The 57478-nt window shown below is 60.2% G+C and carries 54 protein-coding genes and 1 riboswitch (1 of these 55 cut by a window edge); of the genes, 30 read left to right on the top strand and 24 right to left on the bottom strand.

All coding sequences use genetic code 11. From position 1 onward, the window contains the following. Positions 1-1606: the 5' portion of an AI-2E family transporter gene (locus tag WC026_RS06330; protein ID WP_372709991.1), read on the bottom strand. The gene continues 212 nt to the left of window position 1, outside the view; 1606 of the gene's 1818 nt are visible here — the first part of the coding sequence; it begins with the start codon at positions 1604-1606; its stop codon lies beyond the left edge, outside the window. Between the two features lie 172 nt (positions 1607-1778). Between WC026_RS06330 and rfbC the strand changes: the two genes are divergently transcribed. From rfbC to WC026_RS06310, 4 genes are all read left to right on the top strand, one after another. Beyond that, positions 1779-2330 (top strand): dTDP-4-dehydrorhamnose 3,5-epimerase, encoded by a 552-nt coding sequence (gene rfbC / locus WC026_RS06325; protein WP_372709990.1) that lies wholly within the window; start codon positions 1779-1781, stop codon positions 2328-2330. Between the two features lie 33 nt (positions 2331-2363). Then, on the top strand, positions 2364-3455 hold the full coding sequence (gene rfbB / locus WC026_RS06320; RefSeq protein WP_372709989.1) for a dTDP-glucose 4,6-dehydratase: 1092 nt from the start codon (positions 2364-2366) through the stop codon (positions 3453-3455). A gap of 5 nt (positions 3456-3460) precedes the next feature. After that, complete coding sequence (gene rfbA / locus WC026_RS06315) at positions 3461-4354, top strand: glucose-1-phosphate thymidylyltransferase RfbA (protein WP_372710028.1); 894 nt, start codon at positions 3461-3463, stop codon at positions 4352-4354. Positions 4355-4660: 306 nt separating this feature from the next. Then, a complete protein-coding gene (locus WC026_RS06310; protein WP_372709988.1) occupies positions 4661-6442 on the top strand; it encodes an ABC transporter ATP-binding protein in 1782 nt (593 codons plus the stop codon). Here WC026_RS06310 and WC026_RS06305 read toward each other — a convergent pair. Next, positions 6439-7641: an MFS transporter gene (locus WC026_RS06305; RefSeq protein WP_372709987.1), complete on the bottom strand. Its 1203-nt coding sequence runs from the start codon at positions 7639-7641 to the stop codon at positions 6439-6441. The genes WC026_RS06310 and WC026_RS06305 overlap by 4 nt on opposite strands. 253 nt (positions 7642-7894) lie before the next feature. Here WC026_RS06305 and WC026_RS06300 point away from each other — a divergent pair, with 253 nt between their 5' ends. From WC026_RS06300 to WC026_RS06290, 3 genes are all read left to right on the top strand, one after another. Then, positions 7895-8128 (top strand): hypothetical protein, encoded by a 234-nt coding sequence (locus WC026_RS06300; RefSeq protein WP_372709986.1) that lies wholly within the window; start codon positions 7895-7897, stop codon positions 8126-8128. A gap of 427 nt (positions 8129-8555) precedes the next feature. Next, complete coding sequence (locus WC026_RS06295) at positions 8556-9893, top strand: HlyD family secretion protein (protein WP_372709985.1); 1338 nt, start codon at positions 8556-8558, stop codon at positions 9891-9893. A 14-nt stretch (positions 9894-9907) separates the two neighbouring features. Then, positions 9908-11878, top strand: coding sequence for a glycosyltransferase (locus tag WC026_RS06290; protein WP_372709984.1), 1971 nt, complete (start codon positions 9908-9910; stop codon positions 11876-11878). 15 nt (positions 11879-11893) lie between these two features. On the opposite strand, the gene WC026_RS06285 is transcribed toward WC026_RS06290, so the two are convergent. After that, complete coding sequence (locus tag WC026_RS06285) at positions 11894-12454, bottom strand: histidine phosphatase family protein (protein ID WP_372709983.1); 561 nt, start codon at positions 12452-12454, stop codon at positions 11894-11896. A 65-nt stretch (positions 12455-12519) separates the two neighbouring features. Then, positions 12520-12596, top strand: a riboswitch (cobalamin riboswitch). A 59-nt stretch (positions 12597-12655) separates the two neighbouring features. Here WC026_RS06285 and WC026_RS06280 point away from each other — a divergent pair. The 8 genes from WC026_RS06280 (at position 12656) to WC026_RS06245 (ending at position 18793) form a co-directional block, all read left to right on the top strand. Further along, complete coding sequence (locus WC026_RS06280) at positions 12656-12868, top strand: CbtB domain-containing protein (protein ID WP_372709982.1); 213 nt, start codon at positions 12656-12658, stop codon at positions 12866-12868. A 21-nt stretch (positions 12869-12889) separates the two neighbouring features. Beyond that, positions 12890-13633 carry a CbtA family protein gene (locus tag WC026_RS06275; RefSeq protein WP_372709981.1) on the top strand — a complete coding sequence of 248 codons (744 nt, stop codon included), beginning with the start codon at positions 12890-12892 and terminating at the stop codon, positions 13631-13633. Between the two features lie 74 nt (positions 13634-13707). Beyond that, complete coding sequence (locus WC026_RS06270; protein WP_372709980.1) at positions 13708-14583, top strand: DUF1289 domain-containing protein; 876 nt, start codon at positions 13708-13710, stop codon at positions 14581-14583. Between the two features lie 136 nt (positions 14584-14719). After that, complete coding sequence (locus tag WC026_RS06265) at positions 14720-15091, top strand: hypothetical protein (protein WP_372709979.1); 372 nt, start codon at positions 14720-14722, stop codon at positions 15089-15091. A 164-nt stretch (positions 15092-15255) separates the two neighbouring features. Further along, positions 15256-15516 (top strand): hypothetical protein, encoded by a 261-nt coding sequence (locus WC026_RS06260; RefSeq protein ID WP_372709978.1) that lies wholly within the window; start codon positions 15256-15258, stop codon positions 15514-15516. Positions 15517-15596: 80 nt separating this feature from the next. Then, complete coding sequence (gene hpnK / locus WC026_RS06255) at positions 15597-16460, top strand: hopanoid biosynthesis-associated protein HpnK (RefSeq protein WP_372709977.1); 864 nt, start codon at positions 15597-15599, stop codon at positions 16458-16460. Between the two features lie 100 nt (positions 16461-16560). Next, positions 16561-17769: a bacteriohopanetetrol glucosamine biosynthesis glycosyltransferase HpnI gene (hpnI, locus tag WC026_RS06250; RefSeq protein WP_372709976.1), complete on the top strand. Its 1209-nt coding sequence runs from the start codon at positions 16561-16563 to the stop codon at positions 17767-17769. Beyond that, positions 17759-18793, top strand: a complete 1035-nt coding sequence (locus WC026_RS06245) for a lysylphosphatidylglycerol synthase domain-containing protein (RefSeq protein WP_372709975.1) — start codon at positions 17759-17761, stop codon at positions 18791-18793. The genes hpnI (WC026_RS06250) and WC026_RS06245 overlap by 11 nt, the downstream gene beginning before the upstream one ends. Here the strand turns inward: WC026_RS06245 and dxs are convergent. Further along, positions 18790-20736: a 1-deoxy-D-xylulose-5-phosphate synthase gene (gene dxs, locus WC026_RS06240; protein WP_372709974.1), complete on the bottom strand. Its 1947-nt coding sequence runs from the start codon at positions 20734-20736 to the stop codon at positions 18790-18792. The genes WC026_RS06245 and dxs overlap by 4 nt on opposite strands. Positions 20737-20924: 188 nt before the next feature. Between dxs and WC026_RS06235 the strand changes: the two genes are divergently transcribed. Continuing rightward, positions 20925-21602 carry an ABC transporter substrate-binding protein gene (locus WC026_RS06235; protein WP_372709973.1) on the top strand — a complete coding sequence of 226 codons (678 nt, stop codon included), beginning with the start codon at positions 20925-20927 and terminating at the stop codon, positions 21600-21602. A gap of 223 nt (positions 21603-21825) precedes the next feature. Here WC026_RS06235 and WC026_RS06230 read toward each other — a convergent pair whose 3' ends face one another. Then, on the bottom strand, positions 21826-22698 hold the full coding sequence (locus tag WC026_RS06230; RefSeq protein ID WP_372709972.1) for a VacJ family lipoprotein: 873 nt from the start codon (positions 22696-22698) through the stop codon (positions 21826-21828). Positions 22699-22913: 215 nt separating this feature from the next. Here WC026_RS06230 and hpnI (WC026_RS06225) point away from each other — a divergent pair, with 215 nt between their 5' ends. Next, a complete protein-coding gene (gene hpnI, locus WC026_RS06225) occupies positions 22914-24047 on the top strand; it encodes a bacteriohopanetetrol glucosamine biosynthesis glycosyltransferase HpnI (RefSeq protein WP_372709971.1) in 1134 nt (377 codons plus the stop codon). Positions 24048-24058: 11 nt separating this feature from the next. After that, a complete protein-coding gene (gene hpnJ / locus WC026_RS06220; protein WP_372709970.1) occupies positions 24059-25477 on the top strand; it encodes a hopanoid biosynthesis associated radical SAM protein HpnJ in 1419 nt (472 codons plus the stop codon). Positions 25478-25651: 174 nt separating this feature from the next. On the opposite strand, the gene WC026_RS06215 is transcribed toward hpnJ, so the two are convergent. After that, positions 25652-28255: an MMPL family transporter gene (locus WC026_RS06215; RefSeq protein WP_372709969.1), complete on the bottom strand. Its 2604-nt coding sequence runs from the start codon at positions 28253-28255 to the stop codon at positions 25652-25654. 333 nt (positions 28256-28588) lie between these two features. Here WC026_RS06215 and ispH point away from each other — a divergent pair, with 333 nt between their 5' ends. After that, a complete protein-coding gene (ispH, locus tag WC026_RS06210; protein ID WP_372709968.1) occupies positions 28589-29518 on the top strand; it encodes a 4-hydroxy-3-methylbut-2-enyl diphosphate reductase in 930 nt (309 codons plus the stop codon). A gap of 41 nt (positions 29519-29559) precedes the next feature. Further along, the gene (hpnH, locus tag WC026_RS06205; protein ID WP_372709967.1) at positions 29560-30708 is read left to right on the top strand and encodes an adenosyl-hopene transferase HpnH; all 1149 of its coding nucleotides are present in this window, start codon (positions 29560-29562) and stop codon (positions 30706-30708) included. Here hpnH and WC026_RS06200 read toward each other — a convergent pair. The 9 genes from WC026_RS06200 to WC026_RS06160 all read right to left on the bottom strand — a co-directional run bounded on the left by WC026_RS06200 (position 30652) and on the right by WC026_RS06160 (position 40703). Further along, positions 30652-31335: a phosphorylase gene (locus WC026_RS06200; protein WP_372709966.1), complete on the bottom strand. Its 684-nt coding sequence runs from the start codon at positions 31333-31335 to the stop codon at positions 30652-30654. The genes hpnH and WC026_RS06200 overlap by 57 nt on opposite strands. 3 nt (positions 31336-31338) lie before the next feature. Further along, a complete protein-coding gene (gene shc / locus WC026_RS06195) occupies positions 31339-33336 on the bottom strand; it encodes a squalene--hopene cyclase (RefSeq protein ID WP_372709965.1) in 1998 nt (665 codons plus the stop codon). 29 nt (positions 33337-33365) lie between these two features. Beyond that, positions 33366-34619: a hydroxysqualene dehydroxylase HpnE gene (gene hpnE, locus WC026_RS06190; RefSeq protein WP_372709964.1), complete on the bottom strand. Its 1254-nt coding sequence runs from the start codon at positions 34617-34619 to the stop codon at positions 33366-33368. Continuing rightward, positions 34619-35461, bottom strand: a complete 843-nt coding sequence (hpnD, locus tag WC026_RS06185) for a presqualene diphosphate synthase HpnD (RefSeq protein WP_372709963.1) — start codon at positions 35459-35461, stop codon at positions 34619-34621. The genes hpnE and hpnD overlap by 1 nt, the downstream gene beginning before the upstream one ends. After that, the gene (gene hpnC, locus WC026_RS06180) at positions 35458-36342 is read right to left on the bottom strand and encodes a squalene synthase HpnC (protein ID WP_372709962.1); all 885 of its coding nucleotides are present in this window, start codon (positions 36340-36342) and stop codon (positions 35458-35460) included. Before hpnC ends, hpnD begins: the two co-directional genes overlap by 4 nt. Next, the gene (locus tag WC026_RS06175) at positions 36339-37505 is read right to left on the bottom strand and encodes a glycosyltransferase (protein ID WP_372709961.1); all 1167 of its coding nucleotides are present in this window, start codon (positions 37503-37505) and stop codon (positions 36339-36341) included. The genes hpnC and WC026_RS06175 overlap by 4 nt, the downstream gene beginning before the upstream one ends. Then, positions 37502-38503, bottom strand: coding sequence for a hopanoid-associated sugar epimerase (gene hpnA, locus WC026_RS06170; protein ID WP_372709960.1), 1002 nt, complete (start codon positions 38501-38503; stop codon positions 37502-37504). The genes WC026_RS06175 and hpnA overlap by 4 nt, the downstream gene beginning before the upstream one ends. Before the next feature lie 208 nt (positions 38504-38711). Next, positions 38712-40004, bottom strand: a complete 1293-nt coding sequence (locus tag WC026_RS06165; protein WP_372709959.1) for a sorbosone dehydrogenase family protein — start codon at positions 40002-40004, stop codon at positions 38712-38714. A gap of 84 nt (positions 40005-40088) precedes the next feature. Beyond that, positions 40089-40703: a TetR/AcrR family transcriptional regulator gene (locus WC026_RS06160; protein WP_372709958.1), complete on the bottom strand. Its 615-nt coding sequence runs from the start codon at positions 40701-40703 to the stop codon at positions 40089-40091. A 544-nt stretch (positions 40704-41247) separates the two neighbouring features. Between WC026_RS06160 and WC026_RS06155 the strand changes: the two genes are divergently transcribed. From WC026_RS06155 to WC026_RS06145, 3 genes are all read left to right on the top strand, one after another. Continuing rightward, positions 41248-42174 (top strand): ABC transporter ATP-binding protein, encoded by a 927-nt coding sequence (locus WC026_RS06155; protein ID WP_372709957.1) that lies wholly within the window; start codon positions 41248-41250, stop codon positions 42172-42174. Further along, positions 42171-42932: an ABC transporter permease gene (locus WC026_RS06150; RefSeq protein WP_372709956.1), complete on the top strand. Its 762-nt coding sequence runs from the start codon at positions 42171-42173 to the stop codon at positions 42930-42932. Before WC026_RS06155 ends, WC026_RS06150 begins: the two co-directional genes overlap by 4 nt. Before the next feature lie 285 nt (positions 42933-43217). Then, positions 43218-43583 carry a winged helix-turn-helix domain-containing protein gene (locus tag WC026_RS06145; RefSeq protein ID WP_372709955.1) on the top strand — a complete coding sequence of 122 codons (366 nt, stop codon included), beginning with the start codon at positions 43218-43220 and terminating at the stop codon, positions 43581-43583. On the opposite strand, the gene WC026_RS06140 is transcribed toward WC026_RS06145, so the two are convergent. From WC026_RS06140 to WC026_RS06120, 5 genes are all read right to left on the bottom strand, one after another. Further along, the gene (locus WC026_RS06140; RefSeq protein WP_372709954.1) at positions 43580-44302 is read right to left on the bottom strand and encodes a molybdenum ABC transporter ATP-binding protein; all 723 of its coding nucleotides are present in this window, start codon (positions 44300-44302) and stop codon (positions 43580-43582) included. The genes WC026_RS06145 and WC026_RS06140 overlap by 4 nt on opposite strands. Beyond that, entirely contained in the window at positions 44299-44997 is a 699-nt protein-coding gene (gene modB, locus WC026_RS06135) for a molybdate ABC transporter permease subunit (RefSeq protein ID WP_372709953.1), read from the bottom strand. Before modB ends, WC026_RS06140 begins: the two co-directional genes overlap by 4 nt. Positions 44998-45031: 34 nt before the next feature. Next, the gene (gene modA / locus WC026_RS06130; protein WP_372709952.1) at positions 45032-45838 is read right to left on the bottom strand and encodes a molybdate ABC transporter substrate-binding protein; all 807 of its coding nucleotides are present in this window, start codon (positions 45836-45838) and stop codon (positions 45032-45034) included. Positions 45839-45950: 112 nt separating this feature from the next. Beyond that, positions 45951-46952, bottom strand: coding sequence for an NAD(P)-dependent alcohol dehydrogenase (locus WC026_RS06125; RefSeq protein WP_372709951.1), 1002 nt, complete (start codon positions 46950-46952; stop codon positions 45951-45953). Positions 46953-47031: 79 nt separating this feature from the next. Next, a complete protein-coding gene (locus tag WC026_RS06120) occupies positions 47032-48396 on the bottom strand; it encodes a PLP-dependent aminotransferase family protein (protein WP_372709950.1) in 1365 nt (454 codons plus the stop codon). 254 nt (positions 48397-48650) lie between these two features. Between WC026_RS06120 and WC026_RS06115 the strand changes: the two genes are divergently transcribed. Then, positions 48651-49043 carry a DUF983 domain-containing protein gene (locus WC026_RS06115; RefSeq protein ID WP_372709949.1) on the top strand — a complete coding sequence of 131 codons (393 nt, stop codon included), beginning with the start codon at positions 48651-48653 and terminating at the stop codon, positions 49041-49043. Positions 49044-49313: 270 nt separating this feature from the next. On the opposite strand, the gene WC026_RS06110 is transcribed toward WC026_RS06115, so the two are convergent. From WC026_RS06110 to WC026_RS06095, 4 genes are all read right to left on the bottom strand, one after another. Then, positions 49314-49484: a hypothetical protein gene (locus tag WC026_RS06110; RefSeq protein ID WP_372709948.1), complete on the bottom strand. Its 171-nt coding sequence runs from the start codon at positions 49482-49484 to the stop codon at positions 49314-49316. A 2-nt stretch (positions 49485-49486) separates the two neighbouring features. Further along, entirely contained in the window at positions 49487-49984 is a 498-nt protein-coding gene (locus WC026_RS06105) for a type II toxin-antitoxin system VapC family toxin (RefSeq protein WP_372709947.1), read from the bottom strand. Next, positions 49968-50780 (bottom strand): hypothetical protein, encoded by an 813-nt coding sequence (locus WC026_RS06100; protein WP_372709946.1) that lies wholly within the window; start codon positions 50778-50780, stop codon positions 49968-49970. Before WC026_RS06100 ends, WC026_RS06105 begins: the two co-directional genes overlap by 17 nt. Positions 50781-50845: 65 nt before the next feature. Beyond that, positions 50846-51772: an IS1595 family transposase gene (locus WC026_RS06095; protein WP_372709945.1), complete on the bottom strand. Its 927-nt coding sequence runs from the start codon at positions 51770-51772 to the stop codon at positions 50846-50848. 176 nt (positions 51773-51948) lie between these two features. Here WC026_RS06095 and WC026_RS06090 point away from each other — a divergent pair, with 176 nt between their 5' ends. From WC026_RS06090 to WC026_RS06065, 6 genes are all read left to right on the top strand, one after another. Beyond that, entirely contained in the window at positions 51949-53223 is a 1275-nt protein-coding gene (locus tag WC026_RS06090) for a lipopolysaccharide biosynthesis protein (RefSeq protein WP_372709944.1), read from the top strand. Between the two features lie 53 nt (positions 53224-53276). Further along, the gene (locus tag WC026_RS06085; protein WP_372709943.1) at positions 53277-54350 is read left to right on the top strand and encodes a glycosyltransferase family 4 protein; all 1074 of its coding nucleotides are present in this window, start codon (positions 53277-53279) and stop codon (positions 54348-54350) included. A 16-nt stretch (positions 54351-54366) separates the two neighbouring features. Next, a complete protein-coding gene (locus WC026_RS06080) occupies positions 54367-55236 on the top strand; it encodes an FkbM family methyltransferase (RefSeq protein ID WP_372709942.1) in 870 nt (289 codons plus the stop codon). Positions 55237-55487: 251 nt separating this feature from the next. Continuing rightward, the gene (locus tag WC026_RS06075; RefSeq protein ID WP_372709941.1) at positions 55488-56162 is read left to right on the top strand and encodes an FkbM family methyltransferase; all 675 of its coding nucleotides are present in this window, start codon (positions 55488-55490) and stop codon (positions 56160-56162) included. Positions 56163-56170: 8 nt separating this feature from the next. Beyond that, positions 56171-56416 carry a hypothetical protein gene (locus WC026_RS06070; protein WP_372709940.1) on the top strand — a complete coding sequence of 82 codons (246 nt, stop codon included), beginning with the start codon at positions 56171-56173 and terminating at the stop codon, positions 56414-56416. A 61-nt stretch (positions 56417-56477) separates the two neighbouring features. Further along, on the top strand, positions 56478-57335 hold the full coding sequence (locus WC026_RS06065) for a glycosyltransferase (RefSeq protein ID WP_372709939.1): 858 nt from the start codon (positions 56478-56480) through the stop codon (positions 57333-57335). The last annotated feature ends 143 nt before the right edge of the window (positions 57336-57478 follow it).

Genomic DNA, 57478 nt, shown 5'->3' with positions numbered 1-57478 from the left:
ATTTCTCGGCGCCCTTTCTCGCCATGAAGGCCAGAGCTTTGTCGGCGACGCCGGCAACAGTAATAAAAACAAGCTTTTTCGGAGCCGAAACTTGGCCAGCATCGATGCTCGATAACGCCGTCAAGCCGGAACCGCCCAAAATCGCGCTTGCAGCACCCGGAATGCGGGCGTTGACGGCCCCGACGGCGAAACGCGCGGCGAACGTATCAAAGACGCCACGCACCGGTATGATCAAAACTGCGGCCCCATCCTCACCGACCTGCGGCAGGCTTTCCGCGGCGACGTCACGGATCGTTTCGTCAAGCTCCTTCATCGCGTCGTCATCGAAGCGTCCGCGCCGTCGGTCGATGACCGCAAACTGCAAGGACGGAAAAACGAGATTGTCCAGGATGGTTTCAGGCGACGAAGTCTCCCGAGCCTCCTCAATCTGATCGTTGGCCGCATACGTGTCGCCGGACAGCAAGCGATGGTAAAATTCCTGCTGCTCGGAAAGCGGCGGCTCATCGCCAAGAAGCACGGAAACAAATTCGAGATCCGGAATGTACCGCCCGAGGACCACCACAACGAGCGTCAGCGGCGCGGCAAGCACAAGTCCGATCGGCCCCCATACCAGTGTCCAGAAGCTCGCCGCCAGGATCATTGCAAACGGCGACAACCCGGCCCGCTTGCCGAGAAAGAACGGCTCGAGCACCTGCCCCATGATCGGCTCGCCGATGACGAACAAGGCAAGCGTGGCAATCGCTTTCGTCCAGCCGGGATCGACCGCCGCAGCGAGCAGGACGGGGGGAATAGCGGCGACGTAGACGCCGATGAACGGCACGAACCTCATGATGAACGCCACCACGCCCCAGAGCGGCGCGTTTGGAACACCGACGATCATCAGCACGCAGCCGACAACCACGCCGAATGAAGCGTTGAGAATGACCTGCCCCGTGAACAGCGCCGAAAGCCGCTCTCCGGCATCCGACATCGCCGACGTCGTCTCGGTCATGTTGTCCGTGCCGAAGACCCGGACGACGCGATCCCTGATGTCCCGGTACTGCGCCAGCAGAAAAAGCGTGAAAAGAAACGTCAATGCCATCTGTGCAAGAGGCTCGGCAAGGATTTGAATGCCGCGCCAGGTATCACTGGTGCTGTCTTGCTCGACGACGACTTTCGTTTCGGGCTTGGCCTCCGGCTGCGTCGCGGAGTCGGCACCGAGCTTCAGCTCACGGTTCAGCATTTTCTGGTAGGTTTCGACCGCATCGATCGCCCGGCTGACGACACCCGACGGAGCCGAGCTGCCAACCACGGCGTGAACCTTGTCCATGACGTTGGCGCGATACGCAGGAAGGTCGGCGGCCAGCGATAAAAGCTGCGAGCTGAGCGCGATCGAGGCACCGAGCAAAAGCCCTGTCGTGGCGACAACCACCGAGGCGACCGATAGCCATTCAGGCACCGCATGCTGTTCGAGCCAGCGGACGACCGGAACCAGGATGAAGCACGCAATTACAGCGAGCGCCAAAGGCACCAGGATCGGCCGCCCGAGAACGAGCGTCGCGATCAGGATTGCCGCGACCACGAGCGCGGCGGACAATGTTCGGAGGGAATTGGAGACGAGCGGCATGAGGCGGATTCCAAGAAGCGCTCGTGCTGAACACCTCAACGCCGCTCTTGTTCCGTCACCGCCGAGCGCGAGGGCAGCACGATATGCGGAGTTCGGAAGTTCCGGTTGACGGCGGACGCGGAGCAGCCCAATCCAGCCGACGGTCGTCTTCAATCAAAAACGCGGATTTCCAATGCAGGTGACGGACCTCGAAATTGCAGGCCTAAAACTGATGATTCCTCCGCGCTTTGAGGACGAGCGCGGATTTTTCTCTGAAACCTACAGCGAGAAAGCCCTTCAAGAGGCCGGGCTGCCGACCACGTTCGTGCAGGACAATTTTTCGTTGTCGACACGCAAAGGCACGATCCGCGGCCTGCATTTCCAGCGGACGCCCCATGCCCAGGCCAAGCTCGTCCGGGTGAACCGGGGGCGCATCCTGGACATAGCTGTGGATCTCAGACGATCGTCGCCCACTTACGGCAAGCACGTCGCGGTCGAACTCTCGCGACAAAACTGGGCGCAGCTTTATATTCCAGCCGGCTTCGCTCATGGCTTCTGCACGCTCGAACCCGACACCGAGGTTGCCTACAAAACCTCCTCACCCTACGCGCCCGAATATGAAGCTGGAATTCTATGGTCCGACCCGAGCCTCGCGATAGCCTGGCCGGTCGCCGCGCACGACGTGACAGTTTCCGACAAGGATGCGCGGCTACCCTCCTTCGCGAATATGGCCATAGCCTTCTGAGACCGCGCGGCTTCTCGGGGGAAGGATGCGCGCATGAAAGTCATCATAACCGGCGGCGCAGGCTTTATCGGCTCAGCGCTTGTTCGCCATCTCGTGCGCGATCGCGCGTGGCATATCGCCAACGTCGACAAGTTGACGTATGCCGCCAATCTCGAATCCCTGAAGTCTGTTTCAAGCGCACCGAACCACCGCTTCTTTCCCGCCGACATTTGCGATGCTGCCGCGATGGACGCGATCTTCGCCGACATCGAACCTGACGCCGTCATCCATCTCGCGGCCGAAACCCACGTTGACCGGTCCATCAACGGCTCGGCCGAATTCATCAAAACGAATATCCTTGGTACCCACGTTCTTCTCGAAGCCGCGCGACGCTATTGCTCGAACCTCAATGATGGAGCGCGCGGCCGCTTCCGGTTCCTCCATGTCTCGACGGATGAGGTATTCGGCTCGCTGGCGCCCGGAGCCTTCTTCACCGAAAGCACGGCCTACGATCCGCGTTCACCCTATTCCGCAAGCAAAGCCGCCTCGGATCATCTCGCTAGCGCCTGGTACGCGACATACGGCTTGCCGACCATCACGACCAACTGCTCGAACAATTACGGGCCGCACCAGTTTCCCGAGAAGCTGATCCCGCTCGTCATTCTGAATGCACTCGAAGGCAAGCCCCTGCCCGTCTACGGCGACGGCCGCCAGGTGCGCGATTGGCTTCACGTGGACGATCACGTGACGGCGCTGACGCGGATCGTCGAGCACGGCCGCGTCGGACAAACTTATAATATCGGAGGCCGCGCGCCGATGGAGAACATCGCCGTCGTCGAACACATCTGCGCAGCCTTGGACGCGCTGCGTCCATCTCGACGTCCACGTCGTGACCTCATCGTCCACGTCGAGGATCGCCCCGGACACGACCGCCGATACGCGATCGATCCGGCGAAGATCGAATCCGAACTCGGATGGCGCACCGAACACTCGTTCGCGACGGGCATCGCTGACACGGTGCGATGGTATCTCGAGAACGAAGACTGGTGGCGCCCGCTGCGAGACGGCGTGTATTCGGGATCGCGTCTTGGTCTTCTCACTCCGGCGGCGCCAATCCTTGCACAACGCGCGGGTAACGCCGCGTGAGTGGGATCAAAGGCATCATTCTCGCAGGCGGCAGCGGCACGCGCCTCTATCCGTTGACGCTCGCAATCTCGAAGCAGCTGCTTCCGGTCTACGACAAGCCGATGATCTATTATCCGCTGACCGCTTTGATGCTGGCGGGCATTCGCGACATTCTGATCATCACGACGCCGCAGGATCAGGATCAATTCAAGCGCCTGCTCGGCGATGGCTCGCAATTCGGCGTTCGCCTGAGCTACGCGATTCAGCCGACGCCCGCGGGGCTCGCGCAGGCGTTCATCATCGGCCGCGACTTCATTGGCGGCGACCGGTGCGCGCTCGTGCTCGGAGACAACATATTTTACGGCCACGGCTTTGCCGACATGGTGTGCGCCGCCGCGGCACGGCCGTCCGGCGCGACGATATTCGTCTATCAGGTTGCCGATCCAAAGCGCTACGGCGTCGTGACGTTCGACGCAACCGGCCACGCGAGATCGATCGAGGAAAAGCCGGACGTTCCGAAATCCAACTGGGCCGTAACCGGGCTTTATTTCTACGACAATCGCGTCGTCGATCTTGCTGCGCGGGTTCAGCCGTCCGCGCGTGGGGAACTCGAGATCACCACGCTAAACGAAATGTACATGGACCTGGACAGCCTCTATGTCGTGACGATGGGTCGCGGCTTCGCATGGCTCGATACGGGAACGTTCGACAGCCTGCAGGACGCCAGCGAGTATATGTCGACGATGGAACGGCGGCAGGGCCTGAAGATTTCCTGCCCCGAAGAGGTCGCGCTTCGCTTAGGCTTCGTTACCCCCAGCGAAATGCGGAAATGGGTCGCGAATCTCGGAAGCAACACGTATGCAAAATACGTCGAAGGCGTGATCTCTGAAGTCGACGCGCCAGATCCAGCCGCGTCATGATCTGAAGACGCTCACCGACGTGCACTGAACATACGATTGAGCCCACAGCAGGTGCATCGAACCATAAGTTGCGATCTCGCATATTGACATTTTCCGGTTGCTGGCCGCACCTGCCCGTGTACGCCGCAGATTTTTTCTGGGATTAAGCACTCGGCCGCGAAATGCCGCGCGTGGTAGCATGGATTCGCCGGTAAAAGACTTTGCAGGGCGATGAGAGGGCAGCGCCACAATCATTGCTCAGGCGGATTGTAAGGGATGCCAGGCCCTCGGTGATTTAATCGTCATCGCACGTTGAGCGAGAGAGTCATGCCGTCGGACACGCTGGATTTACTGAAACGCCTCGCGCGCGACTACGGGCGCGAATATGCGCCGCAGTACGCCTTGGCGATTGCCGCGATGATCATCGTCGCGGCCACGACGGCGCTCAGCGCGTACCTCATGAAGTACGTCATCGATACGATCTTCGTGCAGCAAAACCGCGCCGCCCTGATGGGAATTACGCTTGGCATCATCGTAATCTTCCTCGTCAAGGGCTTGGCCGCCTACGCGTCGGAAGTGATGGTCGGCACCATCGGCAACCGTCTTGTCGCCGAAACGCAGAGGCGCATGTTCAACCACTTGCTGAAGGTCGACATCGCATTCTTTCACAGCCATTCCTCGAGCGATCTCGTCACACGCATCTCGAATAACGCGGCCGCGACGCGTGACGTCCTGAACATGATCTCGATGAGCTTCGGCCGAGACGTTTTCACGATCATCGGATTGGTTGCGACGATGATCATTCTCGATCCGATCATGACCGCGATATCGCTCGTTGGCGGTCCCCTCATCGCCATTACGTCGCGAAAGCTGCGTAAGCGTGTTCAGAAAGCCGCCAAGACCGAGGTGAATAAGACGGCCGGCATTATTCAAGCAACCCGCGAGCTCAGCCAGGGGACGCAGGTCGTCAAATCGTTCCAGCTTGAAAACCACATGCGAACGCGCGCCATGAACGCGATCAGCGCCGTCGAACGGCTCAACATCAAAATGTTGCGCATCAAGGCGACGGTGAACCCGATGATGGAAGCCGCAGGCGGCTTCGCGGTCGCTGGCGTCGTATTTTACGCGGGCTGGCGCAATCTCAACTATGGGGATACGCCCGGCCAGTTTTTTGCATTCATCACGGCGCTGCTGATGTGCGCCGATCCCGCGCGGCGCGTGTCGCGCGTTCATCTCCAGCTCGCGTCCGCCATGGTCGGCGTTCGCATGATGTATGAACTGCTGGACACCCCCGCGAAAGAAGACGAGCCCCCCGGCAAGCCCGAACTCACCGTCACGCGCGGCGAAATCGAGTTCCACGACGTCACGTTCTCTTACGTGCCCGGCAAAGCCACGATCAATGGCTTGAATTTGACGGCGCCCGCAGGCAAGACGACGGCGCTCGTCGGGCTCTCCGGCGGCGGCAAGACGACAATTTTCTCGCTGCTGCAACGTTTCCGTGAGCCTGACGCCGGATACATCACGATCGACGGCCAGAACATCGCCTCGACATCGCTGCCCTCGGTCCGCCGCAACATCTCAACCGTCGGGCAGGATGCCTTCCTGTTCGATGGAACGATCATCGACAATATCCGCACCGGTCTTGAATCCGCGTCCGACCAGCAGTGCGTCGACGCCGCAAAGTCAGCGAGCGCTGATGAGTTCATCGTCAAGCTTCCGATGAAATACGACTCGCCGGTTGGAGAGTTGGGAACTCAGGTTTCCGGCGGGCAACGCCAGCGCATCGCCCTCGCCCGCGCCTTTTTGAAGGACGCCCCGATCATCCTCCTCGACGAGCCGACATCGGCTCTCGACAGCCATACGGAGGATATCATTCAGCGAGAGCTGAAGCAGCTGACGACGGGAAAGACCACGCTGGTGATCGCCCATCGCCTTTCGACGATTCTTCACGCCGATCTCATCCACGTCATCGACGCGGGTCGGATCATCGAAAGCGGCACCCACGACGAGCTGCTCGCTCAAGGCGGAGCCTACGGCCGCCTGTTCAAGCTCCAGTTCGCCAAATACGCCGAGCAGACGGATACGCTCGCCCGCGCCCGCGCCGTCTAAAGCGCGCCACGCGCGCCTTCCCGGCTGAACGCCTGCACCGAGAGAGCCGCCAGCGCGAGCACCGCGCCGAACCCGCAAACAGCGAACCAGCCGCCGCTGTCCCAAGCGACGATGCCGCCGATGGAACCGAACGCACCTCCGACGAACATGGTCGTCATGAAAACAGTATTGAGCCGGCTGCGTGCTTCAGGCCGGAGGTCATAGATCATATGCTGGTTTGAGATCAGCGTACTTTGCGCCGCGAGGTCCAGAACGATCACGCCCGCCACCAGTCCGGCCAGTTGATCCCACGCCGCGAAGATCAGCCACGAAACAACAACCAGCCCCGCTCCAAGGCGCAGCACGAGCCCGCTGCCGCGCTTGTCCGCCAGACGCCCTGCAAGCGGCGCGGCAATGACTCCGGCGGCCCCGACGACGCCGAACAACCCGGCAGCGTCAGCACCGAGATTGAAATGAGGCTCTTCCAGATGCAGCGCGAGAACGGTCCAGAAGGCGGAGAAGGATGCGAACACAGCCGCCTGCATCAGGCTCGCGCGCCTGAGCTTCGGCTCGGAAACCCAAAGATGGACGAGCGATTTGAGCGCCTCCGCGTACTTGAGGCCAGAGTGCGGATAGTTCCGCGGCAAAGCAATCGCCATCGCGATCGCTCCAGCAATAGACATAGGCAGCCCGAGCTGGAACATCTCGCGCCAGCCAGCATAGGTCGCGACAAAGCCTGACAGCAACCGGCTGAGAAGAATGCCGCACAGCAGTCCAGCCATCACCATTCCGATCGTGCTGCCGCGCCTGTCGGCGGCAGCCAGCGACGCGGCGAAAGGAATGATCTGCTGCGCGACCGAAGCACACGCCCCGACGACCAGCGACGCGCCGACCAGCGCCGCGGCGTTGGGCGCGAGCGACGCAGCGAACGACGCCAATCCGAGAACGATGAATTGCCCGACAATCAAGCGCCGGCGATCCATAAGGTCACCGAGCGGCACGAGCATGAAGAGCCCAAGCCCATACCCGATCTGCGTCGCTGTCGGAATAAGGCCCACCCACCACGAGCCGGAAAATTCCCGTTTGATGACGCCGAGCATCGGCTGGTTGTAGTAAATGTTTGCAACCGCGACGCCACACGCGATCGCCATCGTCAAAATCAACCCGAAGCTCAACGGCCGCTCGCCATCTTCCACCGCCGTCACTTGCTCGCTGCTCATGCGGTTCCTTCCCCGAACTTCGATATCAAAGCCGGCATCGGTGATCACAGGCCATGAATTAGCAGATTTCGTGCGCCATCCCTAAGCGCGGCGGAACTATCATCCATCCAGTTGCGTAACCCTTCCCGGCGCGTTTCGAACACCGATTAAACATCATTTACCCTGCGACCCGTACGAACGTGCGATGGGATTTAAAAACCCACGGCTATAAATGCTGATCTGGCTCTTCAAGGAGGATGCAATGAGAGTGATCATGACGTTGATCGTAGGCTGCCTCATGTCGTCAGCCGCAATGGCCGCCGACGCGACCTGCAACGCAACGGCGAATGAAAAGAAACTTCACGGCGCAGCGCTCAATAGCTTCATCACGAAGTGCGAGAAAGACGCAAAATCCAAGTGCGACGCCGACGCCAAGGCGAAAAACCTGCATGGCGCCGCCGAGACCAGCTTCACGACGAAATGCCTAAAGGATGCCTCGGGCACCTGACGCCGGTACCGGAGCGAGCCGAGTCCGCAATGCCGTTCGCATCGTCGGCGGGCCCGCTCCACTCTCCACCCTCATATCAGGTGATTCCATCCCGGGGCCCAGCAGCCGCTTCCCCACGGCACCGCGAAACGGACGGTCGTATCCCTCTTAATAAAATCGCAAGATTTCGGGCAAGCAAGGCCGTCTCTAAATCGACCATCGATAATGACTAATTAAATCAAATTCTCAGCGTTTATTTATTCAGCTCACGTACAAATTGAAACTTGCGAATTCGGTGTTTCCGCCCTTTCAGGCCAGCCCGCAAGGTTCAATTCAAATGAAATATTCCGTCAATCGATCGCCCCGGCTGCGCCAAACGGCACAAAACCCATCGACAGATACTCAGCACGCAGAAGAAGAAATTGCTGACGCCGCGTTCAGTGCCAATATGCAGCTTTCTTTCCTCGAATCTGCAATCAAGGACTGGAGAACGCAGCGCGCCAACGGCAAAGAGGAAGGTGAGCACGCCCCTGACGGTTTAAGTCAAACCGATGTCGCACCGAAGTCCTCATGGCGAACCTCGCTCTCTAGAATACCGCTCTCCACCGTTGCCAAGTCCGCGTTGGCCGTTGCCGTCGCGCTGGTGCTGGGCTGGGCTCCCACCGTTCGCCTCCTCGCCACGACGAGCGCCGAAGCCATCGTCAATGCCCGCGTGATTACGCTGCGCGCACCGATCGAGGGCGACGTCACGATGGCAGCCGCCGCAACCGACATCGGCAGCACGTTCCGAAACAATGAAACAATCTTAACGATCCAGAACCGCCGCGCCGACTATTCCCATCTCGATGGCTTGCGCCGCGAGCGCGACCAGCTCGGCACCGCCATCGCGGCGCTTGAGGCGAAGAAACAGATTCTGACCGAAAACCTTAGCGAACTGACCGAGCAGCAGGAGAATTTTCGCGTCGGCCGCATCATGCAACTTGAGCAGCGCATCCGCGAAATAGAGGCTGACATCGCCGCCACCGAAGCGCAACACGACATGGCGCTGACGACATTGACACGCGCTAGCGCGCTGAGAAAGACGGACGCCGTTAGCCAAGCGTTCCTCGACAAGGCATTGCAGGACGAGCGCGTCACGAAGAACACGATCCAGAGCCTCACCGAACGGCGCAAGGGCGCGATGGTCGAACTCGATGCGGCAAGGAAGTTCATCTTTATCGGCGACAGCTATAACGACACGCCGCAATCGGCTCAGCGCAAGATGGAAGTCGCGCTGGAATTGGCGGACGTTCGCGCCCGCCTCGAAGGCAGCAAGGCGGAACTGGCCGTCCTCATGACACGCATCGATGCGGAAACGCGGCGGCAGGAGGAATTGTCCACAGCCGCCATTCGCTCGACCGTCAATGGCCGCGTCTGGGAAATTCTCACCGCGCCGGGCGAGCATGTCAACGCCGGGCAGGACCTCATGCGTCTGCTCGACTGCGGTAGCGCCATGGTCACCGCAAGCGTCAGCGAAACGGCATATCAGAAACTGAGAATTGGCCAGAACGCGACGTTCCAGCCGCGCGGCGGCGGCAAGGAATTGCACGGCCGCATCGTCGGATTGAACGGCCTCGCGGCGGTCGCCTCGAACAGCGCCATCCAGCAGAGCATGCTGGCGCGCGAGCCCTATCACGTCACGCTGAATTTTCCGGGTCTCACCGAAGGCGCGGAGTGCCAGATCGGCCGTTCGGGCCTCGTCAAGTTCGACACATCGTCCGCGCCAACGCTCGCGTCGGCTGACTGAACGGAGCGGACGTCATGACGTATGCCGCAGGCATGGGCTATTGGGATGCGTTTGCTCCGGCGATCGTCCTGCTGCTGATCGCGCTCGCGATCCTCCCGTGGGTCAATCGCAACAACACGTCGGTTCGCGCGATCGCGATCATCGTCTGCCTGTTTCTCGGCTGGCGCTACATGCTGTGGCGGATTTTCGAGACCATTCCCTCCCCAGATAATCCGATCGATTTCCTGACCGGTCTGACGTTCACGGCCGTCGAAGCGATCGCGATGCTCGGCGCCACAGCCTCGCAGATCTTTCTGACGCGCACGCGTAACAGAACCGCCGAAGCCAATGCCAACGTCCAGGTGCTCCTCGCCGAGCCACAGGTGCCGAAGATAGACGTACTGATCTGCACCTATAACGAAGGCGAAGATATTCTCGATCGCACGATCATCGGCACGCTCGGGCTCAACTATCCGAACTTCCGTGTCTGGGTTTGCGATGATGGCCGCCGCGCCTGGCTGAAGGAACTCTGTGAACGTCGCGGCGTCGGCTACATGACCCGCCCCGACAATGCCCATGCGAAAGCCGGTAATATCAATGCGGCCCTGAAGAAGCTCGCGGCCCTCGATGAGAAACCGGATTTCATCTCCATTCTCGACGCCGACTTCATCCCGCTTCCGGATTTTCTGATGCGCGCCGTTTCACTGGCGCTCGAATCCGACGTTGGCGTCGTGCAAACTCCGCAGCATTTCTTCAACCCCGACCCGATCCAAAGCAATCTCGCGCTAACGAAGGTCTGGCCCGACGAACAGCGCTTCTTCTTCGACATCGTCATGGCCTCGAAGGACGCCTGGAACGCCGCCTTCTGCTGCGGAACGTCATCCGTCATTCGCTTCGACGCCCTGCAGAGCATCGGCGGCTTTCCGACCGACTCGGTGACCGAGGATTACCTCGTCTCGCTGCGGCTCAGGGAAAAAGGCTTCCGCACCGTTTACCTGAACGAGATCCTCTCCCTCGGCCTCGCGCCGGAGGGACTTGCCGAATACACAGGCCAGCGCGCGCGCTGGTCTCTCGGTTTCGTGCAGATTTGCAGAGGCCCGAGCGGCCCGCTGAAATTGGGCAACGGCTTGCCGTTCGTCGATCGCATCATGCTCTGCGAGACGTTCCTGCATTGGTCGGCAACGCATCTGTTCCGGGTGCTCGGCGTTCTCGTCCCGGCGCTGTATCTCATTTTTGATATCCAGGCCGTGCACGCCAACGTTATCGACGCCATCTGGTATCTGGCGCCGTTCATCGTCGTCCAATCCGCCATCTATGTCTGGCTGACGGAAGGGCGCGTGCTGCCGCTGATGACCGATCTCTATCAGATGCTTTGCGCGTCCGAGGTTCTGAAGTCCGTTTGGTCCGGATTGCTGCGGCCCAACGGCCAGAAATTCAAGGTGACCGCGAAAGGCGGAGACCGCAGCAAGCAATTCATCCAATGGCCGCTGTTGCGAATATTCGGAGCGCTTCTGTTGCTGACGGCATTCGGCATCGCCAATGCGTTCATTTTCGATCAGAGCCGTCCGCTCGCCGAGTCGAGCGCGATCGCTTTTTTCTGGAGCTGGTACAATATCGTTCTTCTGACTCTGTGCTGCTACGTCTGCGCTGAACAGCAGCAACGCCGCAAGGGGGATCGCTTCGACGTGCGCGTTCCCGTGAGGTTGGGCTTTAACGGCGAAGTGCGCGATTATTTCGCGTCCGATATTTCGGTCAGCGGCATTCATCTCATCGGCGATCTGCCGGTTCCAGTCGGAACACCGGTAAAGATCAGCTTCGCCGACATCGCTCTCGAAGCGCACGTCCGGCGAACGACGCAAACCGGCTTCGGCTTGCAGTTCGAAGCAACGGACAAAGCCAAGATGAGCGTCCTGCGCTACATTTTCTCGTCACCCCGCGCCGTGACGAATGGAAGTATCAAGCCGCACCTCCTGGCGCGTGCGGTCGCCGCACGGGTATTTCGCTAGGCGGCAGCACAACGCTCAGGCACTGATCGACTTCAGCGTCCAGCGCTTGCCGTTCGAGCCAAGCTCGACGATCGAGAGCGGCGCGATGTCGATGCGCCAGAACGAAACCGGCTTCGCCTCGATAGCGACGACAATGGCGGCGCGGATCACGGCGGGATGCGTAACGGCCACGCTCCGGCCTTGCCGCTCCGCCGCCGTCCTCAGCCAGTTCGCAACACGCGCCAGAAGCGCCACGACCGACTCGCCGCAGTGCGGGCTTGCCGCCGTGTCGGAAAGCCAGCGCACCATATCTTCCGGCTCCGTAGCTTCGACGTCGGCGAAGGTCCGCCCCGCCCATCGCCCGAGGTCCATGTCGCGTAGCAACGGCTCGATCTTGGCGTCTACATTGAGCGCCGCCGCAGTCTCGATCGCCCGCCGCGCCGGGCTCGTCCAGGCCGTTAAGAACTGCGGCAAATCGCCGGAAAGTGCGGACGCATCGCGCCGCGCCTTCTCGTCGATGCCTTCATCCAACGGGAAGGCTGCCGCGCGCGTTGCAGCCGTTGGAGCGTGTGAGATGAGCGTCAACCGCTGGACCATGGGCATTGCTTTACATTGACAAAGGCGCAGATCAACCTATGGTCGACCTTCGCACGTCATGGGTAGGAAACCGGTGAAATTCCGGAACGGTCGCGCCACTGTGATCGGAGGATGCCCCCAAAGCTCCAGCCGAAAGTCAGACCCTCTTGTGATGGGCCGCAATGCTTGAACGGGACGCGCAATCCCAAGGAGGCCCCTAAAATGGCATCATATTCTTCCGTCATCCAAGATACAGTTGCAACACCCATTCCGATCCGAGAGATCCTGCCTTGGGCAATCTTCGGCGGATTGTTGTTTCTTCTCGCGATGTATTTCATCGGCGTCGAGGAAGGCGCCATGGCGATCTTTAACGGCATGTACGTGCACGAATTCGTTCACGACGGGCGCCACCTTCTCGGCTTCCCCTGCCACTGATCGCTCGCGGAGATAAAAATCATGGGACAGTTATTGCTTCGCGGCATGTTCGCGGGCCTTTTTGCTGCGCTTCTCGCTTTCGGCTTCGCTAGAGTTATCGGCGAACCGCAAGTCGATCGCGCCATCGCATTTGAAGAATCGCACACTGCGGCTGAACATCAGGCGCATGCCGCCAACGGCGCGGCGGCAGAAGCCGAAGAGCCTGAACTCGTGAGCCGTGAAGTCCAGGCGGGATTTGGCCTGCTCACAGGCATCGCGCTGTTCGGAACCGCATTGGGTGGACTTTTCGCGCTCGCCTTCGCGTTTGCAAGCGGACGGCTGCTGAAGTTTCCGCCGCGCACGACAGCTATCGTGATCGCAGCGATTGGATTTCTAGCGCTCTACGCCGTGCCTTACCTCAAGTACCCGGCCAATCCGCCGGCCGTCGGAGCCGAAGAAACCATCGGCTATCGCACGCAGCTCTACTTCACGATGATGGTGTTTTCCGCGGCGGCGCTTGCTGTTGCCATCACGCTCGGGCGGGCGCTTGCTACCAGCCTTGGCTCATGGAATGCGACTGTCGTCGGAGCGCTGGCCTACATCGTTCTCGTGACGATTGCCGGATACGCGCTGCCGACTATCAACGAGGTCCCGAACGACTTCCCGGCCGATCTCCTTTGGAAATTCCGCATCGCCTCGTTCGCGATCCAGGGAATCCTTTGGGCAACGATCGGGCTAGCGCTCGGCGCCTTGGTCGAACGAAGCAAAACACGAGTGGCATACTAATTGAGATCGCGTTCGGGCCGCCCACAAGGCGGCCCGAAACGTCTGAGACCATCATCACTTTTAAGGCAGTCGAATTGGCACGGCACTCGCCTTGCGTAGGCATTTGTAAACTCGATTCGGCATCCGGCTTCTGCATCGGCTGTGCACGTACCGGCGGTGAAATTGCCGACTGGATGGCGATGGACGAGGACCGGCGCAATGACGTTTGGCGCCAACTGCCAGAGCGCCATTCCAAGCTTGCGATCCACGTCCGTCTTCTGCCCTGGACGCCTGCCGAAATTGCGCTCTGGACCTGCGAGATGATTTCCGAGCGACGCGGCACTTGGGTCACCGGGGTCCCAGGCGCCGTCGCCGAGTTTCCGTGCACGCCCGATCGCCGGATCGGCATCGATACCGGCGATGGATCGATGATCGCGCGTGCCGCCGATGCCGCATTTCGCTTGCGCGTCAATGAAAGACTTCGGGCCTTTGCCTTCACCGATGACGGACCGATCGTCCTCGCCATGCCGAAGGCGCGCGCAAGCATGACGGCCCACGCGACCGTTCAAGAGCTCGGCCCCGATTCCGACGCGATTGCCGCATCCCAGCGAAACGACAAGCTGTTCGACTTCGGCATTGGACGCAAGAACGCGCGCTTCTGCGTGCGCACCGACGACAAAGCGCTCGCCGAAAGCCTGTCCGCTCATACCGGCAAGCACTGGGCCGATCTCATGGACGGCATCGGCATGCAAGTCATCGCGGCAAGCCCACACCGGGTCGTCGAATCGGCAGCCGTACGAATCGAGGTGTACGCGCCAATTCCCGAGCCGGGCCAAAAATCCCCCTTTGGAGCGCATACCCACCTGCTCCCCGAATTCCTCAAGTCGGGCGAAGAGATTCCGGCCAGTTTGGCTCTTCCTCCCTTCGCGATGCCCGCCGCAATTTTCTATCCGACACCCGTAGTGTCCTAAACGCCCGGCTCCGAAACCTCGGTTCTCCCGCTTTGTCCCCAGCCGACGGTTGCTTACACGCGTTCAGTGTTGAGGCGGCCGCGCTGCCGTAGTACGCATTTTACGAAGTCTCATTGAGAACAAAAGAGAGGATCGCATGCGCAGCGCAGGTCTTGGAACTCTGCTCGTTGCAGCCTTCTGCTTGGCCTCATCCGCGGCCAGCGCGCAGGATCAACCGCCGCTGCAGTCGTCCTTTACGGGGCTCATCGCCAAAGACTACGAAATTAAAACTGTCACACTCGTCCCGCTCGAGGTTGCCAAGCGCGCGACCGAGTCGGTGAAGACCGATACCATCATCGTGACGCTGCAAAACAAGCAGTCCGTCGCCGTCTGTTACATCGCTTTCGCCAACTGGGCGTTCATGAACAAGACATCGCTCGACACGCCGACGCTTTGCGAAATTCGCGAGGGAGCCGCAGCCGAACCGCAGAGCACGTCCAATCCGCCGCCGCCCGGAACGACACCGTAAGCGTAGTTAACGAGAAACTCGTCGACTGCCCGAATGAAACAGGCGACTTTGCGTCGAATTTTTCGGAGAAGCCGCCACAGTTTCACCGCCACGCGCCGATCAATTGAGCATCTTGCAAATGCGACGAGACTTTTTGGCTTCTCGCAAAAATTGTGGGACCTCCGATGAAAGCGATAAGTTGGGTTCTCGCGGCTCTCTTCATGACTGTGGCATTCGCCGCAACATCGAGCCTCGGCCATGCCAACAGCGGCACCGCCGACGAGCAGGCCGCATGCACCGGCGACGTCTTGAGCCTGTGCTTCTTTGAAATTCCAAACGAAGACCGGATCGTCGCGTGCCTCAACCGCAAACGCGACCGGCTGAGCCCCGCCTGCCGCGACGTCATCGATCCGCCACCCAAGTCGAAACAGCGCAGCAAGCGCTGAAAGCCGGAGTTGGCAGAGCCGCGGGTGCAGTCGTAAAACGCTTCTCGAGTTCACGCCAATAACGGCTTCGAGGAGCGGCTTTGAAGAAACTCATTGTGACGGCCGACGACTTCGGCCTCTCGCTGCCGGTCAACGAAGCGGTCGAGCTGGCGCATCAGCACGGCATTTTGACCGCCGCGAGCCTGATGATGGGAGCCCCTGCCCGCGACGACGCTATCGAGCGCGCGCGCAAGCTTCCCCATCTCGGCGTCGGACTGCACCTGACGCTCGTCGACAGCTGTCCGGTTCTTCCGCCGACCGAAGTGCCCGGCCTCGTCGGACGCGACGGCCGCTTTTCGACGGACCCCGTCAAATTTGGAACCGCGCTGTTCTTCTCGAAAGATCTCCGCCGCCAGGCCGAAGCCGAGATCACGGCGCAGTTCGACGCCTTTCGCAAGACTGGCCTGACCATGGACCACATCAACGGCCACCAGCATTTTCATATGCATCCGGCGATCTCGAAGATCATCGCCAAGCTCGCGAAGGATTTTGCAAATCCCCCCGTGCGCATTCCGGTCGAACCTTTCTTTCCGTCCTACACGGCGACGTCCGATCGTTTCCGCGACCGCTTCTCAGGCTGGATGTTTTTCTACATGCAATCGCGGCTCTTGCGGCGGCGCGTACGCGCGGCGGGGCTCGGCGTCAACGATCGCGTGTTCGGCCTGAACGACAGCGGGGCGATGACGGAAACGCGCGTTCTGCAGTTTCTCGAAAAACTCCCCAACGGCACGACCGAGTTCTATTTTCATCCCGCGACGCGGCGATGGCCGGGCGTCGACAACTTACCCGATCACTACCGCCCGATGGACGAATTCGCCGCGCTGACGAGCCTCAACGTCAAAGCCAAGGCCAAGGCGCTGGACGTGAAGCTGGCGCCGTTTCGTGAGGCCGTTCGCCGCCCTTGAACCACGGCACTCCGAAGCGCTCGAAACGGCCCTCTTGCCATGCTATGCCGCTTGCCGCCGGACGGCGCGTCACGGCGCAAAACTCGGATTAAAAGCCGTTATGCCGGTCTTCGTTTTTTCCATTTGGCAGTGCGCGGGCGTTGCCCTCGGCCTCGCGGGACTGGCCTATCTTGTCCTCGCCGTGCGGGCCGTTGCGCGCTTCCGCGAGCGCGCCGTTTTCGGGCTCAATCCGCGCCCCGGCGTCTCCGTCCTGAAGCCGGTCTACGGCAACAATCCGCAGCTCTACGAAAGCTTGCGCTCGTTCTGCCTGCAGAATTACCCGCGATATGAGGTCATCTTCGGCGCTCACACGCCCGACGATCCAGCCATCGCGGTCGTCAATCGGTTGATCGCCGAAAATCCCGGCCTCGATCTCCGCCTCGTCGTCGATGAAACGCTGGCCGGACCGAACCGCAAGGCGGCGAACCTCGCCAACATCGCGCGAACGGCGAAGTACGATATTTTCGTCCTCGCCGACAGCGACGTCCGCGTCGATCAGGACTGCGTCGCCTCGATGGCCGCGCCCTTCGACGACAAGACCGTCGGCGCCGTTGCCTCGATCTACAAAGGCTGGCCCGCCCACAACGCGCCATCACGCTTCGGCGCGCTTTATCTCAACGACTGGTTCGTGCCCTCCGTCGCCGTCGATGTCGACCTGCGCGGTATCGACTTCGTCTTCGGAGCCATGAGCGCGGTCCGCCGAGACGCGCTCGACGCAATCGGCGGATTTGACATGCTCGCCGGTTGCCTCGCCGAGGATTTCTCGATGGGCCGCTTCGTCGCGCGCCGCGGCTGGCGTGTCGTGCTCTCGCCGTATGCGTGCGACACGGTCGTCGCGGAATCGAGCTTTGCCGACATGTTCCAGCACGAAGTCCGCTGGCACCGCTCCGAACGCGCCTGCCGTCCGCTCGATCAATTCATGGCTATCGTCACTTGGCCGCTCGTACTGCTGCTCCTCTTGCTGCTGCCGCAACCAAGCATCGTCGGGCTGTCGATCATCGGCGCGCATCTCGCGCTCAGAATCGTTCTCCATTTTCTCGTGCGCCGGAACTTTCGCATCTCGACACCGCCCGAACCGTGGCTCGTGCCGTTGCGCGAATGCGTCTGCTTTTTTGCCTGGGTCGCCGGCATGTTCGGCAACGACATCAAATGGGGCAAGGAAACCTTCAGCATCCGCGCCTATCGCAAACTGATGGCCGCCGAGAATGCATCGCACGCCGCTGCCGCATCCGGCGCCGAAATCTCGAAAGCGGCGCGCAATGCCCAATGATGTTCTGCCACCGCGTGTTGCTCGGTCGGGTCGCGTGAAAACCGGCGTCGCGCTCTTCGCTCTCGCCGGCATCGCACTCGCGATCGCCCTCGTCGTCTACTTCGGAACGGTCGAGGTCGGGGATGCCTTTCTCGCAGCCGGATGGAAGGGGCTTGGCGCGATGACCGGGCTCTATCTCGCATCCGTGACGCTCTGCGCCTTTGCCTGGCAGATCCTCGCCACGACACCGCCCGCAAATGCCGTCGCCGTATTTCATTGGGCGCGTCTGCTGCGCGACAGCGTCGGCAACATCCTCGCGATCATCCCCGGCGCAGGCGAAGCCATCGCCGCCCGCGAATTGACCGTCTCCGGCATGAAATCCGGCGCGGCAATCGCGACGACTGTCATCGACGTCACGATGGAAATCATCAGCCAGCTGTTCTTTACGTTGCTCGGCCTCGGAATTCTGGCCTGGGTGCGGCCGGGTGAACGTCTCGCGTGGTGGGCGCTGGCCGGACTCGCGATAACGGCGGTCGCGGTAGCAGGCTTCGTCGCCGCCCAGCGCAGCGGCCTGTTCCGGTTTCTGCAGTCGCTACCCGACCGGCTCGGATTGACGGCTCCCTGGAGCGCCGACGATCAATCTCAGAATATCCACGCCGCCATCGAAGACATCTACCGCCAACCAAGCCGCCCGATCGCCTCGACGATCCTGCATCTCGCCGCCTGGATCGTCGGCGCGGCGGAAGCGTGGCTGGCGCTGACGTTCATGGGACACCCACTCGGCTTCGGCGAAATCCTGGTGATCGAAAGCCTCGTCTTCGCGCTCCGCACGATCGCGTTCATCGTGCCCTGGGCCGCGGGCGTGCAGGAGGGGGGTTACATCGCCGTCGGCGCGTTGTTCGGCCTGACACCCGAAGTTGCCCTCGGCCTGTCGCTACTCAAACGCGCGCGCGAACTATTGACGGGCGTGCCGGTTCTTCTCGTCTGGCAGGCAATTGAAGCGCGGCGCTTGCTACGATCACCGCGCAACGTCGAAGGAAACTAGCCGCGGATTCGGTGCTCCTGCGCACCTGCCGCTTTGTCGAGCTGCAACGCATCGCGAACAGTCTCGACGATGCCCGCCGCCGATAGTCCGGCCTTCTGCCACATGACGTCCGGCTTGTCCTGATCGACGAAGCAATCGGGCATCACCTTCGCCCGCACTTTAAGACCGTGATCGAGCAGCCCATTGTCGGACAGATACTGCAGCACATGGCTGCCGAACCCGCCGATCGAACCTTCCTCGATGGTGACGAGCACCTCGTGATTCTGCGCCAGTTGCCGGATGAGATCGGTATCGAGCGGCTTCATGAAGCGCGCATCGGCGACCGTCGTCGAAAGGCCGAGCGCGGCAAGCTGATCGGCGGCTTTCATAGCTTCGCCCAGCCGCGTACCGAGCGACAGCAGAGCAACCGTCGTACCCTCGCGCAGAATGCGCCCCTTGCCGATCGGCAGAACCTCGCCGACCTCCGGCATCGCAACGCCGGTGCCTTCGCCGCGCGGATAGCGGAACGCCGACGGGCGATCGTCGATTGAAGCAGCGGTCGCCACCATGTGCTTAAGCTCGGCTTCGTCCGCCGCCGCCATGATGACGAAGTTCGGCAGGCATCCGAGATAGGCAAGATCGAACGACCCGGCATGCGTCGCGCCGTCGGCTCCGACGAAACCGGCGCGGTCGATCGCGAACCGAACCGGCAGGCTCTGGATCGCGACGTCGTGCACCACCTGATCGTAACCGCGCTGCAGGAATGTCGAATAGATCGCGGCGAAAGGCTTCATGCCTTCCGTCGCCAGACCCGCGGCGAACGTCACGGCATGCTGCTCGGCGATGCCGACGTCGAAGGTTCGATCGGGAAATTCGCGGCCGAAAACGTCGAGCCCCGTGCCATCCGGCATCGCCGCCGTGATCGCGACGATCTTCGGATCTTTCTTGGCTTCCTGAATGAGACTATCCGCGAACACCCGCGTATAGGACGGCGCACCAGGCTGCGGTTTTGCCTGCACGCCTGTCACAACATTGAACTTCGCGACGCCGTGATATTTGTCGGGCGAAGCTTCGGCAGGCGCGTAGCCTTTGCCCTTCTTCGTCATGACGTGAACGAGGATTGGCCCCTGCTTGGCGTCGCGCACGTTCTTCAGCACCGGCAGCAATTGCCCGAGGTCATGCCCGTCGATCGGCCCGACATAGTGGAACCCGAGCTCCTCGAACCATGCCCCGCCACCTTGCCACAAATTGCGCGTGTATTCTTCAACGCGCGCCGCGCGCCGTTCCCAGCTCTTCGGCAGACGCTGCGCAAGCTGCTTGGCAAAATCGCGAACTGCAAAATAGGACGCGCTCGACGTCGTGCGCGCGAGATAAGACGAGAGCGCCCCGGTCGGCGGCGCGATCGACATGTCGTTGTCGTTGAGCACGACGATCAGCCGCTCATTGCGCGCGCCCGCATTATTCAGGGCTTCGTACGCCATGCCAGCACTCATCGCACCGTCGCCGATGACACAGACGACGTTCGTATCGCCACCGCTCATGTCGCGTGCGACGGCCATACCGAGACCGGCCGAAATCGATGTCGAGGAATGCGCGGCGCCGAACGGATCGTATTCGCTCTCCGTCCGCTTCGTGAAACCGGAGAGGCCGTTCGGCTGCCGCAATGTTCGAATGCGATCGCGGCGCCCGGTCAGAATTTTATGAGGGTAGGTCTGATGGCTGACGTCCCAGATAAGCCTGTCGCGCGGCGTGTCGAAAAGATAATGCAAGGCGACCGTCAGCTCGACCACGCCAAGCCCGGCCCCGAGATGCCCTCCAGTCACCGACACCGCGTCGATCGTCTCCGTGCGCAGCTCGGCCGCGAGCTGAGGCAAATCGGCTTCCGCCAGCTTCCGTAGATCGTCGGGAGTCTTGACCCTGTCGAGAAGGGGCGTTTTGGATGACCGGCTTACAACTGCATCCATACGACACCCCCAAAAGCTTCAGGCCTTCACCGCACGAATTATGGACCCTTAGAGCGACTCAAAAAAGGAGGATGCCGCCCATTGGGGACTCTGCGGGGAAGTGTTGCAACCGCGCCTCACAATTGGCAAACACCTGTAACAACATGGGCAAAATAAGGCCATTCTGCTCGCTTACGCGATGCGCGGCTTTGAAGACGTCGTTTCTATTGGAAAAAACAATGCAAAGGAGGCGGGCAATGCTCCCGGCGAGAAAGTCTATTTTCAAAAGCATGATTTTGCGCGGTTTCCTGGTCGCGGGATTATGCTTTTCTACCGCCGTGCCCACGTGGGCGGCCGAGGCTCCAGAGGCGATCAACGGCCTGAACGCTCAACTGCTCGCAACGATGAAGCAGGCTCAGGCGTTGGGCGTTCAGGGCCGTTACGATGCCCTTTCTCCGGTTCTCTCGAAAACCTACGATATCGCCTCGATGACGCGCATGGCGGTTGGGCCGAATTGGGAGACATTGCAGCCTGCGCAGAAAGCCGCGTTGACGGATGCCTTCTCACGTATGATGATTGCAACGTACGCAAAGCGTTTCGACGGTTTCTCAGGCGAAACCTTCAAGATTACTGAGGTCACCGATCGGGCAACCGATAAGATGGTCAAGACCCAGATCATCCAGAGCAACGGCAAGCCGGTCCCGCTTAATTATTTGATGCGGAAATCCGGGCCTGAGTGGAGGGTGGTGGATGTCTACCTCGACGGGACAATCAGCGAGCTTGCAAGCCGCCGAGCCGAATTTACATCGATATTAAAGGCCGGTGGGCCGGATGCCTTGATTGCGTCGCTGCGAAAACAGGGCGACAGGCTTTTATCGGGCGGTTGATGACATAAGTCATATCGCTTGGACGTCATGGTTGCAGTTGGTAGCGCCAGCCATGACGTCTCTCTTTCCAACGGCTGATTCCCAACACGCACTCCCTCGATCCGCACCCGCCCTCAACATGCAGCGAACCTCGGCGCGCGCTTTCGCGCGCGGTAATGGGCTAAATCGTATCGCTACAGAATGATGAAATCGTCGATCAGCTGACGGCGGGTCAGCACACCTATCAGCGGACGGACGTCTCGCCATCCGCGCTCGGCGCTCCGACGATCACCACGGTGCGCGGCTTGGCCGGCCTCATCTTCGGCACATCGGTCATCTGACGGCTCTGAAGCATCGTCGGAGACGAAACCAGCATCATGACAGGTTCGATGGCATTCGGATCAGGCGGCGGCGGCGTACTCGTCAGCGCGCTCGTATCCAAAGCTTCCTGAAGCTCGGCTTGCCGTTTCTGGTCGGTGACGCTTCTGAGCATCGAATAGAAATCGACCGAGCTATCTTCGAGAGTCTGCATATCCTCAGCCTTGCTGAGGTTCGTCAGTGGACTTGCGACCGATCCCGCCATGTCGACGCGGCTCGCCAGAGTTGCAAACTTTGTCGGATACAGCGCCGCGGCCGGAATCTGCGCCGCGAACTCGACACCGGTGCCGATGGCATCACGCACGTTCGTCGGCCCGATGATCGGAAGCACGAGGTAGCTGCTCTCGCGATAGCCCCAGACGTACATCGTCTGGCCGAAATCGCCCGACTGCTTGCTCATGCCCTGAGTTGCAGCAACGTCAAACAATCCGCCAAGACCGAGTGTCGTATTGAGCGCAAACCGTCCGAGCGTCGTGACCGCCGCCCCAGGTCGCAGCTGCAGCACGTTATTGGCGAAAACCATCGGCTCGTTGAGGTTCGTCGTGAACGCATCCAGGCGATCACGGACATCTTCCGGCACGTTCTCGTTATAGGCTTTCGCTGCCGGATAGAGGACGGAGTGATTGAAATCCTGATTGCTATCGAAGACCGAGCGATTGAACTTCTCGTTCGGGTCCGCGATCGTCTTCGGAACGACGTCGTCTTTTTCCGCCGACGCCAGATAGGTAGGTGAAGACACGGACGCGCCCGTGCTGGCACAGCCCGACAGCGCTATGCCAACAATTATGCAGCCGACCCAAGTGTGGATGGCGCTTGACGTCACGTCTCGATCTTCCCCCTTGCAGGCCCCCGCCCGTCGGGCAACTTGATTTAACGCAGCTCCGAATCGGAAGCTACCCATAACTGGTGGTACTACCGAGGCATCCACCTGATAAATCAGAAAGTAACGTCGGAATGACGTCCAGTCTGTGGCTTGTTTGCACCCTCGTTGCGATTATCGGTAGCGCATATGCTCTGCTTGCGGCCAGCCTCGTCGCGCGATTTGCGGCCGGTACGAAGGCTGTCCTCCAGACTCCGGAAGACGTCACGCTTCTGAAGCCGCTGCACGGCGCGGAAGCCGCCCTGGATTCGAATCTCGAATCATTTTGCACCCAGGACTACGCTGCCGATATTCAAATGGTCTGCGGCGTTCAAGACCCGCACGACCCGGCGATTCTCTTCGTCAAAAACCTTCGCGCGAATTTTCCCGATCGTGACATCCGCCTTGCCATCGGCTCCAAACCGACCTCAGGTAACCCAAAAATCGCAAATATCATCAACATGATGCCGGAAGCATCGCACGATGTTCTGATTCTCAGCGACAGCGACATGAGCATCCAACCGGACTATGTGGCCAATATTATCGCCACCTTGCAGCAACCCCAGGTTGGCCTCGTCACATGTCTCTATCGCGGACGCGCCGTCGGGGGCGTTTGGTCCCGCCTTGCCGCCGCCGCAGTCGACCAGCACTTCCTGCCGAGCGTCCTGGTTGGGCTGCGCTTCGGCCTCGCAAAACCCTGCTTCGGATCGACCATTGCGCTACGGCGTGAAACGCTGAAACGGATCGGCGGCTTCGAAGCATTCTCGGATGCCCTCGCCGACGATTATGAAATGGGAGACGCCGTGCGTCGGCTTGGCCTCAAGGTCGCGATACCGCCATTCACGCTTGGCCACACATTCGCCGACGCATCGTTTTCGGAAATGATCGCCCACGAGCTTCGCTGGGCACGCACGATTCGCCTTGTTGATCCAATAGGCTACGCCGGTTCTGTCGTGACCCACCCGCTGCCGTTCGCGCTCTTGGCTCTGCCATTGAGTGGCTTCAGTGCAATAGCATTCATGATCCTTTCCGCAACGCTTGCATCGCGCCTTTTTGTTCCGATACAAGTTGAACGATTATCGGGCGGGGGCAAAAGCGCGCTTCTGCTCAGCCCCTTGCGGGATCTTCTGAGTTTCGCAGTGTTCGTCGCGAGTTTCGTGCCCGGCGCCGTCAGCTGGCGGGGCCGCCGCTACAGCGTCGAATCCGATGGTTCCGTTACGCCCCTTTGAAAGGTGCCGACATGCGCACGCTCTTTTTACAGGCTCCCTCTTTCGACGGCTACGACGGCGGTGCCGGCGCGCGCTACCAGATGAAGGGCGAGGTGCGCTCGTTCTGGTATCCGACATGGCTCGCGCAGCCCGCCGCGCTCGTCGAAGGCTCGAAGCTGATCGATGCGCCGCCGCATGACCTGTCCTTCAAGGACATCGAAGGCGACATCCGCGGCAAAGACCTGATCGTGCTGCACACCTCGACACCGTCTTTCCGCCAGGACATCAAGACGGCCGAGATGATCAAGGACATCAACCCGAACGCGAAGATCGGCTTCATCGGCGCCAAGGTCGCGGTCGAGCCGGAGAAGGCGTTCTCCGAAACCTCGGCCATCGATTTCGTGGCCCGCAACGAGTTCGATTTCACGATCAAGGAAATCGCCGACGGCCGCGATTGGGCCAACGTCAAAGGCATCACCTATCGCAACAAGGAAGGCGTCGTCGTCCGCAATGACGATCGCGAAGTCCTGCACAACATGGACCTGCTGCCGTTCGTGACGCCGGTCTACAAACGCGACCTCGACATCAACAAATACTTCGGCGGCTATCTCAAGCACCCGTACATTTCGTTTTATACCGGCCGCGGCTGCAAATCGCGCTGCACGTTCTGCCTGTGGCCTCAGACGGTCGGCGGACACAACTACCGCGTCCGCTCCATCGAGCACGTCATCGAGGAAGTGAAGTACGTCAAGCGCGAGTTCCCGCAGGTCAAAGAGATTTTCTTCGACGACGATACGCTGACCGACAACCTGCCCCGCGTCGAAGCACTGGCCAAGGAATTGGGCAAGCTCAGCGTCGTCTGGTCATGCAACGCCAAGGCCAACGTTCCGCGCGCGACGCTGGAAGTCCTGAAGGACAACGGCCTGCGGCTACTGCTCGTCGGATACGAGTCCGGCAATCAGCAGATCCTGCACAACATCAAGAAAGGCCTGCGCGTCGACGTCGCGAAGCGTTTCTCGAAGGACTGCCGCGAGCTTGGCATCGTTATCCACGGCACGTTCATTCTCGGCCTGCCTGGAGAAACGCGCGAGACGATCCAGGAAACTCTGGCGTTCGCCAAGGAAGTGAACCCGCACACGATCCAGGTGTCGCTCGCCGCGCCCTATCCGGGAACATTCCTCTACAATCAGGCCAAGGAAAATGGCTGGTTCGCGGAGGAAACAGCCCTCCTGACCGATGACGGCCGACAGATCGCGCCGCTCAATTATCCGCACCTCGGACACACCGAAATCTTCGACTCGGTCGAGGACTTCTACAAGAAGTTCTATTTCCGTCCGTCGAAGATTGCTTCGATTGTCGGCGAGATGATCACCTCGCCTGAGATGATGAAACGGCGGCTCCGCGAAGGCGTCGAGTTCTTCCAGTTCCTGCGCCATCGCGAAGAGGCGTAGCTTTCTTTTGCCCACCCTGACGTCACGCCTGCTGAGGCGAGCCTCGTCCAAGCCGCCCATAACGTCATGGCCGCGAAGGCGGCCATCCACGCGACTATGCGCGCTTTGCCGCCGCGCTGTCGTAGACGGCCGCCTCTGCGGCCGTGACGGTGCGTAGGGAGCGGGCTCGACGGGCTACAAAGTCTCGGAAGGCGATTTCTCGGCCCGCGGCGGGCCCATCAGAATGGGCTGGAACAGCACTGCGGCCGCGAGGGTCGTGCACAGCGACAGCGCCAGCAATTCGCCCATGCTCGACGTCCCCGGATGGCTTGAGAAGAACAGGCTTCCGAAAGCCACCGCCGTCGTCATCGCGCTGAACAAGACAGCGCGCGTCAGCGACGACGCAAGCAGGCTCGTCTCTCCGTCTCGCCAGGCCAGCACGTAGTAAATCTTGAACGCGACGCCGACGCCGAGCAGCACGGGCAGTGCGATGATGTTCGCGAAATTGAGCGGCAAACCAAGCAGCACACAGAGCTCGAGCGTCACGACTCCCGCCAGCAATAGCGGAACGAGCGTCATCAGAACGTCGCTCACCCGGCGCAAGGCGATAAACAAAATCAGCGTAATCGAAAAAAGGGCCAGCGCCCCTGCCTGAATGAACGCGGTCACAACGGTCTTCGCCGATTCCTGAATAAGGATCGGAACGCCGGTTGCTTCCGGCGCCACGGCAAGCACCGCAGTCGCAAAACGCCGCAAGTTGGCGTTGTCGTTCCCGTCACCCGTGGGCGCGACTTGAATGCGCGCCCGGCCGTCCTTCGTCGTCCAGTCCGAAACAATATCGACGGGCAGCGCCTCCAACGTAACGGCCTCGGCCCCCAGCGCCGCGCGAATTTGTGAAAGGCGCAGCTTGAAACCGTCCATCAACGCGTGGTCGACGGCAGCGCGTTGCTCAGTCGTTGCGTTCGCGAGCCTGCCGAGCACGTCGGCCATGCGCGCTGCGATCGGCGACGCGCCCGCCTTCTTCGCCGCATCGGCAAAGCCGGACGCTGCGTCCTCGAGCGTCGCCTTCGTTTCCTCGTCAGTCGGCGGATTGTGCTCCTCCGGTGCATCGAGCGACGGCCCGAGCAAGCTGACGGCATCCTGAATGATCGCGAGCTTTTCCTGCTGCTGATCGGGTACGAAACTCGCGAGCGTCACGACGCGAGAAACTTCCGGCAAATGCTCGATTTTTTCAGCGAGCACCTTCGCGTCCGCAAGCGACGGCGTCAGAATGTCGATCGTATTCGGTGCCGTCGCCGGGTCTTTCATCAGATCGTTGAACGTCGCGACGGACTCGACCTTGCCGCTCCGCAGGTTGATTGGATTGAAGTCGAAGGTCAGGCGCTGCAACAACGGCAGGCCGGAGGCGACGGCGATCGCCGTAATCACCAGAATGGCAATCCGGTGCCGCGCCATGAAACGATCGACCGGCGCCAGCATGCGATAGCCGACATCCTCCGGCTCACCGGGCGGATTAAGCAGCACGAGCAATGCCGGCAAAAGCGTAATGCTCGTGAGAAAAGCGATCACCATGCCCGTCCCGGCGATGAGACCAAGCTCCGAGACACCCCGATAAGCCGTCGGTAAAAACGCGTAGAACCCGGCCATCGTCGCGGCCGCGGCCAACGCCAGCGGCTTCCCGGCGTTCCGCCCCGCCGCAACCAAAGCCTCGCGAAGGGCTTCGAGATTGTGCCGTTCGTGCCGGTATCGGACTGAAAACTGAATGCCGAAATCGACACCGATTCCGACAAACAGCACTGCGAACGCGACCGAGATCAGGTTCAGCGCACCGACCATTGCAAGTCCCGCTGCGGCCGTCAGCGCTAGTCCGACAAATAGCGAAACGATCACCGCGAAAATGATCCGCCCCGATTTCAACGCCAGCCAAAGGATGACGAAAACCGCCGCGATCGTCAGCATCGTGTTGACGGCGAGGCCTTCGGCAACCGTGCCGAATTCTTCATCCGCCATCGGCACCGAGCCCGTCAGACGCACGCGCACGCCATGCTCCGGCGTGAGATCGAGTTGCCGCGCCGTCTCGCGAATCGTGTCGGACGCTTCCGCGCCGGGCTGCAAATCACCGAAATCGAGAACGGGCTTCACTTCGAGAAAACGGCGCAGGTCAGCGGCAGCAGGCTTCGCATTGCTCAGCAGCTCGTCCCACGAAAAAGCCGACGGCTTCCCGGCGAGCAGATCATCGATTGACCCGGCAAGCACCGTCAGCGGCGTGTCATAATCGGCCCACGTCGCGCGCTCCGCTTCGATGCCTTGCGGTACGAGCGATAACGCTTTCGCCAGCCCGTTGAGCGTCGGATCGGCCGCCATCGTGGCGAGCACAGGCTGCGCCTTGATCAGATTTTCCGTCGTTTGCTTGACCTCGTCGAGTGACAGGTAAAGCAAACCGTTCTTTTCGAAGAATGCTCCGCCCTCACGCCGGCGAACCGCTTCGAACGGCTTTGGCACCATGGCGGAAAGAGCCGAGAAAAGCCGGCGAGCGGAGCCCTCGGCCAGCTCCGGCGTCACGCCATCGATGACGACCTCGATGGTATCGCTATGCTGCGGGAATGCAGCGTCGAATTGCTGTTCGCGCTGCCGCCAGTCGAGATCCGACGAGATGAGCTGACTCGTATCCGTCGTAATCGCAAAATGCGTGCTGATGTATTGGACAGCCCCTGCGGTAAGCGCGATCGCGAGCAGAAGTGTCAGCCACGGCAAACGCAGCGCGGCGGCGACGATTCGCGCAACTGTACGTTCAATCATGCGAACACGGGCCCGCCGTGATCGCTCAGGTATTGAATGTGATGATTGGGCATCCCGTCAGACCCATCAGGATTTTAGTGGACGAAACCGCTGCTTATCAGATGCGCCTTGGCTTCGCACCCTGGCCAACGGTTATGTTGCTTTTTGGACACCAGAGTCGGACCCCTTCACCGCTTAACAGGGGCGTGAGTCCATATTCAAATATTTAGCGCGTAAAGTTGACCTGGAAAAACTGAAGTCTTCAGTGCAGCGCACGATCGTAGTCCGGGAGGGCATGAGCGACCGGGGCTGGAGCAGGTCGCAGTCGCGCATCGGCAGAACGGGGAATTCTGCATGAAAATTATTTTGGCGCAGCCGCGAGGCTTCTGCGCTGGCGTCGTCCGGGCGATCGAAATCGTGGAGCGGGCTCTCACCACGACAGACGCGCCGGTCTACGTGCGCCACGAGATCGTTCACAACCGGCATGTCGTCGACGGCCTGAAGGCCAAAGGCACGACGTTCGTCGAGGATCTGGCCGACATCCCATCCGATGCGGTTGCGATCTTCAGTGCCCACGGCGTTTCGCGTGCCATCGAGAACGAAGCGGCCAAGCGCAATTTGAATGTCATCGACGCGACGTGCCCGCTCGTGACGAAGGTCCACAATCAGGGCCAGCGCTATTCATCCCTCGGACGCACAGTTCTCCTGATCGGACACGCCGGACACGCTGAGGTCGAGGGCACACTCGGCCGAATCACCGGGCCTATCTATCTGGTCGAGACCCGAGAGGACGTCTTTAGCCTCGACATCCCCGACGATACGCCGGTCGCCTACATCACGCAGACGACGCTGAGCGTCGACGACACGCGTCAGACTATCGAGGCCGTCAAAACCCGCTTCAGCGATGTCATCGGCCCCGAAACCCGCGACATCTGCTATGCCACTCAAAACCGCCAGACGGCCGTGCGCGACCTTTGCCGGCACGTTGAAGTGCTGCTCGTCGTCGGGTCTCCCAACAGCTCGAACTCCAACCGGCTTCGGGAAATCGGGGAGGAATGCGGCCTCCCGAGTTATCTCGTCGCAGATGGCCATCAGGTCGATCCGGAATGGCTTGCCGGAAAGCAAACCATCGGCATAACTGCGGGGGCATCTGCGCCGGACATCCTTGTCGATGACGTAATCGAAGCGTTAGCTAAACTTGGGCCGATCGAGATCAAGGCGCTGCAAGGCGTCGAGGAAAAGATAACCTTTCGCCTGCCGCCGGAATTGCTCAAAGCCTCGTGAAACATCGGGGCTACGAGCATCGCTAGAAGGAGCCTTGAGGGGTGGGAATTCCATTAGACCAGGCACTGTCGATCGGTGCCTACGTGCTGAAGCAGCATCTGACCGGCCGCAAGCGGTATCCTCTCGTGCTGATGCTCGAGCCGCTGTTTCGCTGCAACCTCGCGTGCGCGGGTTGCGGCAAGATCGATTACCCCGACAAGATCCTGAACCAGAGGATCTCGGTGGCCGACGCGCTGCACTCGATGGACGAATGCGGCGCCCCCGTCGTCGTCATGGCGGGCGGCGAGCCCCTGCTGCACAAGGAACTTCCCGAGATCGTCGACGGCGCGCTTGCCAAGGGCAAGTTCGTGACCGTCTGCACCAACGCGCTGCTGCTCGAAAAGAAGATCGATCTCTATAAGCCGCACAAGCGCTTCAACTGGTCGATCCATCTCGACGGCGATAAAGAGATGCACGACAAGTCGGTGTGCAAGCAGGGCGTCTACGACCGCGCCGTCGAAGCCATCAAGGTCGCCAAGGACAAGGGCTTCCGCGTCAACATCAACTGCACGCTTTTCAGCGACGCCCAGCCGGAACGCGTCGCGAAATTCCTTGATGACGTAAAGACGCTCGGCATCGGAGGCATCACGATTTCGCCTGGCTACGCTTATGAGCGCGCACCCGATCAGCAGCACTTCCTGAACCGCACCAAGACCAAGCAGATTTTCCGCGACATCCTGAAACGCGGTCGCGGCGGCAAAGCGTGGCCTTTCTTCCAGTCCGCTCTGTTCCTCGATTTCCTCGCCGGCAACCAGACCTATCAGTGCACACCGTGGGGCAACCCGACGCGCACCGTCTTCGGCTGGCAGCGCCCCTGCTATCTCCTCGGCGAAGGCTACGCGAAGACCTTCAAGGAGCTGATGGAAGGCACCGACTGGGACAAGTACGGCACCGGCAATTACGAAAAGTGCGCCGACTGCATGGTCCATTCGGGCTTCGAGGCATCAGCCGTCGTCGATGCCGTCAAGCGTCCGTGGAAGATCGCCGCTGTCACCCTGATGGGCGTCAAGACCGACGGCCCGATGGCGCCCGACATTCCGCTGCACAATCAGCGTCCGGCCGAATTCGTCTTCTCGCGTCACGTCGAGACGAAGCTAGCCGAGATCGACGAAGCCCAGGCCCTGGCCAAGAAGCCGGTGGCAGCGGAGTAATCCCGCCATCGCACGCCGGGCTGCGAACGCGGTCCTCATCAGGTCCGGAAGTTGCGCGGGCTGCGTTCCGAGCGACTTCAGCACCGCCACAATATCCGGTGTTCCGTCAGGCTTCATACCGTTGACTGCGGCAGGCGGTAGACGTTGCACGGAACTATCCGCGACCACGCGTAAAATTGCGAACGGCAATCCGCGCTCCGCCGCGATGCGCGCCACGACGTGGCTTTCCATGTCCACAATATCGGCACCCGTCGTCTGGTAGAGCGCCGCCTTCGCACCGACCTCGCCGACAGCTTTCGACGAACCGAAAACCACTCCATGCCGTGCCTCGGGAATCGCGATGGACAGACGATTAGACCATGTGTCATCCGCAGCGAATTTCTGCGCATCACTCAAGACGGCCGTCCCGACGACGCACGTTCCTGGCTCAAGCCCAGGTCGCAAAGCGCCCGCGATCCCGAAACTGATGAGACCGCGCGCACCACCGGAAAGTGCGCGCTCGAGCAATTCTGTAAGCCGCGTTTCATCGCCACCGCCCGCAACCGCGACTACGCCCGGCGAACGCTCTGCGATGCGCGCCTCCGCTCGAAGGCCGGTCGCAGCGACGACGAAACCCCAAGCTTGCACGGCTCACATCCCGACAAGAACGGATTTGGTATTCGCCGCTTTCAGGTTGCGGTAGCGCGCCAACGCCCACAGCGGAAAGAATTTCGAATAGCCATGATAGCGCAGATAGAACACGCGCGGGAAGCCCGTCGCGGTAAAGCGCTCCTCGCCCCAGAACCCATCGCTGCCCTGCTTGGATGCGAGGTAAGCGACACCGCGCTTGACCGCCGGATGATCGACTTCGCCCGCCGCCATCAATCCCATCAGCGCCCAGGCCGTCTGCGATGCCGTGCTCGGCGCACGCTCATAACCCTTGTAGTCGAGGCTGTAGCTCTCGCCATCCTCGCCCCACCCGCCGTCTGTATTCTGGATCGATAGAAGCCAATCGACGGCCTTGCGCATCGACGGCGCCGAAGGTTCAACGCCCGCAGCATTCAGCGCGCAGAGCACCGACCACGTGCCGTAGACATAGTTCATGCCCCAACGGCCGTACCAGCTTCCGTCTTTCTCCTGCGTGCTGTCGAGATATCGCAAAGCCTTGTCGAGTACGGGACCGGTTTCACGCCGCTCGCCAAGCTGCGCCAGCATCGAAACGCAGCGCGCCGAAACGTCAGCCGTCGGCGGATCGAGCAGCGCTCCGTGATCCGAAAACGGAATCTGGTTGAGGTATTCATACGTGTTGTCGGCATCGAACGCGCCCCAGCCGCCATTCTTGCTCTGCACACCGGCAACCCATTCGCGCCCGCGCGCCATCGACTCGCGATAAGGCTCGCGTTTCGCGGCGTCGCCGCCCGCCGCCCGATCCATCGCCATCACGACGACGGCCGTATCATCGACATCCGGATAATAGGGATTGGCATACTGAAACGCCCAGCCGCCCGGCCGCACACCCGGGCGCGTCGCCGCCCAGTCTCCGACCGTATCGAGAACCTGCAGCGGCTTCAGCCACGCAAGCGCGCGATCGACATTTTGATCACCCTGCGCGCTCCCGGACTCCATCAACGCATGCGCGGCGAGTGCCGTATCCCAAACGGGCGACAGACACGGCTGGCAATAGGCTTCGTCGTCCTTGATGACGAGCAGCTTTTCGATCGATCCCCGCGCCGTCACATAGTCGGGATGATCGTGCGGATATCCCAGCGCATCATAGACAAGCAGCGAATTGACCATCGCCGGAAAAATTCCGCCAAGCCCATCTTCGCCATTCAATCGTTCCGTCACGAACGCCACCGCTTTATCGATGGACGTCTTCCGCAACGACTTCGGGAACGCAGGCTCGAACAATCGCAGCACCCGATCGATGCCGCCGAAAACCTGCGACCACGGAAACTTCTGATGCGGACCCTTGGGCCAGTTGCGGACCTCGTCCGGCGGCGTGACGAACAGCTCGGAAATGCCGACGCCTTTCGGATTCCGCGCCAACGGCTTCAGCGCATTGAGCACCGTCAGCGGAATGAGAACCGTCCGCGCCCAATAGGAAATCTTGTCGATGTGGAACGGAAACCATCGCGGCAGCAGCATGATCTCGACCGGCATCACCGGCACGCCGGACCACGGAATGGCGCCGAACAGCGCCAGAAGATTGCGCGTGAAGACATTGCTATGCGACGCACCGCCTTGCGCCAAGATCCACGCCCGCGCCTTCTGCATATGCGGCGCATCGGGCGAGTCACCAATCATCTTCAGTGCATAGTAAGCCTTGACCGCCGCGCTGATGTTCGACACGCCGTCGCGAAACAGCGGCCACCCGCCATCGTCCGATTGGACGCGCCGCAGATAGCGCGCAATCTTCTCTTCCAGCACCGCGTCGACCGGCTCGGCAAGATAATGCCGCATTAGGACGTATTCGGCCGGGATCGTCGCATCCGCTTCCAGCTCAAACACGAAATGACCGTCCGGACGCTGAAGCGCGAGCAGCGAATTGCGCGCCGACGTGATCGCCGTTTCGAGGTCCTGTCCCGAAACCTCTCCCGTCGCATCCTCTCTGGAGCGAGCAAATGTTGCAGCCGCGTTCGTTGTCATGGAGGCTCTCCCAGAAGCCTTGCGTCGTATCAGAAACCCTTGGCAATCGCTAGTTTGGCCGCCTTATCGCCGGAGCGGATCGCACCTTCGATCGTCGCCGGCAAGCCGGTCGCGGTCCAATCGCCCGCAAGAAAAAGATTGCGCCATCGTGTTTCGGTCGAAGGCCTGAGCGCATCTTGCTCCGGCGTTGCGGCGAAAGTTGCGCGCCGCTCCTTGACGATTTGCCACGGCGGCAGCGGCGCGTTGAGCCCGGCGATCTTCGCGACCTCCGACCATATCTGCCGCGCCAGCGGTTCGCGATCCGCCTCGTTGAAACGGTCGGCCGCGCTCACCGTAACCGAAAGCCGATCGTCGAATGCGAACAGCCACTCCGTCGTTCCGTTGATGACGCCTATAATCTTCGGCAAGCCGGAGGGAGGCGCGATTTTAAAATGCAGGTTGAAGATCGCGCGATAGTCCGTCGGAACAGTAAGCTCTGGAACAAGCGTCCGCGCCACCCATCCCGGAACGGCGAGAATAACCTGATCGTCCGGAGCGAGGTTCAATGTGCTCTCTGCAAACTGAATAGACCTGACCCGGTCCTCGCCGAACTCAACCGCGCGCACGGCATCGTCGAAACGAACCTCGCCGCCGTTCTTGCGAACGAATGCGACAGCCGGATCGACCAGCGCCGGTCCAAGGCCCTGCGGCGCGAACAGCGGCCGGCACGCGCGTCCGCCCTTCGCCAGCGTGCCGCGAACGACGGCACCCGCCAGGCGCGCCGAGCCTTCCTTTGGATCGCAGTTCAGCGCCGCCAGCAAAACCGGATAAAGCAGCTTGCGATAAACCTCGCTGCTGCCGTCGATTTTCTGCGTGACGGTATCCGAGGCATTCGCACGCAACAGGTTTCCGAGGCGCGCATAATCCGCCGCTCGCGTTCCTGGAACACGGCGGTGCCTGAAGAAAATCCACCAAGGTACAGGGCCATCGTTGGGCCGCAGCACCCAGCGTTCTCCCGATTTGACGTCATGAAAGGTGAACTCGGCGTGATCCGCCATCGTCAGGAGATCGCGCCCGCCGATCACGTCGAGGAAGGCAAGCGCGCTCTCATTGCCCGACAGTACGAGATGATTGCCATTATCGATCGTCAGGCCCAGCGCCGGTTCGAAATACGACCGGCAGCGTCCGCCTGCATGCCGCGCCAGCTCGTGCACGACGACCCGCTTGCCTCTGCGCGTAAGCTCGACCGCCGCCGAAAGGCCGGCGAGACCGGCCCCGACGATGTGCATCGTACCCGACGGCATTAGAAGATGCCGTCGCGGAGCACCGCCCAGATGACGTACCGCTTCGAACGGCGGACATCGGCGCGCGGAGCGTTCCAGCCGCGCGCGATCAGTTTTTCCAGAATGCCGCGATAGACCGTCGCCATCATGCGCGGCGAGCGCGCCGAACGGCGCGGGCAGCGCGCCATCAAATCGTCCGACCGCCGGTAATAATTGCGCGTCTTCTGCGCTATGCCCCGACAGACACGGTCCAGCGCCGGGTGCACCAGAATAGCGTCAATGTCGGTCTCGGTGATGCCGCCCTCGACCAACGCTTCCTTCGGCAGATAGAGACGGCCGAGCGCCGCATCTTCGTCGATGTCGCGCAAGATGTTCGTCAGCTGCAAGGCCCGGCCGAGATGATGCGCGAGATCGATGCCGAGATCGCCCTCAATGCCGAAGATCGGAACCGAAAGCCGGCCGACCGCGGATGCGGCGCGATCGCAATAGAGATCGAGCGTCGCCCAGTCGGGAGCATGGATATCGCGCACGATGTCCATTTCCATGCCATCGACGACGGCGATGAAATCGTCCTTCTTCAATCCGAATTTCGTGATCGCAGGCGCAAGATAGCTCGTCCTGAGCGTCGTGCGGCCGGTGGCGTAGAACTCCTCGAGATCGGCGCGGTAGCGCGCCAGTTCCGCCAAACGCGGCTCGCGCGCGCCACCGTTGTCGGCCACATCGTCAACAGCCCGGCAGAAGGCGTAGACGTGATACATGGCGTCACGTTGCTCTTGCGGCAGCATGCGCATCGCCGCGTAGAACGAGCTGCGCGATGCCGCCGGCACTTCGTCATGCGCCAATGTCTGTGCTTCCGACGTCATGCGGCATCATCCCTGACGGCTTGATAGGTCGCGCGTTTTCCCGTGATGCGCGCAACGATCGTCGAGGCCGCAGCCCGGCCCGCGATCAACGCCGCGCGTCCTTTCGAGAAATGGACGGCATCGGCCAACGGATCACGCGTGCTGAGTAGATCGAGAAGCTCGCGCGCGAGGGCGACGATGACGGACGTCTCGATACCGAGGCGCAAATCCGCGACACGCGGCGGCAATTGCGACGCTTCCGGTAAAAGCTCACGCGTGCGGGCAACGACGTCATGAAGGCAAGCCAGCAGCTGCGGCGACGAACGCAATCGCCCAAGATCGGCAACATCGGCGCCGTGCCGCGCGATATCCTCGAGGGGCATGTAGACGCGATCGATATTGCGATAATCCTTGCCGCAGTCCTGGACGTGATTGATGATCTGCAGCACCGCGCACAACGCGTCGGAGGCCGCCCACGTCGACTTGGGTTCGCCGTGCACGTCGAGAACGAAGCGCCCGACCGGCATCGCGGAGTAGCGGCAATAGTCGATCAACTCCGCCCAACCGGCGTATCGATTTTTTGTAACGTCCTGACGAAACGCTTTGAGAAGATCGAGCGCATGTTGCGGACTGAGGCCGCGACGCTGCAATTCCGCACGAAGTGGCAGCGCGTCGGCGGCAGCATCGGATCGCCCGAGAAGCGTATCTTCGAGCGCGGCAAGAATCGCGAGCTTCTCCGGCGGCTCGAGGCCCGCGTGATCGGCGGCGTCGTCGGCGGCGCGCGCGAAACGATAAAACGCAAGGATCGGCGCACGGTAGCGCGACGCAATGATCCGCGACGCGACGGGAAAATTCTCGTCGTGCTCGGACTTGCCGGACTTGTACACCGTATCGACCGTCATTGCTTTCCTGCTTGAGCCTGAACGCGTCCCTTCCAGAGTCCGCCCCGGCCAGCGCTGTGCTGGTAGGCTGAATCTAGCGTAAAGACTAAATAGGCGGCTGCAATAAGAGGCAAGACGAGACCCCAAAGTGGGGAACGGTGGTAAAACCGCAACGTTGGCTGAAACGCCAGCGCCATCAACAGATAGGCAACGGCGGACAAAATCCAGGCAGGATAGCTCCCAGCGAGAAAAATGAACGGCGGCGCCAGGTAGATGACGCTCATTCCGGCGATCGTGCCGAGCAAAAGCAATGGTGAATAGTGAAGCTGCGCATACGCTGAACGCGCAACCATGCGGCGAATATCCTCAACCTTAGGATACGACCTGAGGCTGACGACGCGCTCCGACATTCCGAGCCAGATCGGCCCTTGCACCTTCATGTTCCGCGCGAGCGTGCAGTCGTCGATCAATGCTCCGCGAATGGCGGCGATCCCTCCGGCCCGCTCGAGCGCCAGGCGCTCGACGAGCATGCATCCGCCCGCCGCCGCGGCGGTTCTCGCAATGGCGCGGTTTGCCCACGCGAACGGATAGAGCATCTTGAAGAAAAACACGAAGGCCGGGACCAGCGCTTTTTCCGCGAAGCTCTCACAATTGAGCTTGGCCATCACCGACGTCATCACCCGGTTTTCACCCGATGCACGCTGCACGAGAGACATGAGAACGTCGGGCTCGTATCCGATGTCGGCGTCTGTCAGCAGGAAATATTGTGGCGCGCTCACGCCCTCGCTCGCGACCGCGATCCCCTGATGCATCGCCCAGACTTTTCCCGTCCACCCGGAGGGCAGCGTCACTCCGCTGACGACTGTAATCTTGCAGCCCGCATCGTTTGCGATGCGATGCGCGACCTCTGCCGTGCCGTCGCTGCTCTGATCGTCGACGAGCACGACCGAAAATTCGCCGGGATACTTTTGCGCTGCCAATGACGCCAGCGATCGGGGCAGCACGTCGGCTTCATTCCGAGCCGGAACCACGGCGACAACCGACGGCCAGTCGAACGCCGCCGGGCTTTCCCGCGGATCATGTGCTTCCTCGCGCTCACGCGTCAGCCAAAAGCCGCCATGCAGCAGAACGAGGTAAAACCACGCTAGAAGGCCGGCGGCCGCGATGATTTCGATCGCGCTCATTTCAAATATCCCGCGTCGCGAAACCAGCCGTAAGCATCGGCCAAAGCCTCTTGAGCCGGGCGTGACCGGTAGGAGAGTTCGCGCTTCGCCTTGGCGGATGAAAAATACATCTTGTACTTTGCCATCCGAATGCCGTCGACGGTAGCGAAAGGTTCACGCCCCGTGATCCGCGCCGCAGCTTCCGCACCCAGCGCGATCGGATAGACGAGCTGACGCGGCAGTCGCGTGGTCGGCGCGCGGCGTCCGGCAAGCCGCGAAATCTCGGCCAGCATGTCACCGAGCGTCATGTCATCGCCGCCGAGAATGTAGCGCTCGCCAATCCGGCCGTGCACGAGCGCCGCGAGATGTCCGGCAGCAACATCGTCGACGTGCACGAGATTAAGCCCCGTATCGACATATGCCGGCATGCGCCCGCAGGCAGCCTCGATGACGATGCGCCCCGTAGGCGTCGGCCGAACGTCGCGCGGTCCGATCGGCGTCGACGGATTGACGATCACCGCTGGCAGTTTGGAGGCCGCAACCATGTGCTCGACGAGCCGCTCTGCAAGAACCTTGCTTTTCTTGTACGCGCCGATGGCACCCGCGTCGTCCAGAGGCGATCTCTCATCGACGGGCGTGCCGTCCTCGGACGGCCTGAGCGTCGCGACGCTCGACGTATAGACGATGCGCTCGACACCATTCGCGAGAGCGGACTCCATCACCGCGCGTGTGCCATCGACATTGGTGCGAATGATTTCGTTCGGATTGGGCGCCCAAAGCCTGTAGTCGGCCGCAACGTGAAAAACATGGCGCACGTCACGCATCGACTTCCGCAGCAGATCGCCATCGCGAATATCGCCCTCGACCACATCGAGGCCGAGACCGGCGAGATTTGCGGGATTACTGCTCCGTCTGACCAGCGCACGAACCGCAAATCCCTGGTCGAGCAGACGCCGCGCCACCGCCGAGCCGACAAAGCCCGAAGCTCCCGTCAGAAATGCGATAGCCTTTTCAGACAAAGGACCGGTTCCCCGCGTGCAGGCAATCGACGATCGAAACCAATGCCTTAGCAGAACCCCCGCGAGCAGCGGCGCTTGCGCCGGAAAGCGCGATGGCGGGCTGTTCGCTAATTCTGTGTACGGAATAAAAATCGTCCACGGCGCTCGCCCCCCAAGCCTTTCTGACCATTGCGTGACAGCGTCTCACGGGGCCGCCGCAGCGGTCCCGTCAGCCTCTGTAAGTGATCCGCCAGACCCGCCCCGCCGCATCATCCGCGATATAGAGCGAACCGTCCGGACCGACGGCAAGTCCAGTCGGACGATGATCGACACCGTCTTTGCCCGAGCGGAAACCATCGGCAAAAACCATATAGCCGCCAGCGGCTTTTCCATCCGCAAGCGGTTGAAACACGACGTTGTAACCGGCCTGCGGTCCGAATGAGCGGTTCCACGAACCGTGGAACGCAATGAACGCGCCGCCGCGATAGGCTTGCGGAAACTGCGTCGCATCATAGATTTTGACGTCGTTCGGTCCCCAGTGCGCCGGAAACGCCGCGACCGGCGGAAGCTTGTCAGCACACTGACCGACGGCTTTGCCGTCGCCACCGTACTCAGGAGCAAGAACCCGCTTGCCCTGCGTGCCGTCGAAATAGCAGTACGGCCACCCGTAGTCGCCGCCTTCCTGCAGCAGAACCAGTTCCTCAGCCGGCAATTCCGAGCCCTGCTCTGAATTATAGAACTTCGGCCAATTTTCGTAGAGCTGATCGCGTCCATGCTGTGTCGCATAACCGCGACCCGCCGCGTCGAAGGCGACGCCGACCGCATTGCGGATGCCCGTCGCATAACGCTCGTTTTCGGAAAACACCTGATCGGTCTTGTTCGCGTCATAGCGCCAGATGCCGGCGCGCGTTTTCAATTCTTCGCATGGATCGAGCCCGGGCGATTCTTTTACTCGATCATCCTGCTGACAAGAATTCGTCGCCGACCCGAGATCGACGAACAGATTGCCCTGGGCATCGATCGCGAAAGACCGCGCCGTGTGATTGCCGTCGATCGGCAAGTCCTTGAGGATCGTCTCGGGCGCACCTTGCAGAGCGACCTCGCCGTCCTTGCGCGGATAGCGGATGATCTGGCCTCGGCTCTCGACATAAAGCCAGTCTTTGTAGAGGAAAATCCCGGTGCCGCCTGGAACGTCGCCGCCGAAGCGCACGACAATATCGGCACGGCCATCGCCGTTGGTATCCTTGAGACCGACGACCGGCCCGTCGGCCGCCTTGCCTTGCCGGACCGCGGCGTTGAGATAAACGGTCCCATCGGCTGCAACGGCGATGTGGCGCGGCGCGCCTTCGACGTCCGCAAACACCGTCGCGCAAAAGCCTCTCGGCAGGATCAGACCGCCATTATCAGCAGGACAAAGCGCGGCGTTTGCGGCAGCGGCATGACTGGCATCTTCACCGGATGCAATTGAAAGTGTCGCGAATGAAACGGCAACTGCAACCGCGACGCCGGTGACGAACTTCATACCCATTTTTCAGTCCATTATTTGAGGTGCGGCAAGCGCGAACGTCCGCACTGTTCGAACTGCCACCATCTGCCAGCCGAGACACTAGCCCGGCCACGCCGTCATGGCCATGTCGGCTACATGGAATAGATCATCGCGCGATGCGCCGCCCGCGGCCTGCACCGACATGCCCTGAGTAATCGTCGAAACGAAACGCGCCAGCTGGGCCGGATCGGCATCGGAAGCGAGATCGCCCTCATCTTTCGCACGTTGCAGCCGCTCGCGAAGCATCTGCTCCGCTTCCGAGCGGCGTTTGCACAATTCCTGCTTGATCGCGTCCGACGCTTCGCCGCACGTCAAAGCGCCTTGAACCGCAAGACAGCCTCGCGGATTGCCTGGATCAGTCAACGCATGAGCGACATTCTTCAATAGCAGCGCAACGACTCCACGCGCCGTCGCCTCCGCCAGGGCTTCGCGCAAAGCCCGGCTCGGGCCGCGCTCGGCGTACCGGTCGAGCGCCCGGCGAAATAGCTCTTCCTTGTTGCCGAAAGCCGCATAGAGGCTCGGGCGATTGATGCCCATGGCCTCGGTCAGGTCGGTCAACGACGTGCCTTCGTAGCCTCTCTGCCAGAAAACATGCAGAGCTTTATCGAGCGCACTGTCCGCATCGAATTCCCTTGGCCGGCCCTTATGCGCCTGCACCGCTTTGCTCCCGGTCATCGCCTGTTCAGACTCGAAATTATACAATTACATACTCATCGATACAAATATTCGTTGACAGATCCACGTCCCCTTCCATATCATACCTTTCAGTACATATATAGATGACGAGGTGAACGATGAAAGGCTCGCTCACGAGCGCCAGCGCAATCATCCAGGGTTTAAAGGGCTGGGTATCCCGCGGCCATTCAGCTGCCACCGGGTCATCGGAGCCGGAAGTTGTATCAGCGTGCGGCCTGACCGAAGTCAGCGAGACGGACACCCGGCGCGAATTCGCTGAGGAGCGAGACCGCTGGCCTCTGGGACCGAGCGTCGACAACTACTCTTGAGCGAATACATCACGACCCGAAACGTACCGCGATGCCATCTCCGCGTTTCGCTTTTGAACGCCCGCCGTGCCGTCGCCCGGGCCACCGCGATACAGTCGTTCTGCTCACGGCCGCGTAAAGCTCACGTCCATCATCGTTGTCATCGTCGTTGACAGGCGCGGGCGGCACTGCGATGCGGTACGCGCGTTTATTCCGAATGCGCCGGAGACCACTCAATGGCGGCCATCATCTCCGTCGCAAATCTTTCAAAGACCTATTCTTCAGGCTTCAACGCGCTGAAGAACATCAACCTCGAAATCCGGAACGGCGAAATTTTCGCTCTTCTCGGACCAAACGGCGCCGGCAAGACGACGCTGATCAGTATCATCTGCGGCATCGTCAACGCCAGCACGGGACGCGTAACCGTCGACGGCAAGGACATCGCCCCCGACTATCGCGCTGTGCGCGCGATGATCGGCCTCGTTCCGCAGGAACTTTCGACCGATATGTTCGAAACGCCGTGGGCGACCGTCAATTTCAGCCGCGGCCTGTTCGGCAAGCCGCGCAATCATGCCTTCGTCGAGAAAGTCCTGAGGGACCTTTCACTGTGGGATAAGAAAGACAGCCGCATCATGACGCTTTCGGGTGGCATGAAGCGCCGCCTTTTGATCGCAAAAGCCCTCGCGCACGAACCACGCATCCTGTTCCTCGACGAGCCGACGGCGGGTGTCGACGTCGAGCTTCGCCGTGAAATGTGGGATGTCGTGCGCGCGCTGCGTGCCTCCGGCGTGACGATCATCCTGACCACGCATTACATCGAAGAAGCCGAGGAGATGGCTGACCGCGTCGGCGTCATCGCCAAGGGCGAAATCATGCTCGTGGAAGAAAAATCCGAGCTGATGCGCAAGCTCGGTAAGAAGCAGCTCAATCTTCAGCTTCAATCGCCGCTGAGCAACGTCCCGCCGTCACTTGCCGCTTATAATCTGCAGCTCGTCAATGATGGTCACGAATTGGTTTACACCTACGATACCCAGGCCGAGCGCACGGGCATCACCGCACTCCTGAATGACATGCGAAGCACCGATATCGTCTTCAAAGACCTGAGCACGGCGCAAAGCTCGCTCGAAGACATCTTCGTCGACCTCGTGAGGCAAAAGAAATGAACATCGAAGCCGTCCGCGCCATCTACGGCTTCGAGATGTCCCGGTGGGGCAGAACGCTGATGCAGAGCATCGTCTCGCCCGTTCTCTCGACGTGCCTGTACTTCATTGTCTTCGGCTCCGCCATCGGCTCGCGCATCTCGCAGGTGGAAGGCATCGACTACGGCGCATTCATCGTGCCGGGATTGGTGATGATGCTGCTGCTGACGCAGAGCACGCTGAATGCTTCGTTCGGCATCTATTTCCCGCGCTTTACCGGCACGATCTACGAGCACCTGTCGGCCCCTGTCTCTCCCTTCGAGATTGTCCTGGGCTATGTCGGCGCGGCGGCGACGAAGTCGATCATCCTCGGCCTGCTCGTCCTCGCCACGGCCAGTCTTTTCGTGCCGCTCCATATCGCGCATCCGCTATGGATGGTGGCGTTCCTGGTGCTGACCGCGCTCACGTTCAGCATGCTCGGATTCATCATCGGCATATGGGCCGACGGCTTCGAAAAACTTCAGATCATCCCGCTTCTCGTCATCACCCCGCTGACATTCCTGGGCGGCACGTTCTATTCCGTGAAGATGCTGCCGCCGTTCTGGCAAAACGTGACGCTGCTCAATCCGGTCGTCTATTTGATCAGCGGCTTCCGCTGGAGCTTCTTCGAAATCTCGGATGTCAACGTCGGCGTCAGTGTCCTGATGACGTTCGCATTTCTCGCGATCTGCATGGCCGTGGCCTGGTGGATATTCAAGACGGGATACCGCCTCAAGGCATGAGCCGGGATCGTCTTCGATGTTGGCTTCTGTGATCTGCGCCATTCTCCAGCAGAAAAAAATCGCATTCTCCGGAAGCGGTGCGCTCGCTTCGTGCAAGCCTTTCGCAACGGCGCGAGGTGTGCTTAATCCTTCACCGACGGGCCCGGGATGGATTCGAATGCCCGCCGATGACAAGCCGCTGAAAATTTGCGGAGGAGTAGATCCGGCTGGCCGTTTATTGACGTGTCGCCACTCCGCGACCCCGGGTATCTTTTGAAGGCGACGGTCAGGCAACACGGTGTCTCAATGACTGAGATCAAGTTACGGATAGACTTCGATGGCGACCGCTACATCGGCCACGGACGCATCCAGCTTCTCGAACTGATCGGCGAGCACGGCTCGATCGCGCAGGCCGCGAAAGCGATGGATATGTCCTACAAGCGCGCCTGGTACTTGATGGATGAATTCAATTCGATGTTCGCCGACCCGCTGATCGAACGCCAGCATGGCGGACGCGGCGGCGGAGCCGCCAAGCTGACCCCATTCGGCGCCGAGCTTGTGCGCCAATACCGCGAGATGGAGGCCAAGGCGCTCTCCGTATTCGCTAAACCTCTGGCCGCGATGGAAAAGCATCTCGCCCGGCAACAGAAATCCGCGCGCAAAGCCGGCTAGGTCGAAGCAAAACCGTTGTTGCCCAGCGCCACGCCAACGTCGGGCAGATCCGCCGCGCTGCCGACCGAGACGACGCGCCCGGCCTCCAAGCGAACGACGCGCGTTGCGAGCCGCTGAACCTCGCTTCGCGAATGCGTCACGTAGACGATCGGAATTCCAAACTCGTCGCGCACGCGCTCGATCAGCCCCATGATCTCGTTGCGGCGCGCGTCATCGACTCCGGAGAGCGGCTCGTCCATCAGCAGGATGCGCGGCGAGGAAAGAAGCGCCCGCGCCAGCGCGACGCGCTGTTTCTCCCCGCCCGACAGCGTTGCGGGACGTCGTTTCAATAGTCCGCCGATTCCCAGCTCCCGCGTCACGACGTCAAGCGGCGGCCCGCGGCTATCCGTTGAAGTAAACCAGCGCCCGAACTTGATGTTCTGCTCGACCGTCAGATGCGGAAAAAGCTGCGCATCCTGAAAGACGAACCCGACGCGTCGCCGGTGACAGGGCACGAAGATGCGTTTTTCGACGTCGGTCAGCACGCGCCCAAACACTGCGACGCATCCGGAGTCGGGCCGCAAGGTTCCCGCAATGATATTCAGGATGGTGGTCTTGCCCGATCCCGACGGTCCGACCAGCGCCGTGATGCCGGAGCCGCCCTCGAACGCAACATCGAGCAGAAAATCTTTCCGCTGCTGACGAACGTTGACGCTCAGAACGGGCAAGACGTCCGTCATTCGAATACGGCAATCTGCTTTTGCACGCGGCGGTTCAGCATTTCCGATGCCAAAAGCGCCGCCATCGCAATCGCGATCGATACCAGCGTCAGCCTCAGAGCCTGCGCCTCGCCGCCCGGAACCTGCGTATAGGTATAGATGGCCGAAGGTATTGTTTGCGTTTCGCCCGGAATGTTCGAGACGAACGTGATCGTCGCGCCGAATTCGCCGAGCGCCTTCGCGAAGCAAAGAATGGCGCCGACGATGATTCCGGGCAGCGCCAGCGGCAGGGTGACGAGGAAAAACGTCCACGTCCGATTAGCCCCCAGCGTCCCGGCCGCCGTCTCCAGCCGCCTGTCGATGGAATCGAACGAAAGCCGGATTGCGCGCAGCATCAGCGGAAATCCCATCACCCCGCAGGCCAATGCCGCGCCCGTCCAGCGAAACGAGAACGAAAGTCCAAAAAGATCGTACAAGAATTTACCCACCGCCCCCTGCTTCCCGAACGTCAGAAGCAGCAGGTAGCCCGTCACGACCGGCGGCATGACGAGCGGCAAATGCAGCAGGCTGTCGAGCACGATCTTGCCCGGAAACGTCCACCGCGCGAGAGCATAGGCGGCGAAAACAGCAAACGGCACGGCAACGATCGTCGCGACCGTTGCCACCCGCAGGCTCAGAAAAATCGCAGTCCACTCGTCCGGAGAAAATCCAAGCACGACGCCCGTCTCGCTGTTCAGATGCCGCGCGCGCTTATTTCAGGATTGTAAATCCCTGTTTCGCGAACGCGGCATGTCCTTCCGGGGACTTCAGGAACGCAATGAAGGCTTTGGCCGACTCTGAATCCTTACTTCCGGCAATAAGAGCGATCGGATAGATGATCGGCGGATGCGTGTCTTCCGGAAAGACGCCGACGATCTTGACCTTCGGTTCGGCCGTTGCATCCGTCTCATAGACGATGCCGAACGGCGCTTCACCCTGGGCGACGAGCGCCAGCGCCGCGCGCACGTTTTCCGCCTGCGCGACTTTGGGCTCGATGGCATCCCAGACGCCGAGCTTCTTCAAAGCCGCTGATCCGTACTTGCCCGCGGGAACCGACTTCACGTCCGCCATGGCGAGGCGGCCCTCACCGAGCGCTTCGGCAAGCTTGAAACCCGGCTCGATGTTCAACGTCGCCGTGCTCGCAGCCGGCGCGATCAGTACGAGCCGGTTGCCGAGCAGATTGAAACGCGTGTCATCGTTGATGAGCTTCGCCTTGGCGACATAGTCCATCCAGTCGAGGTCGGCGGAAATGAAGATGTCGGCGGGCGCGCCCTGTTCGATCTGCTTCGCGAGCGCCGAGGACGCGGCATAAGACACAACGATTTTGTTGCCTGTGCTTTTTAGATAATCAGCCGACGCCGCATCCAGCGCCGTCTTGAGGCTCGCGGCGGCAAAGACCGTCGTCGTGGTCGTCTCGGTCTTCTGCGCGAATGCGGGCGCGGACAGCAGCGAAAACGCCAGCATCCATGCGGCAATCATTTTGAACGACGAACGTGAAGAAATTTGCTCTGCGAGCATCGGCCTCGTATCCCCATTGCAGCATGCGATATAGCTGCAAAAATATAGAGGCGCGTAGAGTTTGCAACCATGTTTTAAAATGAAGCATATCGCAGAGGGACGTAGCGCTATCCTATGCCTTGAGAACGATTTTGCCGAAATGCGCTCCGCTTTCCATGTGCTTCAAAGCCTGCGGAAGTTCGGAGAACGGAAAGACGCGATCGATGACAGGCTTCACCTTGTTAACGGTGATGGCCTCGTTCATGGCTTCGAACATGACACGGCTGCCGACATAGATCCCTTGCACCACGACGCTCTTCATCACCACGGGAATGGGATTGAACGTGCCGCCCGTCAGAACACCGATGAGGCTGATGCGCCCCCCGATCCTGACCGCTTCGAGCGATTGCGGCAGCGTGCCTGCTCCGCCGACCTCGACCACATGATCAACGCCTTTGCCGTTCGTCAGCGTGCGTGCCTTCACGCCCCAGTCCGGCGTCGTCTTATAGTTGATGAGGTCCGACGCGCCGAGATCGCGCACACGCTCGAGCTTGGCGTCGCTGCTCGATGTCGCGATGACACGCGCGCCCATCGCCCGCGCGAACTGCAGAGCGAAGAGCGAAACGCCGCCGGTCCCCTGCACGAGAATTGTCTCACCCGCCGCAAGCCGGCCTGAACTGACCAGCGCATGCCACGCCGTAACGGCGGCGCACGGAAGCGTTGCGGCTTCCTCATCCGAAAGAGCAGCCGGAACCGGCACGAGACCGTTGTTGTCCAGAATGACATATTCAGCGGCAACCCCCGGAATTTCACCACCGAGCGCGCTCGCCGATTTGTCGGCCGCCGCCCCGCCGCCGACCCAGCGTTGCATGAACGTACCGGCGACGCGGTCTCCCGGCTTCGCACGCGTGACGCCAGGCCCGACCTCGACGACGTCACCGACACCGTCGGAAAGAATCTGGAACGGAAATTTGAGCTTCGGTGCATAAATCCCGCGAACGACCAGAAGATCGCGATAATTGATCGACCACGCCCGCATTTTGATGAGAACCTGACCGTGCCTTGGCGTCGGTCGCGGGATGTCTTCGAGTTCGAGCCCTTCGATACCGAAGCGCTTCAGCAAAAAAGCTTTCATTGGTCGCCTCCGAGGGTTTGCCGCAACCAGCCGGATGACGATTATTCCGTCATTATGCGCACCACCGCAACCACACCTTTCAGACGATGGCTTTTGACGGCGGCACGGGTTGCCCAAGCAGTTCCGATAACAGCTTTAACGCTTGGTAAAGCTGCTCCCTGTCGGCGGCGACCCCGAGCGAAATGCGGACCGCTTCCGGGTGCGATCCCGAAACGGCGAATGCCGAACTCGGCACCACCGCGAACCCGGCTCGCTCCGCGTGATTTGCCAGCTCCGCCGCCCGCCAGTACGGCGGCATCGTGAGCCAAAGATGGTGCCCATGCGGATCGGCTGCGTACGCGAAACGGCCGAGCAGCGATCGCGCAATCGCTTGACGCGCCACCGCCTCATCACGGATCGCGTTGCGGATGTCATCGAGCCGTCCTGTCGTGATCCAGCGCGACGCGAGCGCCGCGTTGAGCGGGGGAGCCATCAGGTTCATGGCCCGCAGCAATCCGGCGAAACGCAAAGCGTGAGCGTCGCTCGGCACCAGAACATACGCGATCCGCAGCGCCGGCGTTGCGCACTTCGATAACGTCTCGATATGCCACGTCAGCTCGGGCGCGAGGTCGGCGAACGAAACCGGAGCATCCCTGAGCAACGACGAATACGGATCGTCTTCGATAATTGCAACGCCATGGCGACGCGCGATCGTGACGATGCTCTGCCGGCGTGCTTCCGGCAGCGTCGCCGTTGTCGGATTGTCGATCGCAGGAACGAGATAGAGCGCCTTCGGCGCCGCGAGCCGGCAACGCTCCTCGAAAGACTCCGGAATGATCCCGTCCTCGTCCATGGCAACCGGCTCGAGAACATAACCGCGTTGCCGCGCGATCGCGGAGAGCCCGGGATAGGTTACGAGGCCCGCGGCAATCGCCTCTCCAGGTTTGACAAGACAATCGCACACGGCGAACAGCGCACTTTGCGCACCACTCGCCAGCAGCACGGATGATGGCTTAACGCTTTTGATCCGAGCCCCGAGCCACATCGCGCCTGCGGCGCGATCCGGAATGCTGCCGGTGCTTTCCTGGTAGCGGAGATGCAGCATCCCCTCCTCGCTCGACAGCAGCTCCGCGATCGTATCGGGGATGAGATGCCGGAGACCGGCCGCTGCCGGCTGAGGAGGAATGTTCAAGCTGAGATCGACGGCCGGAACCGCGTAAAGCTCGGCCCCGCCACCCTCGGCGAGACGGCGAACGAACGTGCCGCTCCCGACTTTCGCATCGATCAGTCCCCGACGCCGGGCCTCGTTGAACGCGCGCGTCACCGTCGTCAGGTCGACGCCAAGTGCTTCCGCGATGGCACGCTGCGGAGGCAATCTCGTGCCGGGGGGTACGCGTCCCGATCGGATGTCCGCTTCGAGGGCATCGACGATGCCGATCGACTTGAGCTGACCGCCTTCGGCCATCCGCGGATGCCACGACAGCCGGTTCAATTCTGATGACGTTCGATCCATACATTGTGCATAGCATGTATGGATCGCTGCGGAAAGCTCTTACAGGCGAAAATAGCCGATAATGCGCACAAAATAGTACAAAACGTTGCGAGTTAGCTTGATCGAGTGCGACACTCCTGCGCGTAGAATATACGGCCGTTACGCATACAATAAGCATACATTAGAAATTGTCTTCATCTAGCTCGCAGCAGCGAAAGGAACGTGTGATGTGCGCCGAACATGCTCATGAATGGCCCGCCCTTTCCCCGATGAAAGTGGGCATCCGCGGCCTCTGCCCTCGCTGCGGCAAAGGCAAGATCTTCGACGGCTTCCTGACGCTGAAAAAGCAGTGTCCTCAATGTGGCCTGGACCTGTCGTTTGCCGACCCGGCCGATGGTCCCGCATTCTTCGTCATGTGCTTCGGATGCATACCGGCAGCGGCGCTGGCCTGCTGGATCGAGGTCGCCTTCGTGCCCCCATTCTGGGTCCACCTCGTGACCAGTCTGCCGGCCATTCTGCTGACCTGCATTCCGCCGCTCCGGCCAATCAAAGGTTGGCTCGTCGCAAGCCAGTACTATCACAAGGCCGAAGAAGGTCGCCTCGTCTTCGCCGACAAATAAAAACGGATGTCGCTGTCGCGATGAAGCGTCGAGCCTAAGCCAGCATGAACACTAAAGGCGGCGGGCTTTAGCCCTCTTATCCCCTCATCAGCGAACTGTATCTGGATCAAGCGGCGCCGAGCACCGTTGGCCGGATCCTGGCGCCTGTGGAAAAATACAACAGCGATCCATAAAGTTCAAATTCAGTGGCGATATTGTACTAAGCGTACCCAACGCCAAACGTCCGGAGTGCTTGAAGCGCCCGGATTGCATCCAGCCAGTCTGATTAAATTATTTCTGCTTTGCCTTGGTGTTCTTCGGCTTGGGCAGGCCGACCTTGCCAAAGGCTCGATCTTGTCCTGTCGACGTTTCGTCGACGCCAAGCTCGCGGGCTTTTTCTATAAATAGCCTCGATTGCTCTGCCTGCGTTAACCGCTGCTTACGTTGCACCTTCTTGGCCATTATCATGTCCCGAGCAACGGAATTGGCGAACCACCGACATCCGGCAAACATATCCGAAGCGGAGTGTTATCAGCTTTGTTGAGCTTGCCATCGAGCTTCAGAATATCCTTATCAAAGGTATGGAGTTCGACGACATCAGGTGTCATTAACGCCGTTGCCACGTGGCAGGCATCCTGCGGATAAAGACCAGTTTTCTCCACCATCATCAGGTTACGAGCCCGTTCTCCAATCTCACGTCCGAGGCTTACAAGCATTACGTAGTCGTGCTCGAAATAATCTGCGATTTTCTTCGGGTCAGCGTCTTGCACATCTTTCGGCTTACAAACTTCGGCAAGGCACAGCCCCGAACAAACGACTTCGATTTTTCCCTTCTTTGCTTGATCGATGACGGATCGGCATCGAGTATACCGCTCGATGCCATTCTCGACTATTTTCTCGACTTGAATCATAGCGATCCAAGCGCAAGCATCCCAACAAACGCGTTTAAGAGTGATCGCCATTGCGCAGCTTTTTCAGATATTCTTCGGATTTCAGGCCGTTCGTAAAATTCGGGTCCAAGATATCGTCGACTTCGGGAAGGTCGCGACTGCTGCGCAGGAACCGAATGCGATCCGCATCAACAGATGCAATTCTGCCATGACATTTGAAATGGATGACCCCGGAAATGGACAATCGACGTCCCTTCCAAATATCATCAACTTCACAGTGAGAAATCTCAGATTCTGCTTGTCCCCGCACAAAGCACTTTACGTCATCCCCCGTTAGGCGATGTCTTACATTGACTACGCGCCTTCCCTTGCCATCCTTGCTGACGCTCTGAAGGTAGCCTTCGACCGCGCCGATTTCATCGTAGGGCTGTGCCGCGGGATTAAGAATTTCCCGCACGTTTTTGGCGGCGACTCTCGCGATTGCTGGCGTTAAATCAATAGGCCCTAGATCCTCGTTAGGGAACACGCCTTCTACCACTATTTCGGTGAGATCGATGCCGTTTGTGATGCGCTCGAATATACGCTCTGCTTTCTGCAGAGCCTTTTCAGAAAAGTATGCGGGCCGTTGAGGCGTCTTCGTCAAACTGTTAAGCCCGCGCGTGACCTGATGAACCACAACGTCGGCTCGATGGTCGACATTGACGGCGTACTGGCGAGCAAACGCCTGAACCGTGATAGACAACGGACTAGCCTTGGTGGCGTTCACAACTCGCCACTGGATGGCTGGCTCTCCATCCGGAGCTATCGTTTCCTCAACTATGCCCAGCAGATCGAAATAGTCGGCGAGTTGATCAATGAGATCGTTCACGGTCGGGGCATCTGTGTCAGGCCCTCTCCCGGATATCCGAACTGTGATCTTCTTGCTCATGGCCACTATGTGCGGTCTGCCGGGGCCAACGAGTCCCGGTATTTCAGCCGCTTTCCTTTTATACCTTGAAGGGCCTGCTCGGTCCTCAGTTCGTCATTAACGCCAACGGCGATCCGGTTATTATACCTAAAGTCGAATTCCGCTAAATAACGGTGAAGATGCTTTTCGCTACAATGCTGATAGACGCCCTTCATTCCGCGTTTGAAGATGCTGAAATAGCCTTCAACGGTGTTCGTGTGAATGTCCCCGATGACGTATTCGCCGAGGGAGTGACGCACAGTTTCGTGACCATCGAAGGCGCGGAATTGGTGGATATAGTGCCGTCCATCATCAGTCATTATCTTGGCCTCGCGTGCCACGTTGGCATTGACTATCGGCGTCACTTCGGCCGCGGTGGCTCGGTCGATATGGAAGCTTCGCACTTCACCGCCGCGTTCAACAAGAGACAGCACAGCATGCTTGTGGGCAAATCCACCTTTAGGCTTGCGGCCGCCCTTCTTGTTTCCAATGAACGTCTCGTCAACCTCGACGACGGCTTCCGGGCCGCCGATAGCCGCTAGAGAGCCGGTGCGCATAGCTTCGCGAATGCGATGGCTCATGAACCACGCCGTCCGTAGCTGGACGCCAAGCATCCGGTGCAATTGATTGGAGCTAATGCCCTTCTTGCTGGAGCACATCAGGAAGATGGCTTGCAGCCACTGATGCATAGGCACTTTGCTCGCTTCGAAAATTGTCCCGATTTTGACTGTAAAAGGCTTGCGGCACCCATAGCACTTGTATGCGCCAATGCGTGTGCTTTCGCCCTTCATCGCGCTAATTCGCTTAGCCTCTCCACAATGCGGGCACACTGGACCATTCGGCCAGATCCGGCTTTCGACAAACCGATAGGCCGCTTTCTCATCGTGGTAGTGCTTTTGTGTCAGCGTAGACATGGATCGAACTCCCATGCCTCATATATAACACGTGGGTACGCTTAATACAATAGCCCCTCTTATTTGTTATTAATGGTTCGACCCTGGCTTTCCTCGCGAGGTGCATTTCACCAAGCGTGCGGTAGCTTTGCACAACTTCGATAATTCAAGCGATCGCAGACACGGAATTTGTCTCGTTGAAATCCCTTCCAGCTTGGTCAGGTTCAGTTGCGACGAACGTTGTCAATTTAGGGTTCGGAATAGCGACTGGCGTGCTCGCGGCGCGTCTGCTCGGTCCGCAGGCGCGCGGAGAACTTGCAGAAATACAATTCTGGGCAGGCGCCATTGCCGGAATAGGCATCTGCTCATTGCCGAGCGCTCTCAGCTTTTTCATCGCACGCGGACAGGGCAGCGTATCGATGTCCGGAAGCGCACTCGCTTGCGCACTCGCTCTTGCCACACTTTCGCTGACCTGCGGATTGGCCTTTATCGCCTTCGCTGTAGGTCCCGATCAGCGCAATTTGCAGATGCTTTATCTGCTCTTCTTTCTGCCCGCGAACTTTATCGCGCTGACTTTGGTTGCCATAGATCACGGGCGCCAGGATTTCACACGCTACAACTTCTATCGCCTGCTTCCGCAATCAACGTACCTCGTTGGAATGCTCGTGCTTTGGCAACAGTCCGCGCTGAACATTCCGACACTGCTCGCCGCATCATGGCTTGGAACTGCCTTGGTGTGCGCCGGCAGATGGCGTCTGGCCAGGCACAACGGCATATCGGTCCCACAAATAAGAGAGATGGCGGCACTGCTTCGAACGGGCATTGAATTTCACGCCACGGCATTCGCCGGGATTCTTTTCCAGAACGCCGACCGTGTGATCTGCATCACCTATTTTACACACGCTGATCTCGGGCGGTACGCTGTCGCGTTGGCTCTGTCTGGCGCCGGACTTGGCATTGTCTCAAGTGCGACATCAATCGTTCTATTTCCCAAACTCGCTGCAGCACAGAGCTTCGCCGCGCGCCGACACCTTGTTCGCAATGCCCTCGGAGCGTCCTGTATCGTTGCGCTGATGATCAACGCGGGCATTGCGCTGATCATCCCACTCCTGCTCCCGTTCTTGTTCGGATATGAGTACGAAGAAGCCGTTTCGGTCGCAATTCTGCTCTGTATCGCGCAAATCCCAATGTGCTTCGTGCAAACTGCAACCGTCGCTCTTCGCGCACTCAATGACTGGCGCGCGGGTCCTTATGCGCAACTCGCTGCATTGGTCGTGTTTCTGCCGTCCGCAGCCGTCCTTATCCCGCAATTTGGATTGAACGGCATCGCCGCGTCCCTGATGCTCAGTCAAATCGTGGCCACCGGACTGCTTCTACGACGATTGCAGGTCTGCACCGGCTTGGGGTTCGTCCAATGCGTGACACCCGAGTTTAGCTGGCTCGTCGAACGACTGCGTTGGAAAAGCGCGTAACTCTGTCGATGGGACATATTGAACCGCTCGGGAGGCAAACGCTGCGAATTCTGGTGATCGCAGATTCGAAAATCTCCGTTCCCCCCAAAGGCTATGGCGGAGCGGAGCGGATATTCGCCCACCTCTGCGAAGGCTTCGCACGCCGCGGTCATAAAGTGACACTCCTGGCGGCGGAAGGTTCGAGGAACTACGGCCGCCTTATCACCTACCCGTGGGCCGGCCAGAGCGCCATCGCCTGGCGTGGCTACTGTAAATTGAACTTTATAGTTCGAAGTTTGCGCGAGCTGTTGTTCGGACAAGATATCGTACTCGCTGGATGCCGCACCGATTACCTCTTTCCATTCCTGATGACCGGTATGCCATTGATCTACCGTTTCGGAAATCCGATCGACCAGATGGACGTCGAACGACTGCAAAATGCAGCGAAGGGGCCTCTATCTCTCGTCGCCGTCAGCAATCATCAGCGCACTGGGTTCGCATCTCGGCGTTGGGCGACCATTTACAACAGCACCAACACCCGGCGAATTACCGCCTCCGCGAATGCAACAGATGGCTATCTTGCCTTCATAGGACGGCTGACGGCCAACAAAGGCGCCGACACCGCGATCCGCGTCGCAAAGCGCTCTGCCCTTCCGCTCAAGATGGCCGGAAATATCTCTGACGAGCCCGGCGGCCAGACCTTCTTCGAGCGTGAGGTTCGTCCTCATCTCGGCGGCAACATCGAATGGATTGGCGAGATTGCCGACAATCAGAAATTCGAATTCCTGGCTGCCGCCCGCGCCGTCCTGGCGCCGATTCAGTGGGATGAGCCCTGCGCAAACGTCGTCATGGAATCACTCGCCTGCGGCACCCCGGTAATAACGACCCACCGTGGCTGCATGCCTGAGCTCATTCGCGACGGAGTGACGGGCTTCTTGACGAACGATGAAGACGAAATGGCCCGATCAGTCATGCGTATCGGTGAGATTTCCCGTCAGGCCTGCCGGACGGAAGCAGAGAACCGGTTTTCAACCGACCAAATGGTCGAGGAATATCTCGATATCGCCCACGGGTTGATCGCAGAAAAATATCGGACATCGCGAAAAGCTCGATTGCTGAACGTATCAACCCAACAATCCCGCAAATAATTCGAGGCCGAATCCCATGAATTCGCACCCGACGCTTCGAACCGCCGTTCGTTCCGCAACGCCCTTCGCGGTATGGCAGACGCTCGGCTTCGTCAAACGCATTCCGAGCTATTGGCGAATGGATCGAAGCGAGGCGATGCGCGTGCGAAACCGGACGCCGGGCCTGCCGCTGTACATCAAAAACGCCGTCACTGTTTTTCCACCGGAAAGCGTCACCGCCTATCTCAACTGGCAGCATCACGGTATCGAAGTCAAAGAATCCTCTCTTGAAGCCAGGGAATTCCTCGAGCTTTCAAAAGGCCGCACGGCGCTGATCGATATTGGCGCTCAGACCGGTTTTATGTCCGCGTTATTCGCCCGCTCGCGATCTTATGCCTGCCATATTCTTTCGGTCGAGCCGGACCCGCAAGTCTTGCCGCTTCTCGAGCGTGCGGTGACGTTGAACACCGGGCCGCAAATAGATTGGCAAATCATGAGCGAGGCCGTGTCTGACGGCGCGGGGCAGCTCATAATGCCAGTCAGCAATCGCCTGCACGAAAACGCAATAAAAGGCATCAGAGCAGCCGAAATTGAGGTGCCGGTGACAACATTGCCTAATTTGCTGCAAAGCATCGATTGGCGACCCGACATCATGAAGATCGACGTGGAATCGTTCGAGCATGAAATCCTTTGCTCCTCGCTCCCCGTCATCGAACGAATAAAGCCCGCCCTTCAACTTGAGGTTCACTGGGAGATGCTGGAAAAGCGCGGACGAAATCCAATCGATTTTCTCGCGCCGCTGGAGTCCATCGGCTATCGCGGTCTTCGCCGGCAATATCGCGATCTCCAGAAATGGATGCGCGCCGGACGCTCCGAAGCCGTTTCACGTCTCGCAATCGCGGTATGAAGATGGGGGAAATACACATGCTTCAGCAGCGCACGTTGGGTCATGGCGTCAAAACTCTGATCAAGACATCGCTGCCACCGTCCCTCCTCAGACAAGCGCGATTCCTGAAACGTCTTTCGATCTACTACCGTATGGAAAGGTCCGATCTCATTCAGCGAGACATGGACGCCGGAGTCGATTGCATATTTCTGAGCCGGTCGATCCGCCTTCGGCTGCCGGACGACGCACTGGCGCACAACGTATTTCGCTCCATGGCATTCGAGGCCGACGAATGGCGTTCGTTTCTCAAGCTGGCCGATAGCTGCCGCGCGCTCGTTGACGTTGGCGCCTCGGGTGGCTTTTTCTCCGCGCTGTTTGTCGCAAGCAGACATGAGCCAGTTCAAGTTTTGAGCATTGAACCAGACCCTCCGTCACGCGTCGTCCTGGCAAACGTGCGCGACCGAAACACGCATACAGACGTGGAATGGCTCATCGACGGTCGCGCAGTCGGATTACCTGCGAAAACCGAATTCGTATCCTCGGGTTATGGTGTGGCACGCAGCCTTTCGCCAGCGGGTGACGCCGGCACCGCTCGAACCGCCGCCAAGAACGGTCGACCATTTACCCGCGTCGAAGTCGAATGTGCGCCGCTTCAGAACATATGTCATGAGCAAGGCGTCGTGCCGGATCTGCTCAAGATCGATATCGAAGGCATGGAGTGGGATCTCGTACAATCGTCATTGGATTGGCTAGCGGCGCGGCGTCCCCGCATACACCTGGAAGTTCATCCTCCCTTCATGCGCCGCCAGCATCGCGATCCTGACCTTCTTCTAAAAGCTCTGAAGAAAATAGGATATCAATCGTTAGATGGAACACCCTGGGCTAGCCTGTTTAAACGCGCGAACAGCGATGAGATTTTTCATCTCAATCTTGTGAGCAGAATTTAACCGCAGCCATGTCACGCAACAATTGCGTCCTGATCGTGTTGATGTCGCTCGCTGCGGAAGGCACACCCCGTTTGGCTCTTGAGCTAAGCCGGGAATGGCTCAACGCCGGCGTTGAGCCCATCATCGTCGTAATGCAGGGCGCCCCCAATGATCTTGCCTCGGATTTCGACGCGCTCGGACTGAAGCGGATAACGCTCGATCTCCCCCGCCCTCGGATACGCGCGCTACCTCGCTTTGGCGTTCCACATTTTTAGAATAGCCCGCGCGCATCGTCCCATTGCGTTGCTTTCAATGCCGCTCGGCTGGCACGCACTCATGGCAATCGGCGCGCGACTTGCCGGAGTGGATCGGATCATCGCGCACGTCGGCAATTATCCAAATACCGGCGCGCGAAACGCCTTCCGCAAGTTTAGGTTTTTGGTTCAGCTCGGACGTCCGTTTACCGATACCTTGGTCTGCTGCAGCAATTACGTCCGCTCCGGCGCGGTGCGCCACTTCGGCGTCAACGCCTCAGAAACTGCGGTCATCTACAACGGACTTCCCGTTGCTTTCGACCACGTTGCACGCAAACCGTCGCGTTGCACGGATGAAACTCCCTTCGTCATTGGCATGGTCGCACGATTGGAAGGCCACAAGGACCAACCAACATTGGTGCGGGCAGCCCGTATCCTCAAAACGCGCGGACGAAATATTCGCGTTTGGCTGATCGGCGACGGCAGTCGACGCGCCGAATTTGAATCACTGATTGAAGCAGAAAACTTGGCGGGCACGGTCTTTCTTCTTGGAATGCGCAAAGACATTCCAGATTTGCTCGCACAAATGCATCTCTTTGCTTTCTCGACAACGAAGGATGAAGGCCTCGGCATCGCTTTGATCGAGGCCATGGCGAGCGCGCTCCCGGTCGTCGCGAGCGACGTCGGCGCCTGCCGCGAAGTCTTGGACAACGGCCGCCTTGGAATTCTCGTCGCACCTGCCGATCCGCTCGCGCTGGCAAACGCCATCGACGCGATTATCGCCGACGCGACTTTCGCCGCAGCGCGTGCGCAACTCGCGCAAGCTAAGGTTGCGCAGGCATTTTCGATGAGAGAAATGGCCCGCCGCTATTCCGATTTACTCGGCTTGCCGATGCCGCAACCCTCCAAACACACCGCGATCCCGGACTACGCCGCTTGAAGACCGTAATGCACGTCATTGCCGGACTGGGAACAGGTGGCACCGAGATTATGTGCCTGCGTCTCGCGCGTCATTGGCAATATCGGTTCAAGCAGCATGTCGTTGCATGGGACTCGTCATCGCGAGGCTTGGAAAGACAGTTG

Source organism: Hyphomicrobium sp., from assembly GCF_041674905.1.
Classification (GTDB): Bacteria; Pseudomonadota; Alphaproteobacteria; order Rhizobiales; family Hyphomicrobiaceae; genus Hyphomicrobium_B.
The sequence above is the reverse complement of the archived record's forward strand: the minus strand, read 5'-3'. Positions and strand labels throughout refer to the sequence as shown.

What these genes read in the sequence shown, in the direction of transcription:
- rfbC (WP_372709990.1), top strand. Translation starts at nt 1,779, where the DNA reads ATGCAGGTGACGGACCTCGAAATTGCAGGCCTAAAACTGATGATTCCT.
- rfbB (WP_372709989.1), top strand. Translation starts at nt 2,364, where the DNA reads ATGAAAGTCATCATAACCGGCGGCGCAGGCTTTATCGGCTCAGCGCTT.
- WC026_RS06310 (WP_372709988.1), top strand. Translation starts at nt 4,661, where the DNA reads ATGCCGTCGGACACGCTGGATTTACTGAAACGCCTCGCGCGCGACTAC.
- WC026_RS06305 (WP_372709987.1), bottom strand. Translation starts at nt 7,641, where the DNA reads ATGAGCAGCGAGCAAGTGACGGCGGTGGAAGATGGCGAGCGGCCGTTG.
- WC026_RS06300 (WP_372709986.1), top strand. Translation starts at nt 7,895, where the DNA reads ATGACGTTGATCGTAGGCTGCCTCATGTCGTCAGCCGCAATGGCCGCC.
- WC026_RS06295 (WP_372709985.1), top strand. Translation starts at nt 8,556, where the DNA reads ATGCAGCTTTCTTTCCTCGAATCTGCAATCAAGGACTGGAGAACGCAG.
- WC026_RS06290 (WP_372709984.1), top strand. Translation starts at nt 9,908, where the DNA reads ATGACGTATGCCGCAGGCATGGGCTATTGGGATGCGTTTGCTCCGGCG.
- WC026_RS06285 (WP_372709983.1), bottom strand. Translation starts at nt 12,454, where the DNA reads ATGGTCCAGCGGTTGACGCTCATCTCACACGCTCCAACGGCTGCAACG.
- WC026_RS06280 (WP_372709982.1), top strand. Translation starts at nt 12,656, where the DNA reads ATGGCATCATATTCTTCCGTCATCCAAGATACAGTTGCAACACCCATT.
- WC026_RS06275 (WP_372709981.1), top strand. Translation starts at nt 12,890, where the DNA reads ATGGGACAGTTATTGCTTCGCGGCATGTTCGCGGGCCTTTTTGCTGCG.
- WC026_RS06265 (WP_372709979.1), top strand. Translation starts at nt 14,720, where the DNA reads ATGCGCAGCGCAGGTCTTGGAACTCTGCTCGTTGCAGCCTTCTGCTTG.
- WC026_RS06260 (WP_372709978.1), top strand. Translation starts at nt 15,256, where the DNA reads ATGAAAGCGATAAGTTGGGTTCTCGCGGCTCTCTTCATGACTGTGGCA.
- hpnI (WP_372709976.1), top strand. Translation starts at nt 16,561, where the DNA reads ATGCCGGTCTTCGTTTTTTCCATTTGGCAGTGCGCGGGCGTTGCCCTC.
- WC026_RS06245 (WP_372709975.1), top strand. Translation starts at nt 17,759, where the DNA reads ATGCCCAATGATGTTCTGCCACCGCGTGTTGCTCGGTCGGGTCGCGTG.
- dxs (WP_372709974.1), bottom strand. Translation starts at nt 20,736, where the DNA reads ATGGATGCAGTTGTAAGCCGGTCATCCAAAACGCCCCTTCTCGACAGG.
- hpnI (WP_372709971.1), top strand. Translation starts at nt 22,914, where the DNA reads ATGACGTCCAGTCTGTGGCTTGTTTGCACCCTCGTTGCGATTATCGGT.
- hpnJ (WP_372709970.1), top strand. Translation starts at nt 24,059, where the DNA reads ATGCGCACGCTCTTTTTACAGGCTCCCTCTTTCGACGGCTACGACGGC.
- WC026_RS06215 (WP_372709969.1), bottom strand. Translation starts at nt 28,255, where the DNA reads ATGATTGAACGTACAGTTGCGCGAATCGTCGCCGCCGCGCTGCGTTTG.
- ispH (WP_372709968.1), top strand. Translation starts at nt 28,589, where the DNA reads ATGAAAATTATTTTGGCGCAGCCGCGAGGCTTCTGCGCTGGCGTCGTC.
- shc (WP_372709965.1), bottom strand. Translation starts at nt 33,336, where the DNA reads ATGACAACGAACGCGGCTGCAACATTTGCTCGCTCCAGAGAGGATGCG.
- hpnE (WP_372709964.1), bottom strand. Translation starts at nt 34,619, where the DNA reads ATGCCGTCGGGTACGATGCACATCGTCGGGGCCGGTCTCGCCGGCCTT.
- hpnD (WP_372709963.1), bottom strand. Translation starts at nt 35,461, where the DNA reads ATGACGTCGGAAGCACAGACATTGGCGCATGACGAAGTGCCGGCGGCA.
- hpnC (WP_372709962.1), bottom strand. Translation starts at nt 36,342, where the DNA reads ATGACGGTCGATACGGTGTACAAGTCCGGCAAGTCCGAGCACGACGAG.
- WC026_RS06175 (WP_372709961.1), bottom strand. Translation starts at nt 37,505, where the DNA reads ATGAGCGCGATCGAAATCATCGCGGCCGCCGGCCTTCTAGCGTGGTTT.
- WC026_RS06165 (WP_372709959.1), bottom strand. Translation starts at nt 40,004, where the DNA reads ATGAAGTTCGTCACCGGCGTCGCGGTTGCAGTTGCCGTTTCATTCGCG.
- WC026_RS06160 (WP_372709958.1), bottom strand. Translation starts at nt 40,703, where the DNA reads ATGACCGGGAGCAAAGCGGTGCAGGCGCATAAGGGCCGGCCAAGGGAA.
- WC026_RS06155 (WP_372709957.1), top strand. Translation starts at nt 41,248, where the DNA reads ATGGCGGCCATCATCTCCGTCGCAAATCTTTCAAAGACCTATTCTTCA.
- WC026_RS06150 (WP_372709956.1), top strand. Translation starts at nt 42,171, where the DNA reads ATGAACATCGAAGCCGTCCGCGCCATCTACGGCTTCGAGATGTCCCGG.
- WC026_RS06145 (WP_372709955.1), top strand. Translation starts at nt 43,218, where the DNA reads ATGACTGAGATCAAGTTACGGATAGACTTCGATGGCGACCGCTACATC.
- WC026_RS06140 (WP_372709954.1), bottom strand. Translation starts at nt 44,302, where the DNA reads ATGACGGACGTCTTGCCCGTTCTGAGCGTCAACGTTCGTCAGCAGCGG.
- modA (WP_372709952.1), bottom strand. Translation starts at nt 45,838, where the DNA reads ATGCTCGCAGAGCAAATTTCTTCACGTTCGTCGTTCAAAATGATTGCC.
- WC026_RS06125 (WP_372709951.1), bottom strand. Translation starts at nt 46,952, where the DNA reads ATGAAAGCTTTTTTGCTGAAGCGCTTCGGTATCGAAGGGCTCGAACTC.
- WC026_RS06120 (WP_372709950.1), bottom strand. Translation starts at nt 48,396, where the DNA reads ATGGCCGAAGGCGGTCAGCTCAAGTCGATCGGCATCGTCGATGCCCTC.
- WC026_RS06115 (WP_372709949.1), top strand. Translation starts at nt 48,651, where the DNA reads ATGTGCGCCGAACATGCTCATGAATGGCCCGCCCTTTCCCCGATGAAA.
- WC026_RS06110 (WP_372709948.1), bottom strand. Translation starts at nt 49,484, where the DNA reads ATGGCCAAGAAGGTGCAACGTAAGCAGCGGTTAACGCAGGCAGAGCAA.
- WC026_RS06105 (WP_372709947.1), bottom strand. Translation starts at nt 49,984, where the DNA reads ATGGCGATCACTCTTAAACGCGTTTGTTGGGATGCTTGCGCTTGGATC.
- WC026_RS06095 (WP_372709945.1), bottom strand. Translation starts at nt 51,772, where the DNA reads ATGTCTACGCTGACACAAAAGCACTACCACGATGAGAAAGCGGCCTAT.
- WC026_RS06080 (WP_372709942.1), top strand. Translation starts at nt 54,367, where the DNA reads ATGAATTCGCACCCGACGCTTCGAACCGCCGTTCGTTCCGCAACGCCC.
- WC026_RS06075 (WP_372709941.1), top strand. Translation starts at nt 55,488, where the DNA reads ATGGCATTCGAGGCCGACGAATGGCGTTCGTTTCTCAAGCTGGCCGAT.
- WC026_RS06070 (WP_372709940.1), top strand. Translation starts at nt 56,171, where the DNA reads ATGTCACGCAACAATTGCGTCCTGATCGTGTTGATGTCGCTCGCTGCG.
- WC026_RS06065 (WP_372709939.1), top strand. Translation starts at nt 56,478, where the DNA reads ATGGCAATCGGCGCGCGACTTGCCGGAGTGGATCGGATCATCGCGCAC.